The following is a 55354-nucleotide window of genomic DNA, read 5'->3' on the forward strand; positions in this document are numbered from 1 at the left end:
CTGTCGGCGCCCGGTCTGTCGATGTCGAAATCATGATGGGCATGTTTGACCGTCGAGACTTTCCAGCCGCGCCGCACAAGCTCCGCGACCAGCTTTTCGGTGAGGGTGGTCTTGCCGGAGTTTTTCCAGCCGATGATGCCGAAGACGTTCATGATGTCATGCTCTGCAACAGGCGCGCGGCCTCGGCAAGATCGTCCGGCACATTGATGTTGAAGAAAGGATCGAGCCCAGTGGATTGCACGAACTGGAATTCCACCTCGACATGGCCGTTCCGTTCGATGAAATCCGAAACGCGCCTGTTGTCCTCGTCGACCAGGAAATGCCGCAAGGCGTCGCGGCAATCCGTCGGCCACAGCGCGAAGGTCGGGTGCGGCCGACCGGCCGAGGAGGCGACGGCAATGGAGCCCGGATGCTCCCAGGCCGCCGTCGCCAGGCGATCGACGAGATCAAGCGGCAGGAACGGCGTGTCGCTGGCGGCGGTGACGACCGCCTTGCAAGGCGTATTGGCAATTGCCCATTCGAGGCCTGTCAAAATCCCCGCAAGCGGCCCGGCAAAGCCTTCGACGGTGTCGGCAAGCACGGGCAGTCCGAAACGGGAAAAGCGCTCGGGATCGCCATTGGCGCTCAGCGCCAGGGTTTCGATCTGCGGGCCAAAGCGCGACATGACCTGGTCAAGCACGCTGCCGTCGCCGAGCGGCAACAGGCTCTTGTCGCCGCCTCCCATCCGTCTTGACTGGCCGCCCGCCAGGATGATCCCTGCAATATCTCGCCTCATGCATCGAGCCTGTACGCCAGCCGCCGGAAATCACAAGATCCGGCTAGATTCCATCCGGCGCCATGGCCGGCCCGGTTGTTTCGGCGACGATCCGTCGCCGGCCGACCATACGCTCGCGGTAGAGTGCATAAAGACCCGAACCGACAACGATTGTCGCGCCGATGATCATCGGCATGTCCGGTATGTCGCCGAAGACGATCAAGCCAAGCAGGATGGACCAGAGGAGTGCGGTGTAGCGGAACGGCGCGATGAAGGAGATTTCGCCCGAGCGCATCGCCATGATGATGAACTGATAGCCGATGAGCACCAGCACCGCCGCCAGCGCCAGCAGCGCAGTGCTTTTGCCGGTCATCGGCGTCCAGCCACCCATCGGCGACAACAGCGTCGCGCCAACGACGGTCATTGCCAGCGCGGTCGCGGTCGAGACCAGCATGGTCAGTATGGCTTGGGGGATGCGCTTGGTGGCGAGATCACGCACGGTGCAGCAGGCAACGCTAGCCAGCGCCCAAAGGGAATAGGCGGTGAAGCCGTCGAAACCCGGCCGCACGATGATCAGAACGCCGGCAAAACCGGTGGCGATCGCCAGCCAGCGCCGCCAACCGACAGCTTCGCCGAAAAACAGCGCGGCGCCCATCGTCACCGCCAGTGGCAGCGCCTGAAGAACGGCTGACACATTGCCGATCGGCAAATGGGCAAGTGCCACGAGGAATGACACGGTGCCGCCCGCTTCGCCCACGACACGCATCGCCACCAGCGGCTGAAGCATCAGGCGCGGCCGCAAAAGTGCGCCGCGTTGCCAGGCCAGCAGGCCGACGAAGAGCGAGGCAAAGGCTCCTCTGATCAGCATGACCTGCGCCATGTTCATCGATTGCGAAGAGTATTTGGTGATGGCGTCGTTGAGCGTGAAGCCAACCATCGCCACCATCATGAACAACGCGCCGCGAAGATTGGGGGAAAGGGGCAAGAACATCACCGGTTGCTCGGGCATGCAAGCCTGTAACAGCCCGCCACGAAACAGCAATGGCAAAAGGCTGGGCCAGGACCGGGCATTCGTCATCGCCGGCGTGAAATCACGTCCTGGATCGGCGCGAATCTGGTCGGGAGGCGGCTTCGCCTCCCGGGACCTGTACAGGGCTGCGGATGTCTATTTCTTCGGCGTCAGCACTTCGGTGCCGTTGCCTTCCTTGCCGGCGATGGTCCACAGACCATGCAGCGACCCGTCATCCTCGACCTTGTAGACGACGAGGCCGATGTCCTTGCCCATGACATAGCCGGCGGAGAACGCGTCGTCGTTGCGCATGCAGATGCCGTGGGACGAAGAACCGCCGGTCTCCCAGTGGATCGCGCAGGTCGTCCCGCTGGTCAGCGTGATGGTGGCTTCGCCATCATATTTCGATCCGTCGAAATTGGTGCCGGCGACGGTATAGGTGCCGCCGATCGACTGCGCCGCCGCGGGCAGGGCCGTGAAGCCAAGCAATGCAAGAGAAACAATGAGTTTGCGCATGACATTTTCCCCCTATCAGCGAAGAGCCGCTTCGGACGAAAGGCTAGGCCGGAACAGGCTGGCCGTAAATCCGGCGGCGCTTCGCGGACAAGACTTTTTCTGGGGTGTGATCGGAAAAATACTCACTGCCCTTTGAGACTGCCGGCAATGGCGCCGACCAGCGGGTCGTATTTCGACTTCAGGGCCGGCGGGTAATCGATCCAGATCGTGCGGATGACGCCATCCCTGCCGAACAGGCGCCGCTGGTAAAAGATCTTCCCATCCTTCATGCCCGACAACACCGCCCAGTCCTTGCCGGTCTTGCTGTAGGTGACGGTGTAGCCAGGTTCCTTGCTTACCTTTTCAATTGCGACAAAGCTTTTCGGTGTGTCGTCATCGACGTTGAGGATGCCGGAGCAGGTCAGGCTGGCGCCGTCCGCGCTCAGCCAGACCTGCCCATCGCCATTTTCCGGCTCAGGCTGACGATCGGTGAATATCTCATCGGGAAAGGTGCAGACGGTGCCGAAGCGCGCGTTCACATAGGTGAAGGGCGCGGCGTTTGCAGTTGTTGTGACAACTGTCCGCCAACGACAGAACTGTGGTCAGCGACAACAAGCCGATACGATAAAGACGCAGCACGATGCCTCCTTGGCCTTGGTGACCAAAGATACTCTTGCACCAAATCGGACAAAAATCAGCCGCCCGTGACGCTCATGTGCCGGGACACCGAGGGACGGCTCGTGCGGCGGTCGATGATGAAATCATGGCCCTTGGGCTTGCGGCCGATGGCCTCGTCGATGGCGTCGGCGACAAGTTCGTTACCTTCGGATGCACGCAACGGCGCGCGCAGGTCGGCCGCGTCTTCCTGGCCAAGGCACATATAGAGCGTGCCGGTGCAGGTGAGCCGGACGCGGTTGCAGCTTTCGCAGAAATTATGCGTCATCGGTGTGATGAAACCGAGCTTTCCGCCGGTCTCGGCGACGTGGACATAGCGGGCAGGGCCACCGGTCTTGAAGGGAATGTCGGTCAGCGTGAACTGACGCTCCAGCGAGGCGCGCAGCAGCGACAGCGGCAGATACTGGTCGGTGCGATCGGCGTCGATCTCGCCCATCGGCATGGTTTCGATGACGGTGAGATCCATGCCGCGGCCATGCGCCCAGCGCATCATGTCGGGCAGTTCGGCGTCGTTGAAATCCTTCAACGCCACCGCGTTGAGCTTGACCTTCAGCCCTGCCGCCTGAGCGGCATCGATGCCTTGCATGACCTTGTCGAGATGGCCCCAGCGGGTGATCTGGTGGAACTTGTCGGCATCGAGCGTGTCGAGCGAGACGTTGATGCGCTTGACGCCGCAATCGGCGAGCTCGGCGGCGAAGCGCGACAGCTGCGAGCCGTTGGTGGTCAGCGTCAGTTCTTCCAGCGCGCCGCTGTCGAGGTGGCGCGAGAGCTGGCGCACCAGATGCATGATGTTCTTGCGCACCAGCGGCTCGCCGCCGGTGAGGCGCAGCCTCTTGACGCCCTTTTCGATGAAGACGGTGCAGAGCCGGTCCAGTTCTTCCAGCGACAGCAGGTCTTTCTTCGGCAGGAAGGCCATGTCCTCGGCCATGCAATAGGTGCAGCGGAAATCGCAGCGGTCGGTGACCGACACTCTGAGATAGCTGATCGTGCGACCGAAGGGGTCGATCATGTTCATGTTCGAGCGTTTCCGTGGCCGTTACCGCAGCCGTTATATACAGCTATGTGATACGATCCAGCCCGCCGTTCAAGATACCGCTTCTCGATCTTTGGTAACATCTCGGAGCCGACACCGTGTGTCGGTCGTCTGTCAGGACTTTTCCCCTGTCGCGAAGCGGCGTAGGGAAGGGCAATCGATACGGGATCAAACAGCATGACCGCGCCAAAAGAACTCAGGGTCTCCAAGGACCGCAAGCTGCTGTCGGTCACCTTTCCCAATCACCAGCCGTTCGAATTGCCAGCAGAGCTGTTGCGCGTCGCTTCGCCATCGGCCGAGGTGCAGGGCCATTCACCCGATCAGCGTGTGACGGTTCCCGGCAAGCGCAATGTGGCCATCCTGAAGATCGAGCCGGTAGGCAACTATGCGGTGCGCATCACCTTCGACGATTTCCACGACACCGGCATTTTCACCTGGAACTATCTGCATACGCTCGGCCATGAGAAGGATGCGCGCTGGAACGCCTATCTGGCGGAGCTTGCGGAAAAAGGCTTGAGCCGCGATCGCTAGATCCATTCACTGTAGTCAAAACGTCATCGATGTGGAGTAGCGCCGGTAAAGTTCGGAGACGAAAAGATGTCGCTTATCACCACGGTCGAACAGCTCGAGGCGCTCTACGGCGTTCCAGGCGAAGCATCGCTGGTCAAGGAACTCGACCACGTCATCCCCGAATACGCCGCCTTCATCGAGGCTTCGCCCTTTGTTGCGCTTGCCACCAGCGGCCCGGAGGGACTGGATTGTTCGCCACGCGGCGATCTCGCCGGCTTCGTGCGTATCGTTGATCCGAAGACAGTGATGATGCCGGACCGGCGGGGCAACAATCGCGCCGATTCGCTGCGCAACATCATCCGGGATCCGCGCGTCGGGTTGCTGTTCCTGGTGCCGGGCTCGGGCACGACGCTGCGCATCAACGGCCGCGCGCATATCACCACGGACGCCGAACTTTGCGCGTCCTTCATGGTGGACGGCAAGGCAGCGCGCTCGGTGACCGTCATCGATGTCGATTCGGTCTATTTCCAGTGCGCCCGCGCCATTGTGCGATCGGAGCTTTGGAACCCGGCAAAACATGTCGATCCGAAATCGCTGCCGACACCGGGAAAAATCCTGGAAATCACCAGCCGCAAGAACATCGACGGCGAGGCCTACGACAAGGAATGGCCGGAGCGGGCAAAGAACACCATGTGGTGAGTGACTGAAAAGGCCGTCAGGCCTCCTTCAGCACCTCGTAGATCTTGCGCATCTGCTCGCCGATCATGTCGCACTGCTCCGGCGTCGACTGGCTCATCGCCTTCTCGATCAGCGCCATGTGCACTTTCAGCGCCTGCATCAGCAGCGCTTCGCCGGCCTCTGTCAGGGCAAGCCGCAAGATGCGCTTGTCCTTCTCGTCGCCTTCGCGGCGCAGCAGGCCGCGCGTCTCCAGCTGCGGCAACAGCATGGTGATGTTGGAGCGGCCGACGAGCAGCTTGCGGGCAAGGTCGTGCTGCGACATGCCGGGATGGCGGTAGAGGTTCATCAGCACGTCGAGCTGCGCCGGCTTCAGGTCCAGCGGCGCGAGTTTCACCGCCAGCGTGCGCTCCAGCACATGACAGGCGCGCGCCACCGCGACCCAGTTGCGAAAACGCGGGTTGTCCCAGGGTAGCTCTTGTTTATTGTTCATCTTTGAACTATTATGTTCATGCTTGAACGTATGGATGGATTCTCACTATGGCATCAATCGGGCTGAAGGTCATCCGGAGCGTATTTGGTGCGGCCGAACATATTGCGCCACGCATCAGCGGGCGCGCGGCTTTCGAACTGTTCTGCCGCACACCGAGCGCCAAGGCGCTGAGCGACGGTGAGCGCCGCGCCATCAGCCGGGCCGCGGAGTTCATGACCGAGGCCCGCCATCATCGGCTGAAGACTGCAACTGGCTGCGTCATGGTGCACGAATTCCGGCCGGAGCCGGGCAGGGAGGCTCTTGGCACCGTGCTTGTCGTTCATGGCTGGCGGTCACGCACTGAATATATGCGCGCCTTGATCGAGGGCTATCGCGCGACCGGCTACAGGGTCGTTTCCCTGGACCTGCCGGGGCACGGCCATTCGCAGGGCCGACACCTGAACATGGTCAACGCGGTCGACGCGGTGCGGGTGGCCGGCGAATGGTTCGGCCCGTTTGTCGCGGCGGTGGGGCATTCCTTCGGCGGCGCCGTCGCCGCCAATGCCATTGCGGGTTCCGTCAAGAACATCCCGCCACTGGCAGCCGGACGTCTCGTGCTGATCGCCGCACCGAGTTCCCTGCCGGCGATCTTCGCCGATTTCAGCCGCATGCTCAATGTCGGGCCGCGCTCGCAGGTGGCGATGGCGGATCGCGTCCAGCACCTGTCCGGCCGGCCGCTGCATGAATTCACCGGCGACCGCCAGCTCGCCCAGGCGCCCGTGCCGACACTGGTCATCCACGCGCCGGACGATCGCGAAGTGCCGGCCGAGCACGCGAAACGCTATGCCGGCGCCGGCGGTCATGTGCGGCTGCACTGGGCCGACGGTCTCGGCCACCGCCGCATCCTTACGGACAAGGGCGTTGTCGAACGCGCCGTCGCCTTCGTCGCGGAACACCGCGAGCCGTCGCGGCTGCATTGAGCCGCAATCCTCGTTCCATGCATGTCGTTGTCTCAAAACCGGGACCAGTTTTGAGCGACGTGCATTGGGCTATTTCTTCTTCTCGCCGGGCTCGACAGGCAGTCCGGCGGCCTTCCAGGCGGTGTAGCCGCCAAGGATGTGCTTGACGGGCGTAAGCCCCATATCCTGCGCGGTCTTGGTGGCGAGCGCCGAGCGCCAGCCGCCGGCGCAGAAGAACACGAAGCTCTTACCCGAGGCGAAGAATGGCTTGTGATAGGGGCTTTCCGGATCGATCCAGAATTCCAGCATGCCGCGTGTGACATGTTTGGCGCCGGGAATCCTGCCGTCGCGTTCGACCTCGCGCGGGTCGCGCAGGTCGACAAAGATGATGCCTTCGTCCTCGAGCAGTCCCGCGGCTTCCTCAGGCGAAACCACTTCGATCTCGGCGTTCGCCTCGTCCAGCAGTTCGCGATAACCCTTTTTCACAGCTTGTCCCTCCCGGCCTTGCTGGCAGGTCGGGATTTCGAGCACAACAGCCTGCGTTTGTCACGCTCTGTCGGAGCCTGCCAGTACCTGCGCTGGTCGGCTTGACCAAGGCTCTCGCATGCGACCTCGGTCCGCGCGGCATCACCGCCAATGTCGTCCATCCCGGTTCGACCGACGCCGACATGAACCCTGCGGATGGACCGCATGCCGAACAGCAGCGCCAGAAGATGGCGACGCCGCGATTCGGCAAGGCCGATGACATTGCCGGCATGGTTGCCTGGCTCGCCGGTCCGGAAGGACGTTTCGCCGCCGGCACCGCATTGACGATCGATGGCGGCGCCAACGCCTGAATTTTGGGAGTTCTCCAGGCTGGAGCGAAACACCCGCGCTCCAGCCGTCACTATCTTGTGAAACCGTTCTGCAACAGGCTTTCCAAAATTTATGAAAGCTTAACGAAATCGGTATGAATCAGTATAGTCGCGCCTTACATCCGCCATGCGGTGAGCGAGACGGTCTAGCGTGCGGAACGGGAACCGGTTGCGGCCGGAGCGGGTGATCCATGAAATTCCTCGGTAAAAAAGCAACCGCGATGCCGCTTGTGGCGATCGCGGCAACGCTCGCCCTGGGCGCGCCTCAGGCAGGCGCCCAGGGGTTGTTCGACATGCTGTTCGGCGGCGGCGTCAGGCATGAGCCGCAGGGGGAATTTCCGCCTCCGCCCAAGCACAAACCCAAAGCCCCGGCCGGGGGCGGTGACGGCGCGAAGATCAGCGGCCCGTCCTATTACACCTACAAGGCCGACAAGCTTATTCGCGTCGACTTCTCGACGCTATCCACCGCCCCTCAGCCGGCGACGCCGCAGGACGCCGCGTTCGTTCCGTCGGCCACGGGGGCTGCTTTCCACGACGCCATTGCCGGTCTCAGCGACTACGAACTCTATGCCGAGCCCGACATCGCCAAGGCGCTGATCGCCTATTATTCGGCCAATCCGGACTTCATCTGGGTGAACGGAACCAGCCCCAACAACCGCGCCCAGGATGCGGTGCGGGTGCTGGGCGAGGCTGCGAGCTATGGCCTGACGTCCGCTGACTACACCGTCGATGTGCCGGCCACGACTTCGGCCTCAACGGATGACGCGGCCAAACTCAGGGAACTCGTGCGCTTCGAGATGGCGCTGTCGGCGCGCGTCCTGCGCTACGCCCATGACGCCCAGAACGGCCGTGTCGAGCCCAACCGGATGACCGGCTACTATGATTTTCCGGCCAAGCCGCTCGACATGGTCGGTGTGCTGAAGACGCTGGCGCATACGCAGGAAGTGCGCACCTATCTCGAATCGCGGCATCCTCAGAATGCGGAATATCAGGCGCTGCGCGTCGAGCTAGAGGCCCTGCAGGCCAGCGCGGAAAACGAGATCGTCGTCGATCCCAAGCTGCTGCTGAAACCGGGCGAGACCAGCCCCGAACTGCCAAAACTGCTGTCGCTGATCGCGCGCAATCTCGATGATGATATGGGCGGCGCCTATGGCGAGCTCCTGTCGCGGCTCGCGACCAGCGAGGTCTATGTCCCTGAGCTGGTGCCGCTGATCAAGGCGGTGCAGGTCAAGGAAGGCATGAAGGGCGACGGCGTCATCGGTCCGCGCACCGTCGCCTTGCTTGCCGGCACGTCGAAGGCCGACAGGCTGCTCAAGGTGCAGGTGGCGCTGGAGGAGCTGCGCTGGCTGCCTTCCGATCTCGGCAGCCCGCGTGTCTTCATCAACCAGCCGGCGTTCACCGCGAGCTATATCGACAATGGCGAGGAGAAGCTGAAGACGCGCGTCGTCGTCGGCCGGGTCACCAACCAGACGGCTTTCTTCTACGACCAGATCAAGCAGGTCGACTTCCATCCCTATTGGGGCGTGCCGCAGTCGATCATCGTCAACGAGATGCTGCCCAGATTGCGCAGCGATCCCGGCTATCTCGACCGGGCCGGCTATGAGGTGACGGATTCACGCGGCAAGCGCATTCCCTCGTCGGCGGTCAATTGGGGCGCTTATGGCGCCAACATACCCTACAGCGTGCGCCAGCAGCCGAGCGAGGCCAATGCGCTGGGCGAACTGAAGATCCTGTTCCCCAACAAGCATGCGATCTATATGCACGACACGCCCCAGAAGTCATTCTTCAAGCAGGACATGCGCGCGCTCAGCCATGGCTGCGTGCGCCTGCAGGATCCGCGCGGCATGGCGGCGGCGGTGCTCGGCACCTCGGTCGACTATGTCGCCGAGAAGCTGAAGCACGGACATTCGACCGAGGATGTGACGCGCAAGATTCCGGTCTATGTCGCCTATTTCACCGCATGGCCCGACATGTCCGGCAAGGTCGAGTATTTCAGCGACGTCTACGACCGCGATTCGCGGCTGAAGCAGGCGCTGGACGCCACAGAAGCGGTTCGCTCGCCGTCGAGCTGATCGTTTAGAATTGCGACAACGGGCGGCGGAAACCCGCCTCCCGCCCGGCGATCAGCCAGTAGATCAATCCAGCGACGAGGCCGGCGGCAGCGATGATGCCGATGTCGGCCCAGCGCTCTGGATCCATATCCTCGGTGGGAACCGGCCAGATCAGGAAGAAGCCGGCAGCGGCGGCAGCGGCACCGAAGACCATGTGCATCAGGGCATTGCGCAACGAGAAGAACTCGGCGATCAGCGTCTGCAGCCCGGTCACGACAATCGTCAGGAAATAGACGAACATGCCGAGCGGCGGCACCATCAGGACCGCGATCGGGCTGACGCCCATGACGTCGAAATGGGCCGGCGCGTTGGGCAGAGAACTGAGCGTGGCGTAGATCGCCGCGACCGCGACCAAGCCGACCAGTACCGCGACCAGATAGCCGGCCAGCATCATCAGGATGCGCTTCATCACATATTTCGCCGTCGCCATGCCCATCCCCCATGCGGCGCAGTCAACCGTTCCAATCAGCCATCAAAGACGATCCGGCGCAAGGGCAGGCACCGGCGGGCCGCTTTGGCAAGGCTCCTGGGAACGAAGCACGCCGATCAGGCGCCGCCACACAGATGCTCGGAGTCCGGCAAGGCCCAGGAACCTTTCGCAACCAGATCGATCGAATAATAGACCCGGCCGCGGTCGTCGTCCTTGGGGCAATCCCTGGGAATCGCGATCAGGCACATCACCACGGGTTCGCCGACCTTCGAGGCGGCAAGGCCAGGTTCGCGATCATAGGAGACGGCACCGCCGCCATTGGTGAACGTGGCTGCGCTGCCCGCGTCGGCAGAGGCCGTCTCCAGCGGATCGTCGCCAAGCCGAGCGGTCAGCGTCTTGATATGCGTGGACGCACATTGGCCGACGGCCAAGGGCAGGGGCTGATCGTTATTGCCGGGATTGCGCGCGGCGGTATCCAGGGCCTTCTTGCCGATCAGCGCGATGTTGTAGTCCTGCACCCAGGACGGCGCATTGCCATAGGTCTGCAAGGCGTTGTTCAGCGCGCTGACGATGCAGGCTGTATCGCTCTTGCAGGCGTTGCGGTCGGCGATCAGCGCGCGGGCGATCTTGCGCTTGTCGCCGCCGAATGCCGGCTCGAAACCCTTGTAGGCCTTGGCCACCAGCAGATCGATGGCCGACAGCTGCGGATAAGCGCAGATCGCCTTCTCCGCCGGCAGGCTTGCCTTGGCGCATTCGAAGGATGGCCCGTCCGCCCGCGCCTGAGCAGGCCCCAGAAACCCACCTGCCAGGATCATGGCGAGCACGAGCAAGACTTTGGTTCGGACGGAAGATCGCATCGGTGCCCCCAAGCAACAGGATAGCGCGAGGCACAGCCGTGCCTTGGCGTGCATATCACATTCCAAGGATGGACAATTTACGGCACGCCGATTGGCCCATCGAGCCGCAAAAAGCAGATCCGTCGAATCAAGATATCCGCCGGCTGCCCTTACCTGGGCTCGGCCGTCACCGGATCGTAGGTAATTTCGACCTTCGCCTTGTCCGACGTGTAATAGGTGACGGTGTAGGCGCCATCGTCCCAGTCGACTTCCTTCACGTAACGAAAACCGTCGCGCTGCTCGACCTTGGCGAGGATCTCCGACAGCTTCTTGGCGTTGGGCGGCGGCAGCGGCTTGTCATCCGCGGCCAGAGCAGGACCGGCAGCGAGAAGAACGGCGATGCTGGTCGCCATGAGAAATCTGGACATGGTTTTCCCTCAAGTTTCCATGCAAGGAAACGAGCAGGCTGCGCGGTTGGTTCCGGATGGGATGCCCTGCGTGGCCGGCCATGTCCGCACAAGCTGCAATTCGCCACGCCGCTGTCAACAAAGCGTTGACGGGCTAAGGTCGGAAAACCATTTGGGAAAATGGTGGGCGATGCAGGGATTGAACCTGCGACCCCACCCGTGTGAAGGGTGTGCTCTCCCGCTGAGCTAATCGCCCGCTCGTTGCCCGAAGGCCAAGCGAGCCGCGATATAAGGGAGGCCGGCCGATTAAGTCAAGGCGCTGTCTGGCGTTCTTACAGCGATTGAATTCTTTGCTCTTTCGGTCCCGGCCGGATGCCGGCGGCTTTCCGTTCAGTGCCCCGCAGCGCGGATCAGCCGCTCCGCCAGCTCCACGGTCAGCGCGTCGAAATGCGAGATCACCGCCGAGGGCTCGAATTCGCGCACATGCCGGTCGGTGTAGCCGAAATCGACCGCCACCACCGGAATGCCGGCGGCCTTGGCGGTGTCGATGTCGGTTTGCGAATCGCCGACCATCAGGGCGCGGTGCGGATCGCCGCCGGCCAGCTTGATGGTTTCGGTCAGGTGGCGGGGATCGGGTTTGCGGAACGCGAACGTGTCCTGGCCGGCGATTGCCGCGAAATGCCTGGTCAGGCCGAGCGCCTCGATCAGCGCCAGCGAGTTGGCTTCGTATTTGTTGGTGCAGATGGCCAGGAGATAGCCCGCCTTCTCGAAGCGCGCGATCGCCTCGATGACACCGGGGTAGGGGCGGGATTTGCCGGGAATGTTGTCGGTGTAGTGATCGAGGAATAGTTTTAGCAGCCGATCGTGCTCGGCGACGTCAAGAGAGCGCTGCTGGGCGGCGTGCGCCCGCTCTATCATCACGCGGCCGCCATGGCCGACGAAGCGCCTGAAGCCGGCCTCGTCGACGGCCGTGAGTTCGCTGGCGGCCAGGCTGTGGTTGAGGCTGTCGAGCAGGTCCGGCGCCGTGTCAACCAGCGTTCCGTCGAGGTCGAACACGATGATCGGGCGACTCATGATCCATCCTGCGAAGGTTTGTACATTGGCAGGCGATAGCGGCTGCGGCGCGTCAAGGCAAGCAGAGCGGTGGACAGGCGCCCAACGGTCAAAGGCTTTGACCACGGTCAAAAGCTTTGACCCGGCCAGCAAAAATGCTAGGAGCCCGAAACACAAGGTTCCCCGGGGCAGCAAGCGGCATGGATGCAAGACAGTTGAAGGTCGAGGCCGCGCGGGCCGCCCTTGCCCATGTCAGCGACGGCATGCGGCTCGGCATCGGCACCGGCACCACGGCGGAAGAGTTCGTACGGCTGCTCGCCGACAAGGTCGCCACCGGCATGACCGTCATCGGTGTGCCGACTTCGGAGCGCACTGCAGCACTTTGCCGCGAGCTTGGCGTGCCGCTCTCGACGTTGGAGGAGACGCCCGAGCTCGATCTTACCGTCGACGGCGCCGATGAGGTCGATCCGGAACTGACCCTGATCAAGGGCGGCGGCGGCGCGCTGCTGCGCGAGAAGATCGTTGCCGCGGCCTCGCAGCGCATGATCGTCATCGCCGACCGCTCGAAGATGGTCGAGACGCTCGGCCGTTTTCCGCTGCCGATCGAAGTCAACCAGTTCGGCCTGCGCGCCACCGAGATCGCCATAGCCAGGACGGCTGCGGATCTCGGCCTTTCCGGTCCGATTACATTGAGGATGACGGGAGGCCAGGCTTTTGTTACAGACGGCGGCCATTTTATCCTCGATGCATCTTTTGGCCGCATTCCGGATACAAGAGCGCTTTCGAATGCTCTCCACGCCATTCCGGGCGTGGTCGAGCATGGTCTTTTCATCGGGCTGGCGTCAGCGGCCATCATCGCCGGCGGCGACGGTATCCAAACTGTCCATGCCGCCCGAAAACCAGGGAGTTCTACCAACCATGATGTTGCATAACCGGGTCCGCGGCCTTTGCGTCGTTCTGGCGGCTTCGGCCGTCTTCGCCTTGTCGTCGCCGGCGTTTTCGCAGGACGTCACGGAATCGCACCTGAAGGCCGCCCGCGCGGCGGTCGCGGCGATCCATGCGACCGACCCGTTCGACAACATCCTGCCGCAGGCGGCCGCCGCGCTCGAATCGCAGCTCATCCAGAAGAACCCGGACATGCAGGAGCTGATCGGCAAGACGATCAACGAGAAGGCGCTGGCGCTGGCCTCGCGTCGCGCCGACCTCGAGAAGGAAGCGGCTCTTGCCTATGCGAAGGTGTTTTCCGAAAAGGAACTCAACGAGATCGCGGCCTTCTACAGCTCCGACTCCGGCAAGAAGCTGCTCGACAGCGGCCCGACCGTGACGCGTGATCTGGTCAAGGCAGCAGACATCTGGCAGAACGGCCTTGCCCGCGATCTCGCCCAGCAGGTCGGCGAAACGCTGGCCGCGGCCGCCAAGGCAAAGGCGCCGGCCACCCCAGCGCCCGCTGATGGTGCTGCTCCGGCCGACAATGCGGCTCCGGCGGATGGCGCCGCGCCCGCGGACGGTTCAGCACCAGCCGACGGTTCAGCGCCAGCCGACGGTTCGGCTCCTGCCGACGGCACGCAGAACTGATCCTGCGTTTTCAAAATGCGGCCTTGCGGCCATCTGTGAAGCCCGGCTTGTCCGGGCTTTTCTTTTGGCCCTTGGCAGCCTACCTGTCACTCGCATTTTCCGACGTTCAAGGAGCCGCCTCATGGCCGGTTATGACTACGATCTTTTCGTCATCGGCGGCGGCTCCGGCGGGGTGAGGGCGGCGCGCGTTGCCGCGGCACTCGGCAAGCGCGTCGGCATCGCCGAGGAATTCCGCTTTGGCGGCACCTGCGTCATCCGCGGCTGCGTGCCGAAGAAACTCTATGTCTACGCCTCGCAGTTTCCGGAGCATTTCGCCGATGCCGCCGGCTATGGCTGGACGGTGCCGGAAGCCAGTTTCAACTGGCAGACACTGGTCGCCAACAAGGACCGCGAGATCAGCCGGCTGGAGGCAATCTACAAGAAGAATGTCGAGGGCGCCGGCGGCGAGACCTTCCATTCGCGGGCGATGGTCGTCGACCCGCATGTGGTGCATCTCCTGGACGACGACCGCACCGTCACCGCCGACCAGATCCTGATCGCCACCGGCGGCCGTCCAGCGGCCCACCCGGCGCTTCCCGGCCATGAGCATTGCATCTTTTCCAACGAGGCTTTCGACCTCAAGGAACTGCCGAAGGCCATCATGATCGAGGGCGGCGGCTATATCGCGGTCGAGTTCGCCAACATTTTCCACGGGCTCGGCGTCGACACCACGCTGGTCTATCGCGGCAAGGAGATCCTCAGCCGCTTCGACATGGATCTGCGCCGCACGCTGCACGAGACCATGGAAAAGAAGGGGATCAAGATACTTTGCCATGCAGTGAGCGAGCGGGTGCACAAGCGGCCGGACGGCCGGCTCGACGCCCTTCTCACCAACGGCCAAACCCTGACGGTGGACCAGGTCATGCTGGCCATCGGGCGCATCCCCAACTCCGAGAATATGGGCCTGGAAGGCATCGGCCTCGAGATGACCCCGGCCGGCGCAATCAAGGTCGACGAGTACTCCCGCACCAACATCGACAATATCTGGGCGATCGGCGATGTCACCAATCGCGTGCAGTTGACACCGGTGGCGATCCACGAAGCGATGTGCTTTGTCGAGACGGCATTCAAGGCCAACCCGACCGCGCCCGACCATGATACGATCGCGACTGCGGTCTTCTCGCAGCCGGAAATCGGTACTGTCGGTCTGTCGGAAGACGAAGCCGTGAAGCGTTTCGCCGATGTCGAAATCTACCGCGCCAGCTTCCGGCCGATGCGGCATACGCTGTCGGGCCGCGACGAGAAGATGCTGATTAAGTTGGTGGTCGACGGTGCTTCCCGCAAAGTGCTCGGTGCCCACATATTGGGGCCGGATGCCGGCGAGATGGCGCAGCTGCTCGGCATTCCGCTGAAGGCCGGCCTGACCAAGGATGATTTCGACCGCACGATGGCCGTGCACCCGACCGCGGCGGAAGAACTCGTCACCATGTACAAGCCGACCTATCGCGTGAAGGACGGACAGCGCGTCCAGTGACGCGCGCGGCTTGCTCCATGAAGGTCGACGGAACCGTCCACGGCGGGCAAGCCTGAAAAGCGGAAGCCGCCGCCGGCCATGGCCAGCGGCGGAGACAGCAATACGGCTACAGCAGTGTGCCGCGCAGGATGACCTGCGCCACCGAGAAATAGATCACCAGCCCGGTGACATCGACCAGCGTGGCGACAAACGGCGCCGATGCGCTGGCGGGGTCGAAACCGACCCGTTTCAGCGCGAAGGGCAGCATCGACCCCGACAGGGAGCCAAAGGTGACGATGCCGACCAGTGCAGCGCCAACCGTGGCGGCAATCAGCGGCCAGTGCGGGCCGTAATCGTAGAAACCGAAATACTGCCACAGCGTGATGCGGCAGACGCCGACAACGCCAAGGATCGATCCCAGCACCAGGCCGGTCGGCAGTTCGCGCAAGGCAACCCGCCACCAGTCGCCGAGGCCGATCTCGCGCAGCGCCAGCGCCCGGATGACCAGCGAGGTCGCCTGCGAGCCGGAATTGCCGCCGGAGCTCATGATCAGCGGGATGAAGAGGGTGAGCACAATCGCCCTTTCCAGCTCGCTCTCGTAGCTCTGCATGGCGTTCGCGGTCAGCATCTCACTGAGGAACAGCGCGCACAGCCAGCCGGCGCGCTTCTGGATCATGGCGAGGAAGCTCATCTTCATGTAGGGCTCGTCGAGCGCCTCCATACCGCCGAAGCGATGCACGTCCTGCGTCGTCTCCTCGATCATCGTGTCGATGATGTCATCGATGGTGACGATGCCGAGGATCTTGCCGTGGTCGACGACGGGCACGGCAAGCAGATCATATTTGGAGATCGTCTGCGCCAGGGTTTCACGATCGGTCAGCGGGGTGACCGTGACCGGCACGCGGTCCGGCGCCACCGACAGGATCGGGTCGTCCGGCTCACCGGTGATGAGCCGGCGCAGGCCGGTCGACCGCACCAGGAGATGCGTTTGCGGATCGACGATGTAGATCGCGTAGACGGTTTCGCGCGTCCGCTCGACCTTGCGGATGTAGTCGAGCGTGCGCCCGACCGTCCAGTCCGAGGGAACGCTGACGAACTCCGTCGTCATGATCGATGCGGCGCTGCCTTCGGGATAGCCCAGGATGGAAAGCAGGGTGGCGCGCAGCGGCGGCGCCAGCGCGCCGAGCAGTTCGGAGCGGGCCGGCTCATCGAGCTCGCGCAGTATGTCGGCTGCACGGTCGACCGACATGGCGGTGAGCAGCTTGCTTGCCTTGGCGCGGGGCAGGGCGTCCGCCAGTTCGGGCGCACCGTCGAGTTCGGGCTGGTCGAAGATCTCGACCAGCCGCTCGAACGGTACGGCGCAAAGCAAATCCGTCGCGGTTTCGCGCGATTCATGGTTGAGAGCCTCGACCACGTCGGCGACATGGTCGTTTGCAAGGATGCGGGCGATGGCGACGGCCTCGTCGTCCGCTACGGGGGAAAAATCGTTCATGGTTCACTCCTTGCCGTCCGGCAGGACATGAACCATGTGAGGTCACGTCTAGGCGGACGGCGGTTGCGTTCGACTAATACTGTCGCCAGGCATGGCGCGGTGACCTTTCCGCTTGCGGGTTCGCGTTTGACTATCGGCAAGCCGGCGCAACATAGGAGCGCGCCTTGCTGAGTCAATCGCGGTGAGTGAGGAAAACGGCGCCCGATAGCTCCGATCGCGATACTGTGATCGCCGACCGCCATGCTGCCCGGCAAGTCGCGGTGAAATCAACGTTATTTCTGCTTCAGCCGGCGCGAGAAACGCAGCCATTTGTCCTCGACCGGCCGTGGCTGGGTGAGAATCGTGGTGAGTTCGACTGGCAGGGTCGGAGCCAGCGGCTTCTTGCTGGCGACGCCGTCGGCGATCAACACGATCGAGTGGTAGAACTCGGTGCCGGCAGCCGATCGCGGCGCCACCGCTTCGTGCATGACGCTGATCACCGTGACATCGGGGCAGTTGTCCTTGATCGCCTGGTGGAAGGCAATCTTGCCTTCCGGGTCGAGGGCGCCAGTCGCCTCGTCGAGGAACAGCAGCCCCGGCTGCTGCAGGATGATGCGGGCCACCACCAGCTTCTGCTTCTGGCCGCCCGACAGAACCTGATCCCAGCTTTTGCCTTCACGGCTTTCATTGGCCATATGCTCGATGAAGTCGCCAAGGCCGGCCTTGTGCAGCGCCGACGCGACCTGGGCATCGCCATGGTCGTGCTCGGAGCCCGGCAGGCAGACCAGCTGTTTCAGCGACACCTGCTGGAGCTTGACCTCCTGGGCGGCATAAAAACTCTTCACCCCGTCGGGGAAGACGATGGTGCCGCGACCATAAGGCCAAAGTCCGTTGATCGCCTTGATCAGTGAAGTCTTGCCGCAACCGGATTCGCCTTTCAGGAACGTCCACTCGCCGCGCCGGAAGCGCAAATTGGCGGCGCTGAGGAACGGTGTCGCATCCTCGCCCTGATGCGCCAGTTCGAGCTTCTGGATGGTCAGACCAAAGACCGGATTCTGGCTGGCATAGTGGAAGTCGGACTGACCGGTCTGGCTGTAGAATGCCTGCGGATGCTGGACGTTCTCGATGGCGTTCGCCAGTTCCGTGACACGCTGGCTGTTAGCGCGCAGCGTGGCGATGGCGGGCATGACATGGATGAACCACGAGCACTGGCCGATCAACTGGGCGACCATTTCGGAGCCGGTTATGTAGCCCTTGTAGTCCAGGCGATTGTGTATGAACGACACCAGACCGGGACCATAGGCGACGATCCGGGCGCCGAGGAAGTTGTAGATCAGCTCGAACGACGTGTAGCCATTGTTGACGACATTGAGCTTGCCCCAGGTCCTGTCGATATCGACGTAGAGCTTGTCGTGCATCGACTTTTGCACATCTTCGCCATGCGAGGCGGCAACATGGAAGCTGCGGCGCAGGAACGTCGTCAGTTCACTGCGGTAGCTACCCTCGGCCTGCTGCATGCGGATATTGAGCCGCTCGAGCAGGCGGCCAAGCTTGACCGCAATCCAAGTGTTCAACGGCACGTAGATGGCGACGGCGAGGAAGGCCAGCGCCGCGCTGCCATAACTGCCGAGGAACTCCAGTCCTTTGACCTCAACCGAGGACCCGATCAGACTTTCGCCGATAAAATAGAGCGAGGTCGCGACGCCCAGAACGCCCATGGCGAGACCGATCGCCCCGCCCGTCATGTCCTTGATCGATTCCTGGATGCGCTGGTCGATGTTGTCGGGTGCGACGATACCGCCAGCCGCCGAACCATGCTGAGCATGGAAGTGGGTATGATTGCCGTCGAGCAGGGCCTTGTTGAACTGGCTATTCAGCCAGCCGCGCCACTTTCGGTGCAGGGTTGCCGAGACAAGACCACGCACGCCGGTGAAGCCGGCATCCTTGAGCACGACCAGCAGCACAAGTATGCCGGCATTGGTCAGAATTGCCTTTAGCGGGCTGGTGTTGGCTGCATCGTGGAAAAAGGCGATAGAATTGCCCAGCTCGCCCAACGCCAGGGCAAACCAGACGCCGGCCTTGCTGGAAAGCGCCGTCAGCAGGGCGATGACGACAGTGAGCGTCCAGGCCTCCTTCCAGCGCTCGGAGAACCAGTAGGCCTTCATCAGGCCCCAGAAACTGCGCATCGAGGATACCGGCGTCAAATGCGACCGCCCTGCGGGGCCGCGGTGTAGTCTATCCGGTACTGACTCCTGCGATCGTCTGCCGATCCGAATCACGATCCCGCCCAAACCTTTTTTGTTTTGTTACGGATGGTAACACCAATTGATCATTTTCCATTAATTTTTGTAGAGGTTTGGCAAGATTGAAGTTCCGGCCGTGTCGGAAAGGCAACAGAACAGGCTTTCCGAGCGCCTCGCGGAAATCGGAGAAAAAGCACTTTAACGCAATAATGTCAGATGGTTACTTGGCGACGAAGCGCCGCATCGTCACCTTCCCTTAGGGAAGGTCTTCACACGATTTCGTGACTCGTTCCGGCTTGTCCGGCGGGCCGATTTTTCGTTGCGGCTAGCCAAATTCCCGAAAACAAGCTGTCCGTTGATGTCTGATTCCTGCGGCTGTCGGCCTTGCCGGCGGTCGAAAAATGACCTGAAACCGTCTTGTCGCGGGCGAAGGAATGACCCGGCCTCAGCCGACCTTGTCCAATTCGCCCCGTGCCTTCGCCGCAGCCACCTGGCGGATGGCATCAGCCAGCGTGTCGACGTCCTGAGCACCCATCACGGCATATTTGCCTTCAAGCAGGAAACACGGCACGCCCGATATGCCCATGCGCGACGCCGTGGAGATCTCCGTGCGCACCGCTTCCACATCGGCGTCGGTCGGCAAGAGCGCGGCGACCACGGACCCATCCATGCCGGCGTCACGGGCGGCTTCGACCAACACCGCATGGTCGCCGATGTTGACCCCTTCCTCGAAATTCAACTGGAAGAGGCGGCGGACCAGCCTGTTCTGCACGCCTTCACCGGCGGCCCCCGCCCAGCGGATCAGGCGGTGGGCATCCAGTGTGTTCGGCGCCACCTTGATGGCATCGAACGCAAAGGAAATGCCCTCTGCCTCGCCAAGCGGCTCGATGCGGGCATGAATCTCGCGAATGCGCTCATCGCTGCCGAACTTGGCCCGCATATACTCCCGGCGGTCCTTGCCTTGCGGCGGAATGGTCGGATCGAGCTGGAACGGTCGCCAGCGTATATGCACATCGACGTCGCCGGCCTCGGCAACCGCCTTGTCCAGCCGCTTCAGGCCGATGAAGCACCAGGGGCAGACGACATCCGACACCACATCGATGGTTATGGCGTTCGCTTCACTCATCTCGATCTCCGGATTTTCAGTTCGGTTTGCGCCACCATGTCGGCAGCTGATAACCGAATATGGGCGTCTTCTTCGGATGTTCCAGATAATTCCAGTAAGCAAGCCACTGCTGCGTGTTGTACTGCATGGGCACCATGGAGTTGCCCGAGATCAGCAGCCGGTCGAGAACGCGGACGGCGGCAACGTAATCCTCCTTCGAACGGGCGCGCAGCATCGCTTCGATCGCCGCATCGACCGCCGGATCGGCAACGCCGGCGAGATTGAACGAGCCTTCGGTCTTGGCCGCCTCGGAGCTCCAGCGTCCAAGCTGTTCGAAGCCCGGCGACAGTGAATTGTTGAAGCCGCTGGATCCGATCAGAGCCTCGAAATCGAAGCGCTGCTTGCGTGACTGGATCTGATCGCCGTCGAGGCTACGGATGCTGACATTGATGCCGATCTTCTCCAGCGTGCGCTGATAGATGCCGGCCAGGCGCTCCTCGTCTTGCGACGCAGTCAGGATCTCGAATCCGAAAGGCTTGCCGTCGGGATCGAACATCGTACCGTCCTGCACGTGGTAACCGATGCTTTTCAGGAGATCGAAAGCTGTCTTCAACACTTTGCGGTCCTGCCCCGAACCGTCGGTCACGGGCGGTTTCCAGGTGCCGTCCATGACGTCAGGCGGCACACGGCCGGGGTAGGGGGCAAGCAAGGCCTTTTCCCTGTCGTCTGCCGGATGGCCGAGCGCGGAAAGCTCGGAATTTTGCCAATAGCTCGTCGTGCGGGTGTATTTGCCGCCGAACAGGTTCTTGTTCGCCCATTCGAAGTCGTAAAGCATGCCGAGCGCACGCCGAACCACCGGATTGGAGAATTTCGGCAGCCTCGTGTTGAACAGGAAACCGGTTACCACGGGCGGAATGCCGGTGTCGAAGGTTTCAGAAACCACTTCACCCCTGTGGAAGGCCGGGAAGTCCAGATCGCGCTCCCGTTTGACTGGATCGCCGTCGTCGTCGATGGCGCAGAGGCCTTTCTTGAAAGCCTCGAGCTTGGCGTTGGCGTTGAGGAAATATTCGATGGTGATCTGGTCGTAATTGTCGAAGCCGCGCTTGGCCGGGACATCCTTGCCCCAATAGTCGGGGTTGCGCTTGAACACGATACGCTGGCCCGGCGCCACCTGGGCAATGGTATAAGGTCCACTGCCAGTCAGCGGCTTCAGCGTTGTCTTGTCGAAAGTCTCCTTATCGAAGGCATGTTTCGGCAGGATCGGCGTCAGCGCGATGATCATGGGCGTTTCGCGATTGGCCTTGTCATTGAAGGTGAAGCGCACGCTGTGATCGCCGGTCTTTTCAAGCTTGGCGATCAGGCTCATGCGTGCGTTGTAGGGCGGGCGGCCCTTGTCGGTGAAGACATCGTAGGTGAACAGCACATCCTCTGGCGTCACCGGCTCGCCGTCCGACCACTTTGCATTGGGATTGAGATGGAATTCGATCGACTTGCGCTCGGAATCCATGTCCGCGCTGTCAGCGAGCAGGCCATAGAGACTGAAGGCCTCGTCATAGTTGCGCTGCATCAGCGGTTCGAAAACGAGGTTGCCGTAGGTCAGATCCATCATGCCGCGCGCCGTCGTGCGCAGGCTTTTCAGGATGAAAGGGTTGAGGTTGTCGAAGCTGCCAACAACACAATAGGTGATGTTGCCACCCTTCGGCGCATCGGGATTGACGTAGTCGAAATGGGTGTAGTCGGGCGGCAGTGCCGGCTCGCCTTGCATGGCAATGGCATGCTTCGGTTCCGACGTGGCCGGCCGCAGCGAAAGGGTGAAAAGCGATATCGCGGTGATCAGCCAAACAAGAACGCGGCCCATGACCGTCTCCTTAACAGGTCGGCTTGATGATTCGGTGCGCACCCTAGCATGAGGCAGCGCTTCGCCGGCCAATCGTGTCATCAAGAATTACAAGTGGGCGGGGCTGGATTCGGCACCGCTTGCAGTGTAACACGCCGTCCGAAGTCATTCTGTTGCCTCATTTCGGCAACAGGTAGCTGGACCACACGGCGTAGAGAAGCCGGTTCCGGGATCATTTGAGAGGAAGTGCACGACATGACGAGCCTGAACAGCAATGCGTACCGCCTGTCGGTCATGGCCGCGGGCGTGGTCGGCTTTCTGGGCGCAGGACTTCCCTCTGCTTCCGCACAGCAGCAGCAACAGATTCCTCAGGGCTGGTTCAAGGCCTGCACCAAGCAGGAAGACGTCGATATCTGCAACGTCCAGAACATCGTCACGGCCGGCAATGGCCAGCTCGTCACCGGTGTCAGCCTGATCGAACTCAAGGGCAAAGTGAACCGCAAGGTGTTTCAGGTGACGGTCCCGACCGGTCGCCTGGTGCCTCCCGGCATCGGCCTGCAGATCGACACCGGCAAGGCCGTGAAGCTCGACTATGTCATCTGCTTCCCGGATCGTTGCGTGGCCGAAGTGCCGCTGACCGACCAGCTCGTCGCCTCGTTCAAGAAGGGTCAGGGGATCACGCTGACCTCGATCAATTTCCAGAACCAGGCCAACCCGATCAAGATCGCTCTCCAGGGCTTCAGCGGCGCCTATGACGGCCCGCCGCTGCAGCAGTCGGACATCGAGGACCGGCAGAAGAAGCTCCAGGACTTCGTCGCCAAGAACAACCAGGACTTCGCCAAGAAGCTCAAAGATGAGCAGGACAAGGCCAAGACCGCCAACTGATCACCGGCTCGGCCATTCTCGAGTCAAAGAAAAAGCGGGGTCATGGCCCGCTTTTTTGTTCCTGGCCTTAGCCTTGATTTTCCTGGCGGACGAGCCGGAAGGTCAGTGCCTGGACTGGCGTTTCGGCTCGTAGCGCCCGTCCGGCCTCTTATCGAACATCTCCTTGATCTGCGGGTGGCGGACCGGCTCGCCCGACCGATCCTCGAGGAGATTCTGCTCCGACACATAAGCGATGTATTCGGTTTCCGAATTCTCGGCGAGCAGATGGTAGAACGGCTGATCCTTGCGCGGCCGCACATCGGCGGGAATGGCTTCATACCATTCGTCGGTGTTGGCGAATTGCGGATCGACGTCGAAAATGATGCCTCGAAACGGAAACAGCCGGTGGCGGACCACCTGTCCGATCGCGAATTTGGCCGTTTTCATCGTACTCACCACTGAATTCCTTGACTTTATTTGGCGCAGACTCCGAGTCAATTCAATCCCGAAGCGTTTGAGCGCCTTCAAGCTACGCAGAATGCGTCGCAAAGGTTTTGATTGATGTCGCGATGTCGCGATAAAATCCGCAAGATCGCTACTGCCGCTGCATGGGTTTTCGCAGGCCGCCCGCGAGTGCTGCAAAACCACTGCCGGGACGAAGCCCTTCGCGCATGAAGAAGGCGCGCAGCGGTGCAAAGCCGCCGAGCACGCCGAGGCCGGCGCCGCGTGCCATCTGCGCCGGCAGCATATCGGAGAGCAGCGACATGTTGAGCAGGTTGACTGCGCTGCTGCGCGCCAGAATATCGGGCCGGCGCTTGAAATCGTAGGCGGCAAGGGCCTTGGCCGCGCCTGGATCTCTGCTATTTTCTTTTGCAATTCCAACCAGATCGTCAATATCCCTGATGCCAAGGTTGAGGCCTTGCGCACCGATTGGCGGGAACACATGCGCGGCTTCGCCGACAAGCGCCACCCTGTCTCGCGCGAAACGCAGGGGCGTCACGGTCGAAAGCGGATAGATCTGGCGGCCCGGCTCCACCGTCACCCGACCCAGGATCGACTGCATCTGCTGCTCGACCCGCAGCGAGAGCGTTGCGTCGTCCAGGGCGGCAAGCTCCTTGGCGGTCTCGGGCTTTACCACCCAGACGAGGCTTGAGCGGTTGCCGGGCAAAGGAACCTGCGTGAACGGACCGGTTTCTGTGTGGAATTCGGTCGAGGTGAAGGCATGCTCGCTTCTATGGCCGAAATTGAGCACGAGCGCTGCCTGCGGATAGGCGTGCGAACCGGTCGAAATGCCCGCCGCCTCGCGCGCGGGCGACTGGCGTCCATCGGCGGCGACCGCCAGCGACGCGCTCACCTCACTGCCGTCGGCAAGAACGGCATGAGCCCGATCGGCATCGAGATACCAGGTCTTCACCATCGACCTGCGCCATTCGATCCCGGAATGGGCGGCCACCTTGTCGGCAAGCGCCGGGCCAAAGACGCTGTTGGGCAGGTTCAGCCCGAACTGGTCCTCATCGATCTCGCTGGCGCGGAAGGTGACGACGGGGCTGCGGATCAGCCGGCTGGTCGCGTCGACGATACGCATGACTTTCAAGGGAGCGGCCTTGGGCCTGATGACTTCGAGGACCTCGAGCCGCTCAAGCACTTTCAGGGCAGGGTTCATGAGAGCAGTGGTGCGGCCATCGGGGGCCGACGCCTCAGGCCCGACCAGCGTCACCGGGAAGCCGGCATCGGCGAAAGCCAACGCCGCGATCAGCCCTGCCGGACCGGTGCCGGCAATCAGTATCGGCGCTGTTTCCTGATGCTCCAAGATCGGTTTCCGGCTTGCGATGCGAGGCGGGCCACCAGACCTGCCAATCGAGAAGCATATAGGTCAGTTCACGCGGCTTGATCAACGCGGCGATTCGGCTCATTCGGGTGTCATGAGCGGCCACCAGGACGATTTCAGCCATCTCGACCGCGCCGGCCGCGCCGCGGCTGATATTGCGCGCAACCCTCGTTTGACGGTCAATATCGTCGTCGGCGCCAGCATTCTGCTCGCCTGGTCGTTGCTGGCCACGATGGCGATTCGCGGCGCCGAGGCCCGTGGCAGCGCGCCCGGCGACACGCTCCTGCGCCGCCTGCCGCAGGTGCCGCTGCCCGATTTCCTGGGGCGCTTCTTCGCGCTCTGCCTGTCGCCGGCGCCGTTGGATGAAAGCATCGTCCCGCGCGCCCTGGCGCTTATCCTGATGTGGTTCCTGATGGCCATCGCCGCGATGCTGCCATCCGCGGCACCGATGATCCGCACCTATTGCGAGATCGCCGATACGGCCCGGATCAAGGGCGAGCCGGTCGTCCATCCGCTGGTGCTGGTTGCCGGCTATCTCGGTGTCTGGCTCGCCGCCTCGATGCTGTTCACGGCCCTGACGCTCTGCGCGCATGCATTCGCCGCATCCGGCGAAATCTACGATCCGCTGCTTGGCGTTGCCGGGGCGCTCGCACTGCTGGTCGCCGGCCTCTACCAGTTCAGCGGCCTCAAGGAGGCCTGCCTGAAGAAATGCCGCAACCCGTTCTCGATCCTGTTCTCGAACTGGAGCGCCAAGCCCGTCCGCGTCTTCCGGCTCGGTGCGGCGCAAGGCACCTGGTGTCTCGGCTGCTGCTGGGCGCTGATGCTGGTGATGTTCGCCGTCGGCGTGATGAACATCTTCTGGATGGCGCTGATCGCCCTGTTCACCCTGATTGAAAAACAGACCACGAGCCGTCTTCCAACCCGGCTGGCCGGTGCGATACTGCTTGTCTGGGCAGCCGCGCTGCTAGTAGTCTCGCTATGAGTGGGGGAAATTCAATGACAGATCAGGGCTGGGCAATGAAAGGAGAGCTCGTACTCTCCTGCAATTGCACGGTTTTTTGCCCTTGCGTGCTGTCGCTCGGCAGTCACCCTCCGACCGAGGGCTATTGCCAGACCTGGGCGGGTTTCCGGATCGATGCCGGCCATTTCGACGAGGTCGACCTGTCCGGCCTCAACCTTGGGCTGATCATGGAAATCCCCGGTTACATGAGCCGCGGCAACTGGACGGCGGGCCTCTTCATCGACAAACGCGCCTCTATCTACGCGGTAAAGGCCTTGACGAAGATTTTCACCGGCAAGGCCGGCGGAACCACATCGCTGCTGTCGATCCTGGTCGGAAAATTCCTGGGTGTCGAACAAGTGCCTATCACCTATGAGACACGGGACAAGACGCGTATCTTCCAGATACCGAAGATCGTCGATGGCGCGGTCACGCCAATCACGGGCAAGGATCGCGAGAAGGATACGGTGATCACCAATTCGGAATACTGGATTGCACCGGAGATCATCGTGGCAAGATCCGACAAGAGCAAGATGCGAGCCTTTGGCCGCAACTGGAATTTTGCCGGCCGCTCGGCCGAAATCTGCAAGCTGGATTGGCGAGGCCCGTGAGCAAGAACACTTCGGCCAGGAACATGGCGGCACGGAAAGCCGCCAAGAGGCTCACGGACCGGATCCCGCGACCGAAGAAGAAGGTCACCTGGCCGCAGGCGAGGGCGTTCTCGGTCCATCTGCTGACGGCGTCAGGCTCGTTCCTTGCCTTCCTGTCGCTGGTGGCGGCGAGCGAGGAGCGCTGGACGGCAATGTTCTGGTGGCTTGGACTGGCGCTGTTCGTCGACGGCATCGACGGGCCTATCGCCAGAAAGCTCGAGGTCAAGGAAATCCTGCCGACCTGGTCGGGCGAGCTCCTCGACAACATCATCGACTACGTCACCTATGTGCTGATCCCGGCCTTCGCGCTCTACCAGCGCGGCTTCATGGGCGAGGGGCTGTCGTTCCTGTCGGCGGCGATCATTGTCGTCTCCAGCGCGATCTATTATGCCGACACCGGCATGAAGACGAAGGAGAATTTCTTCAAGGGATTCCCCGTCGTCTGGAACATGGTGGTGTTCACGCTGTTCGTCATTGAGCCCGGGCAATGGGTGTCGTTCGCGGTGGTGGTGGTGGCCGGCATCCTGACGTTCGTCCCGATCAACTTCATTCACCCTGTGCGGGTCGTACGGCTGCGGCCCCTCAATCTCACGATGACCCTTTTGTGGTGCGCCTTCGGCGCGCTTGCCCTTGCGCAGGCGGCACTGGCGGCCTTCTACGACCAGATCGGCGTTCTGGGCGCACAGGTCAGCACCTTCATCAAGATCGGCATCACCATTACCGGGCTTTACCTGGCCTGCATTGGTGGCATCATGCAGTTCTTTCCAAATCTCGGCGCCAAAAAGGCGTAACCAGCCGCCCCCAGAGGAAATCCCAGTTCATGTCCAAAGCGATCCGCATCCACGGCCATGGCGGCCCGGAAGTTCTGACCTATGAGGACGCCGATCCCGGCCACCCAGGTTCCGGGCAGATCCTAGTCAGGCACACGGCGATCGGCCTCAACTTCATCGATGTCTACCATCGCTCCGGCCTTTATCCGCCGCCCGGAGGCTTTCCGCTCATTCCGGGCAGCGAAGCCGCCGGCGTGGTGCAGGAGGTCGGTGAGGGCGTCGACTGGCTGAAGCAAGGCGACCGGATCGCCTATTCGACGAATGTCGGTGCCTATGCCGAGCAACGCGTCGTCGCCGCTGGCCTCGTGGTCAAAATTCCCGATGGCATCAGCGACGAGCAGGCGGCCGCGATGATGCTGAAAGGCATGACCGCCGAATATTTGCTTCGGCGGACCTTCAAGGTGAAGGCGGGCGACACGATCCTGTTCCATGCCGCGGCCGGCGGCGTCGGGCTCATTCTTGGCCAATGGGCAAAGCATCTCGGCGCAACCGTCATCGGCACGGCAAGTTCGACCGACAAGATCGAGCTCGCCAAGGCGCACGGCTTCGACCATGTCATCAACTACAAGGAGCAGGATTTCGTCGCCGGCGTCGCCGCCATCACCGGCGGCAAAAAATGCGACGTCGTCTACGATTCAGTGGGCAACGACACATTCCCGGCCTCGCTCGACTGCTTGAAGCCGCTCGGCATGTTCGTCAGCTTCGGCCAGTCGTCGGGACCGATCCCGCCCTTCTCAATGTCATTGCTGGCGCAGAAGGGCTCGCTGTTCGCCACAAGGCCGACGCTGTTCGTCTACAACGCAAAACGCGAGGACCTCGACGCCTCCGCCGCCGCTCTGTTCGACGTGGTGCTCAGCGGTGCCGTCGAGATCCAGATCAACCAGCGCTACGCGCTCAAGGATGCGGGCAAGGCGCATGCCGACCTCGAGGGGCGCAGGACGACAGGGACGACCATTCTCATCCCTTAGTCCCGCCGGGCTTGCTATCCCTTGAATTTCCGCTGAAATTCTTGAAGCTCTTTCAAGACGCGTGCCGCTTTCCGTTGAGAGCCGGCGGCGCCTACGATGCTTGCGGGAACACAGAACATATCTGGCGAACCAGATGGGAGGCACTGTGAGTGCAAATCATGATGGGGCGAATCTGCTCGAGGTTCGTGGCCTGACCAAGATATTCGGCACGCTGACGGCGTGCGACCATATCGATCTCAACATTGCCAAAGGTGAAATCCACGCACTGCTCGGCGAGAACGGCGCCGGCAAGTCGACACTGGTCAAGATGCTGTTCGGCTCGCTGGAGCCCAATTCCGGCGAGATTTTCTGGAACGGCCAGGCGGTGCGGATCACCAGCCCGGGCGCCGCCAAGAAGCTCGGCATCGGCATGGTGTTCCAGCATTTTTCGCTGTTCGAGGCGCTGACCGCGGCCGAGAACATCGCGCTGTCGCTCGATGACGGCTCGCCGATCAGCAGCATCGCGGCGAAGGCGAGGGCGCTTTCCTACAGCTACGGCCTGCCGCTCGATCCGGACTCGCTGGTCGGCGACCTGTCGGTCGGCGAACGCCAGCGCATCGAGATCATCCGCTGCCTGCTGCAGACGCCGCAACTTATCATCCTCGACGAGCCGACCTCGGTGTTGACGCCGCAGGAAGCCGACAAGCTGTTCGAGACGCTGGAACGGCTGCGCGCGGAAGGCAAATCGATCCTGTACATTTCGCACCGGCTCGAAGAGGTCAAACGCATCTGTGACCGCGCCACCGTGCTGCGGCATGGCAAGGTGGTCGGCCATTGCAACCCGCGTGAGGAGACAGCCGCCTCGCTCGCCCGCATGATGGTCGGCAATGAGGTGCAGGCCGTTGTGCGGGCACCGGTCGAGGGGATCGAGACCGCGCAGCCGCTGCTTGAAGTCCGGGGTCTCACCCGCAAGCCGGCAACGCCGTTCTCCATTCCGCTCAAGAACATCAGCCTCAATGTTCGCGCCGGCGAGGTGATCGGCATTGCCGGTGTCGCCGGCAACGGCCAGGGCGAGTTCTTCGAATCCGTTTCCGGCGAAGTCTTGCAGCAGGATGCCGCCTCGGTGCGCATCCGCGGCAAGGATGCCGGTGGGTTGACCATCACCGGACGGCGCCTGCTGGGTGCCGCCTTCGTGCCGGAAGAGCGCCTCGGCCATGGAGCCGCACCGCGCATGAAACTTTCGGAAAACCTTTTGCTGTCGCGCCATGCCACTGACGGCAAGGCGTTTGTCGGCACCGGTGGAATGGTCAAGAGCGGCGCCATTTACGCAGCCTCGCAACGCATCATCGAGGCGATGGACGTGCGCAAGAGCGCGCCGGATCCTGAAGCGGCTGCACTTTCCGGCGGAAACCTGCAGAAATTTATCGTCGGCCGCGAACTCGACCGTCGGCCAAGCGTCATGGTGGTGAACCAGCCGACCTGGGGCGTCGACGCCGGCGCCGCCGCCCACATCAGGCAGGCACTGATCGAACTGTCGCGCAGCGGATCGGCGGTTCTGGTGATCAGCCAGGATCTCGACGAGCTGTTCGAACTTTCGGACGCGATCGCGGTGATGCACAATGGCGAACTGTCCAAGCCAATGCCGATCGCCGAAGCAACCTTCGAGAAGGTCGGTCTGCTGATGGGCGGCGCCGAGCCCGGCCACGCCGAACATACGCTGGAGACGGCATGATGCGCCTCGAACTCGTCAAACGCCCGCAGCGCTCCGCGCTGTTTTCAGCCCTGTCGCCGTTTATCGCCTTCGCGCTGACGATCATCGCCGGAGCCGTCCTGTTCGCGCTGCTCGGGGTAAATCCGCTGACTGCGTTCCGGATCTACTTCATCGAACCGATCAGCCAGGTCTGGCAGCTGCATGAGCTGGCGATCAAGGCGGCACCGCTGATCCTGATCGCGGTCGGCCTGTCGGTCTGCTACAAGGCTAACATCTGGAACATCGGCGCCGAGGGCCAATTTATTTTCGGCGCCATCTTCGGCTCAGCCATTCCGGTGCTGTTTCCGCAATTCGAAGGGCCGCTGGTGCTGCCGCTGATGCTTTTGCTCGGCATGGTCGGCGGCGCGGCCTATGCGGCGATACCCGCGTTTCTGAAGACCCGCTTCAACACCAACGAGATCCTGACCAGCCTGATGCTGGTCTATGTCGCCCAGCTCTTCCTCGACTGGTTGGTGCGCGGCCCCTGGCGCGATCCGCAGGGCCATGGTTTCCCGCAGACGATCCAGTTCGGCGACTCCGCCGTGCTGCCGGAACTGATGCCGGACGCCGGACGCGCCAATTGGGGCTTTGTCTTTGCCCTGGTTGCCGCGGTGCTGATCTGGATCCTGATGGGCCGCATGCTCAAGGGCTTCGAGGTGCGGGTGCTGGGTTCCAGCCCGAGGGCCGGGCGCTTCGCCGGCTTCGGCCTCAGCCGCATGGTGTTCTTCGCCTTCCTGCTGTCGGGCGCGCTGGCCGGCCTTGCCGGCATTTCGGAAGTCTCCGGCGCCATCGGGCAATTGCAGCCGGTGATTTCGCCCGGCTACGGCTTCACCGCCATCATCGTGGCGTTCCTGGGCCGCCTCAATCCGCTCGGCATCATCGCCGCGGGTCTGGTTCTGGCGCTGACCTATCTCGGCGGCGAGGCGGTGCAAAGCGCGCTCGGCATTTCCGACAAGGTGGCGCGGGTATTCCAGGGCATGCTTTTGTTCTTCGTGCTCGGCTGCGACACGCTCATTCACTACCGCATCCGCCTGATCGGCATGGCGCTGACGAAACAGGAAGGCACGGCGAAGCTCGATGCCGCGCCGAAGTTGAAGGAAGCCCGCTGATGGACATCACCGTCAACATCCTCTTGACCATCGCGACGGCCGCGACGCCACTTTTGATCGCGGCGATCGGCGAACTGGTGGTCGAGCGCTCCGGCGTGCTCAATCTCGGCGTCGAGGGCATGATGATCATGGGTGCGGTCGGCGGCTTCGGGGCCGGCTACCTGACCGGCTCGCCCTGGATCGGCCTATTGGCGGCGATCGCCATGGGGGCGCTGTTCTCGCTGCTGTTCGCCGTCATGACGCTGTCGCTGGCCACCAACCAGGTGGCGACCGGCCTGTCGCTGACGCTACTCGGCCTCGGCCTCTCCGGCATGATCGGCACGAGCTTCGTCGGCCAGCCCGGCGTCAGGCTGCCCAATCTCGACATTCCTGGCCTGAGCTCCATCCCGGTTGTCGGCAAGTTGCTGTTCGGCCAGGATCCGGTGTTCTACATGTCGATCGTGCTGACCGCCGCCGTCATGTGGTTCCTGTTCAAGACGCGAACCGGACTGACGCTGCGCTCGATCGGCGACAGCCACACCTCGGCGCATGCGCTTGGCATCAAGGTCATCCGCTACCGCTATTTGGCGGTGATCTTCGGCGGCGCCTGCGCCGGTCTCGCCGGCGGCCATCTGTCGCTGGTCTACACACCGCAATGGGTCGAGAACATGACCGCGGGCCGCGGCTGGATCGCGCTGGCGCTCGTGGTGTTCGCGTCGTGGCGGCCCTGGCGGGTGCTGGCGGGCGCCTACATTTTCGGCGCGGTGTGGATCGGCCAGCTTCATGCACAGGCTTTTGGCATTCCGGTGCCCTCGCAGATGCTTTCTTCTCTGCCCTATCTGGCAACCGTCGTGGTTCTCGTTCTAATCTCGCGCAACAAACGTCTGACGATGATGAACACGCCGGCATCCCTGGGGCAGCCATTCGTTCCGGATCGTTGACAAAAACAAAAAGACGGGAAGCTCCAAGGCTTAACACAGAGAGGTAACACGATGAAAAAACTGCTTATTGCCCTGATGACGACGACAGCGGCATTGTCGCTGGCAGCGTCCGCAGAGGCTGCCGACAAGTTGAAGGCCTGCTGGGTCTATACCGGCCCGATCGGCGATTTCGGCTACTCCTACCAGCACGATCAGGGCCGGCTTGAAGTCGAGAAGGCGCTCGGCGACAAGGTGGAAACCGCCTATCTGGAGAACGTCTCCGAAGGTCCCGACGCCGACCGTGCTTTCGAGCGCCTGGCGCGCGAAGGCTGCAAGATCATCTTCGGGACGTCGTTCGGCTTCATGGACGCCGAGGTGAAGGTCGCCAAGAAATTCCCGAAAGTGATGTTCGAGCACGCCACTGGCTACAAGACCGGTGACAATCTCGGCATCTACAATGCCCGCTTCTATGAAGGCCGCTACGTGCTCGGCCAGATCGCCGCCAAGGAATCGAAGTCCGGCGTTGCCGGCTACATCGTCTCCTTCCCGATCCCGGAAGTGGTGATGGGCATCAACTCCTTCATGCTCGGCGCGCAGTCGATCAACCCGAACTTCAAGGCCAAGATCGTCTGGGTGAACTCATGGTTCGATCCGGGCAAGGAAGCCGACGCCGCCAAGGCGCTGTTCGACCAGGGCGCCGACATCATCGTCCAGCACACCGATTCGACCGCCGCCCTGCAGGTGGCCGAGGAGCGCAAGCTGCACGGCTTCGGCCAGTCGTCCGACATGATCAAGTTCGCGCCGAACGCGCAGCTGACCTCGCTGACCGACGAATGGGGCCCTTACTATATCAGCCGGGTGCAGGCAGCCATCGACGGCACCTGGAAGCCGGACAATGTCTGGCTCGGCATCAAGGACGGCGCGGTCAAGCTCGCGCCCTACACCAACATGCCCGACGACGTGAAGGCGATGGCCGAGGCGACCGCGAAGAAGATCGCCGGCGGCTGGAACCCCTTCACCGGACCGATCGCCAAGCAGGACGGCTCAGCATGGCTGAAGGACGGTGAAGTCGCCGACGACGGCACGTTGCTCGGCATGAATTTTTACGTGAAGGGCGTCGACGACAAACTGCCGCAGTAAGCGGCGCACCATAGATCGGATATTGGGAGGGCGCCGCGAGGCGCCCTTTTCATTCGGCCGGTTGCGCACCGGCCTGGATACCACGAACCCGCGCCAGCCCGCTATCGACGGCGCGGCCGAGCCTGATCCTGATGAGCCGTTGCGCGGGTCGTTCGCAATAGCGCCAGATCGTCCAGGAAGCGGCGAGCAGGACCGCCGTGCAGCCCAACGCGGCGAGCCATTTTGCCAACCAGCGGCGCTGTGGCATTGATGGCGAGATAGCCGATGTTCTGGTGCAGGAGGTAGAGCGGGTAGGTCAGCCCGCCCAACGCCAGGGTCAACGCGGACGAGGGGACACGATCGCGCAGCAGCACCGCGCCGATCAATGCCGCATGAATGACGACATTGGCGACGACGAGATTGGTCGATGAAACGGCAATGCCATAGTGGTCCAGCATCCAATGTTGCGTCACGGACAAGGTGTTGCTGGAGATCGCGAAAGCCCCTGCAAGCAGCAGCAGTGCCGGCAATGAACGGCCGTGCGCGTGCAGGTGGTGGGCCAGCACACCGGCAGCGAAAAACGGAGCAAACTCGGTGATGAACAGCAACCTGGCCGCGCTGCTGCCGATAAAGAATTCGTTCAGGGCCGAAATCGCCAGCCAGACGAAGATCAGCTCCAGCTTGCGTTTCTGAAATAGACCGGTGAACAGAGCCAGTGTCACCCATCCATAGAAAACCAGTTCAAGGACAATCGACCAGTAGACGCCGTCCATGAAGGGCTGGCCGAAGGCCGGCGCAAACATCGACAGGTTGGCGGCGTACTGGCCAAAAGAGGCCTGAGGCACGGGGATGCCGGCGGCGGCGACAACGACGAAAGTGATCGACATGCAGAGCAGGTAGCCCGGATAGAGGCGGACGAAACGGGCGGTTGCAAACTGTTCCCAGGCGCGGTTTTCCGCCGACCAGGCGATGACGAAGCCGCTGATCAGGAAGAACAGATTGACACCGAGATAGCCGTAAAGCGCAAACGGCGCGGCGATCGGATAGCTCTCGGTGAGCGCCCCGCCGGTGGCCGCGCCGCGAAAGAAATAGTGGAACGCCAACACAGCCAGCGCAGCCGCCAGCCTCAGCAGGTCCAGCGCCGCGATATAGTCTTGCCGCGCCGGTCTGGCGTCCATGCGAACTCCCGCATTCATAGTTTGCAAACTATAATGCGGGTCGCGGCGGAACGGGTTAAGCGGCCGAAACTATCGCGGAATGTGGTAAACCTGGGCGATGCAGGTTGACTTTCGGTCGTCGGAAGACCGGAAAGCGCGCACTCGGATCGAGACGGGCTGTCAGTCAGCCCGCCAACACCATGCCCCTGGCTGCGAGCGCGTCAGACGGCCGAACCGTAGAGATCGTAAGCGTCGGCACGCTCGATCTTGACGGTGACGATGTCGCCCGCACGCATCGGACGACGCGACTGGACGTGAACCGAGCCGTCGATCTCGGGCGCGTCGTATTTGGTGCGTCCCTTCGCCGATGTGCCGTGCGCTTCGTCGATCAGCACCGGCAGGCGTTTGCCGACCTTTTTCGCCAGCTGCGTCGCCGAAATCTTCTGCTGGCGCTGCATGAAGCGATGCCAGCGCGCCTCCTTGACGTCCTGCGGCACCTGCTCGAGGCCGAGATCGTTGGAACGGGCGCCCTTGACCGGTTCGTATTTGAAGCAGCCGGCACGGTCGATTTTGGCCTCGTCCAGCCAGTCGAGCAGCATCTCGAAATCCGCATCCGTCTCGCCGGGGAAGCCGACGATGAAGGTCGAGCGAATGGCGAGATCCGGGCACACGTCGCGCCAGCCGCGAATGCGCTCCAGTGTTTTTTCGCCATGCGCCGGCCGGCGCATGTTCTTCAACACTTGCGGCGAGGCATGCTGGAACGGGATGTCGAGATAGGGAAGGATCTTGCCGTCGGCCATCAGCGGGATGACATCGGCGACATGCGGGTAGGGGTAGACATAATGCATGCGCACCCAGATTCCGAGCTTGCCCAGTTCCTCCGACAGATCGAGGAATTTCGCGCGCACTTCGCGATCGCCGAACATGGACGTCTGGTACTTGATGTCGATGCCGTAGGCACTGGTGTCCTGCGAGATGACGAGCAATTCCTTGACGCCGGCATTGGCGAGTTTTTCTGCTTCGCGCAGCACATCGGCGGCCGGGCGCGAAACGAGATCGCCACGCAGGGCGGGAATGATGCAGAAGGTGCAGCGGTTGTTGCAGCCTTCCGAAATCTTGAGGTAGGCATAGTGGCGCGGCGTCAGCTTGACGCCTTGCGGCGGCAGCAGGTCGATATAGGGATCGTGCGAGGGTGGGGCTGCCTCATGCACGGCGGCCATCACGCTCTCGTAAGCCTGCGGGCCGGTGATCGCCAGCACGTTGGGGTGCTTTTCGCGGATCACGTCCGGCTCGGCGCCGAGGCAGCCGGTGACGATGACCCTGCCGTTTTCCGAAAGCGCGGAACCGATGGCATTGAGCGACTCGTCGCGGGCGGAATCGAGGAAACCGCAAGTGTTGACCACGACGAGATCGGCGCCGTCATGCTTGCGGGCGATCTCATAGCCTTCGGCGCGCAGGCGCGTGATGATGCGCTCGGAATCCACGAGCGCCTTCGGGCATCCAAGGCTGACGAAACTGACGCGAGGGGCGGACATAGGCAAGTTTCCAATGGGGGCACGGGCCGAAACGCTGGTCCGGCCTCAAATCGCTGTAAATGTCGGTCTGTGGCGCTTGGCAGGAGCCAATACGCGCGGCGCAATAGCATGGGTTGCGCAATCAAGCAAACCGGCCGACAGGCTGGTCCGCGCCATGCGATGGCTCAGTGACCTCCGGATCCGAACCAGGGCGCCAGGAAGGCGAAGTGCTCGGGGAATTGTTGTACGGCCCCGTCAAGCAGCATCTTGACCGCGACATAAAGGATGATTGCCAGGCCGATATAGGCAATCCAGCGATATTTGTGCAGCAGGCGCGCGACAAACGACGCGGCAAAGCCCATCAAGGCGATCGACAGTGCCAGTCCGATGATCAGCACGGTCGGATGGTTCATGGCCGCGCCGGCCACGGCCAGAACATTGTCCAGCGACATCGACACGTCGGCAATGACGATCTGCCAGGCGGCCTGCGAGAAGGTCTTGCCGGATCCCTTGCCGCCGACGACGCCGTCCTTGTCGAAGTCGCCATTCGACAGCGCTTCGGTCGCGTCGCGCTCCTCATCGTGGCTGACGCGCAATTCGCGCCACATCTTCCAGCACACCCACAGCAGAAGCAGGCCACCGGCGATCAGCAGCATCGGGCCAATGGTCAGCAGCCATTGCGTGATGAGGGCGAAGAAAATGCGGAGCACGGTGGCCGCCGCGATGCCGACCAGAATAGCACGCTTGCGCTGGGCGGCCGGCAGGCCGGCCGCCGCGAGACCGATGACGATGGCATTGTCGCCCGCAAGCGCAAGGTCGATGGCGATGACCTGAAAAAGAGCCGATATGCCCGCGGCGGTAAATATTTCCATCGACCTGGAAGCCCTTCGCGAGTGTTCGTTGTCGATTGTCCAGACGGGCCTAAAGGCATGGTCTGCTGGCGTCAAGACGCAGGGACAGACAACTCCGGAAAACCACTTTCGTGGCAGGGGTATAACAGGGGATTCTCAGCCGCCGCCGGCTCGTGAGCCGAAGCCGAACCAAGCCCGCGAAAAACTAATCGTAGAGATTGTACTTCGCCCAGTCGGCTTCCGGAATTTCGTCACCGATCCGGTAGCGCAGCTGCAGGACGTCCATATGGTCCGGCCCAGTCTGGCATTTGAATTTCAGCCGATACCACTGGCCCTTGCTGCGGAACGCCGCACCAGGGCTCCTGATCGCATCGGCGCTCATCTCGGGTGTCGCGAAGGCGTAGGCGACAACCCGGTCGGCCCTGAACTTGCGGTCATCGTGGGTGATCCGGTCCAGGACTTCGGCATCGCAGCGCTGCTCGAGGCGTGTTTGCGGATCAAGTTTCATCAGCCCGGTACGCAAAGCATTGTCCATCGCGCTGGCCGGGAAAGCCAGCGTCAGGGACGCCATGGCGGTCATGCAGAGTGTCTTCATGGGCGGGACAAGCAACATGTTTTGTCTGAGAAATCAACCAAGAGGGGGCCGCCATGCCCGGCAAGCCCCGGCATTCAGGGGTTCGAGGCAATCAAAATCTCGTGTCGGACATCATCGCGCGGGGTCTGCGGCCAACGGATCAGCGAGGCGCGGCCGGCATCGGTGAGATCGTAGAGGCCGCGGTTGACGCGGGCGAACCAGCCATAGACATTGTGCTGCAGGATTTTCGACGCGATCGGCGTCAAGGCCTTCAGATCGCGCGGTCGCTTGGGTCCGTCCGCCATCGCAGCCGCACAGGTGAGGGCGCTTTGGCGGTAGGCGGTCATGATCGGATTGCGCGATCCTCCGCCAGCGACAGGATCACCGCGGCGGCGCTGGTGCTCGTCGACAAGGCGGGAGCGCCGCCGTGCGTTCCTGCGCGGCTCCGGCGCGGCGGGACTGACAAGCACCTCGACCTTGTCATTGGCTGTCACGCCAAGCATGCCGAAGCCGAGCCGGCGGCAGAGGTTGCGGAACCGCGGGTCGCTTTCACGTCCCTTGCCCCGCGCCGACATGCGCGCCGCCAGCCAGACCTCGTCGCAAGCGATCGCGCGGTCGACACCTTGCAGCACCAATTCCAGATTGAACTGCAGCTTCAATTCGCAGATGACGACCACCGGCGGCCCGCCGTCGCGCAGCGCGACGATGTCACAGCCGCCGATCTCGCCCTTCACGACAAAGTCGAGACTTTCGAGGAACCGCTTCACCGGCGCATAGAGTGAGGTCTCGTTCATGCCCAAGGCTTAGCCGATTCGACGAAAAAAGCCTTCCGGCTTCGGCGCGCGCCGCGCTCTCAAGAAAGCATTCTTTCGAGGAAGGCCAGCAGCACGCTGTTGAACTGCCCGGGCCGCTGCAGCGGCGCGAAATGGCTGACACCGGGCAGGATGATCAATTCCGACGCCGGGATGCTGCGGGCGAGATAGCTCGCATGCTCGTGTCTGATGAACTCGTCATGCTCGCTTTGAACGATCGCCACGGGCACGCGCGTCCGCGAAAGGTCGGCGGCGGTATAGTTGGGTTCGGTCTTCATCATCAGGCCGACGGCTTTGACGAATGGGTCGAACTGGTCAGGCGTCGCCGACAATTCGGCATAGTCCTTGGCGTGTCGGCCGAAACAGCGATCAATGACCGGACTGGGCTCGAATTCCTTGGTGCCGCTCGGATCCATGTTGCAGCCGAAGAAGAACACACCGGTGACGCGGTCGGCGGCTTTCATGCCAAGGATCAGCGCAACGCAGGCGCCGTCGCTCCAACCCACCATGGCCGCCTTCTCCAAGCGCAGAGCGTCCATCACGGCCAGGACATCGGAGGCCATCAGTTCGTATTTATACGGCCGTTCGTCGCGGGTGCTGCGCCCATGGCCGCGGCTGTCGATCACCACGACCCGGTAGCCTGCCTTGACCAGCGCGGGGACCTGAAATCCCCAATTGCCGCCATGACCGAGGCCGCCATGCAGCAGGATCACGGGAAGGCCGGCGCCAAATGTGGCGTACCAGATTTTTGCGCCCTCATGTTCCACCCGGCCTTCGTCCCTTGCGGCCGGAAGAGGCGTCGCGCCATGCGCTTCGAATTTCGCGAGGTCGTCGTCGTGATGGTCCATGCCGGGAAAGCCTCGAGGCGAATGCGCCGGACCACAATTATTGCTGGCGTCAGCAAAAACCAACCCGCGATAGAACGTCTGCTGCCATCTGGCGACACCGCCAGTTTCGAGCGGCAAAAGTCCTGCGCCGTCGGTATCAGCCGTCAGGCTTCGGTGCTCGGCACTGGACGGTTCGATCGCTTCTCGTCCGGCAGGAACGGATAGCTGACCTGCCCGAAATAGCTGGAGGGGATCGGATCATCGACGCCGTATTTTTCCGGCACCTTGTCGCCGGTGGCATTGTAGGTGCCGAACACCATGTCGAGGACAGGCAATTGCCCGGCGAAGTTCTTGTCATAGGCCTCGCGCTGGTTGGCATGGTGCCAGCGATGGAACTGCGGGCTGGCGATCAGCCACTTCAGGGGACCGAACGGAATCCGCACGTTCGAATGAACGAGCAGCGTGTGCCAGAAGTAGATGACTGAAAAGATGGCGATCGAGGCTTCGGAGAAGCCAAGGAAAAAGATCGGCGTCAGCGACAATGCCTTTGTAAGGATGGCGTCGACCGGGTGGGAGTGGAAAGCGCCGAGCCAGTCCAGCTCCTCGATGCCATGGTGCACCGCATGGAATTTCCAAAGCGCCGGGATTGTGTGGAATGCCCGGTGTGCCCAGTAGACGCCGATATCGGTGATCAGGATGATTTCGGGAACCTGCAGCCAGACGGGCTGGCCGCCGACGGCCTGCGTGATGGATTGCGGAACAAGCATCGCGGCGGCTTCGAGTGTATTGGCCGCGATCAGAACGATGACAACTTTTACAATGAGGCCATTGAACAGCACATAGATCAGATCGACACCCAGGCCCTTGCGCAGGGCGTTCTGGGGCCGTTCGTGGAACAGATGTTCGAACGGAATGAAGATCAGTGCGCAGATCAACAGCCCCTTGATGCCAAATATGTCCATTCGCCCGCCTCTATTGCCCGCCCTTGGCCAGCACCGCTCGTGCCTCAGCTTCCGGACAGAACCACATTTCTCCTTTCCAAAGGCTTGATACCGGTGTCCGAGCCATACGCATGGCCGAGCCATGGAATTGAGGCGCTGACCAGACTGTCACATCTGTGTCGCAACCGGGCGGTATGTGGACAAGGCGCGGTCGGTGAACGCAGCGTGTTCCGCGCGTCCTCCCAGGACTGACCCCTCCGGTTCCCTGCCGGTGGGGTTTTCTATTTCAGGAACAGTCTTGGCAGTCGCGGATTGTCCTTGCTATCGTGGTCTACGGTCAGCACAGGACATCCAGTCATGGACGCAAGTGAAATGAGTGCGATCGGCGACACCCTCATGAGGATCGTCACGCCCGACATGTCTCCCAAACAGCTTGTCAAGGCAGCCCAGAAAGCGCACCCCCAGGGCCTCGAAGAAGGACATAGCCCGAGCGGCCTTCTTTTCGATCATCGCGAATGCCGATCAGGACATCGGCAAGGCCAAGAACCTGCAGGCATTCGCCATAGCGGAGCGTACCCAGCCGCCGGATTGAGCAATCGCCTGGCGTTGCGCGGTCTGCCGTCGCCGCGCCGCCACCCACTCACCGCCGTGCCGCGCAATGAATTCAACGTCAAATCTGCCATCGATGCCACTCTTCTGGGGAGAGGGTAGTTCGAGGGGTGACTTGATTGCGCTCGTCAATTCCTTGCCAACTTGTGAATTTTCAACCGGACTTGCCCGCCACGTGCAGCCGGCAGGTGGCGGGGGGGAGGTCAGCAAACGCCCAACGCCAAATAGATGCAGTTATGCTAATATGCGGCTTCTCGCACGTTCACTTGCGTGACCAACCTGGGAGGATGCAATCATGAAGATTTCCTCGCGATCATACGGCCGATCAATGCTCGTTGTGCTCGGCCTCACCAGTGCGGTAGCCCTTATGTCTGGAGGGGTGGCCTTCGCTGTCGAGGGTCAGGAGGGCGTAAAGACGACCCCCGTTCTGACGACCGATAGCACTGACCTGAAGTGGCAGGACATTGGCGACCTGCCGCCTGGCGCCAAGGTTGCTGTCCTGGCGCAATCCGGTAACTGGAGTGTGGCACGCGTGAAGTTCCCGCCCCACTACGTCGTCCCACCGCACAGCCATCCTAACGCCGAGGCCGTGTGGCTGATCAGCGGTCAGGTCGGGTTCGGCTTCGGGGATAAGCTCGACAAGACCGGCCCGTGGCTCAAGCCGGGAGCCTTTTTCGCCTTACAACCTGGCGGTACGCACTACGTGTGGACCGGAGACGAAGGCGGGATCATTGATGTTCAGGTCAGTGCGCCTGGCGGCATTACGTTTGTCAACCCGGCTGATGCTCCGAATAAGAAGTGAGAAGTCCTCGTCCTCTGGCGGCCCGGCAGGCTGGCGGGCAGGCCAGCAAACGCCGGGCCTGGCCGACTCGGATATGGGAAGGCGGCTAGCGCAGAGGTTATATTAGTACGGCTGCATGAAGATCACGGTTGATGACTTTCAACTGCCTTTCGCGCAGAGGCGGAAAGGCTGGCCGCCTTCCTTAAATCCTACTCACGCGCAGCATTCTCAAGGCCTGTCGTTAGCCCTGCCAAGAGCCTGGAAGACAGGTCGCGGGACCGCTCGATAAGTCGGCGGTTCCTCTCGATGAGTTCCTGCGTTTCCTTGATGCGGATCAGGCTTTGCCGCTCCCTTTCATTGAGGTGCTTAGCCTGTTTTTTGGTGTCGTCGATCTGCTGCATGACAATGGCCGCCTTCAAGTCGTGACGCGTCCGCCTGCGCTAGAAACTCGCAAAGGCTCGAACTGTTCCCTAGCACAGCGCAGCCGCCGTTCTTCCGGCAACAGAGAGTCTTGGAAAGAGTTCTTCTCACGTATGAGGACCCTGTTTGGGCTAGCCGCTAGCAGGCCCTACTAAAGGTTGACGAGGCGCGTCGCACGTTCACCGCTGCTGCCTCAGCGGATTTCTTGCGGGGAACAGGATCCGGCTATGCGACCGGCATATCGGACGGGCGAGTTGCGGCGATAGACAAGCTGGATGGCTTCATAGAAGACATGGGAGGGTGCCCGCGTCCAGGCTGATTGACTATTGCGTGGGCGGCTTGACGACAGCGCAAATCGCGATGAAGAACGAGAAATGGCGCCGGTTCTGCACCACGACCTGCGCGCATGCGCCGTGCACTTCAATTATTTTACCGGTAGTCGACATTGACTTTCAACACGAAACCCTGCAATTGATCGTCATTCGGAGAACTGCGCCCAGAACCCCCGCGTTTTCTTTGAGGTGGTCGCTGGCCGGATTCGCGCCACGTCATTGCGTACATGTGACCTGCACAGTGGCGTACCCACATTTGTTTCCAGAGACGTCGGACAATGTCACTGCTGCGACATTCTTGCACTCTGCAGGATGGTTCTTTTTCGCCCATACGGAAGGGTCGGAGCCGCACGGCAACCAAGTCGCGTTTCCGCGACATGCCTGCGAATATTCGCCGACGCACACCACATAGGTTGTCTGTTGTTGTGCAATCAAAACCGGTAGCCCCGGTAGGTTCACAGGAATTGGCGGTGCCACCCGCCTGATGCATTGACGCAAGAGCGTAGCTTGCCCCCCGTATTGTTTCTGCGGAACATAGAAAGTTTCGTCCACGACCTGAGTCGAGTTGGATGGCCTTTGTACGGGCTTCGAAGTGGATGGGTATTTGGTTTGCGATAGGACTAACTCGCTGTAACAGTCGTCGAGCTGCGAATGTCCCGTGGTCGCCTCGATAAATTCGACGCTTAGCTCCACGGCAGGCTCGGAAGCGCCGCCGTCGAAAGTCTTGGTCGTAATTTTGGGGCCTCCAAGCACGGTCGGATTTGAAATCGTGATCGAAGCATCAAAGGGACCAATCTGAGGAAAGAAGTACTGGACACCGTTGGCGATAGCGGTGGCATTTTGAGAGAGCACCGCAATGGTGCCAATCGCTCCAAGCACTGCACCACCAAAACCCCAGGCTAGCGACTTGGTCCCAGATTTAGGGCCATCAGACTTTTTCTTAGTCTCCATCTCGACGCTCCAGCGCGACCTTAAGTAAGGAAGTTCTTAAGAACGTATTCCACCGCCGACGAGTTGAAAAGCGCATTCGGAACCGAAAGCCTCCAGACTTTACTACCTCTATGCACTTAGAGCAGGCGATCACGTGCATTTTGTTGCCCTGCAGATTGTGCCGGTGCGAATCCGAAAAATCCTCCGCAGCCTTGTACCTCTGTCCCAAGAGAAGGAATCCCTCATGTCCGTGCTCGATGACATCGCCACTCTGTCAAAGCAGATCGATCTTTCCGCCACCTTGGCGAAAGAGGCGGTTGCCGAATTCGGCTCGTCGGCCGATCTGGCCGCTCAGGTCGAAAAGCTGGCGTCAGAAAATGTCGCGCTGACCGCGCAGCTTCAGACCGTGACCAATGACCTCGCCACGGCTCAAAGCCAGGTCGCGGACCCACGGCCAAGCAAACCGCGAACAATGACGCACTCGCTTCAGTGCTGACGCCGGCTGCGCCGCAGCAATAGTTTCACCTAGCAGGCTCTCGGTCATTATTCGCAGCGACCCGGGAGGCTTTGGGCGCACCATCTGCCCTGCGGCGAAGTTCTTGGCGTATTCCTCAGTCTCGAATAGCTTTTGGACGGCCACACCGTCCTCCACGATCTGGACAATCCATTGGCCTTCTCGGTGTTCGATCGAGACACCATTCTCGCTCTCGTCACTCATGGTCCGCGCTCCTCGGATGACGAAGCGAGAACCTCACCACGGCCTGGGGAGACCATGCATGCCCGCACCCAAAGGAAACCAGTTCTGGAAGGTACGCAGTTCGCACGGCCGCAATCGGATATTCGTCTGTCCGGAGAAGCTATCGGGGGTGCAATCGCTTGATATTGGGATATGCGAAATCTCTAACTTATGGTATAAGTTGGGCGTAACTGTATAGTTGGAGGGTCTATTATGCTCAAACTCGCCAGCATCTTAGCCGTGACAACAGCAATCTCGTTTGTCGCGCCAACGCCGAAGGTTGCGGACCTGAAAATGCCCTGGATCCCGGGGGTGAAGATGGCGCAGAGTTGCAGCGCGTCAGGGGCTCAAGAATGCGATCGCGTTGAAGGGGTTTGCCTCAAAAACGGTGGACAGAGACTTAGCTGTTGCGTGCAATGGAAAACCTGCATGGCAGAGGTATTCTGCGACACCAGCGCTTGGACTTGCACGAACTAACGCTTGGCCGGAAGTCCGGTCTGGTCTGCCCGTACAATTCATGAACGTCATCCGAACGCCCGCTGACCGCGACGCGTTGCTCTGGTCGTTCCTCCCGGTTGAGGCATTGGATGAAGCCTGTCAGGAAGCGGCTGGCGAGGTCGGCGATATGACAGCGAGCGAAAACTCCAACGACCTCGGAGACGACATTCTCTGTGAACGCTGATTGGCGTTCTCACGCCGGACTGGTTTTAGCCCGCTACCTCACGGTGGCGGGCCTTCAAGCAACCGTTTCTCATTTACACGGGAAAGTCTCATGAAGAGCCGAGAGTAGCAGCGCTCCGACGTATTCTTTCCGGCGTTTCGCCCCGCCTTCAGCGACATAGTTGTCTAGGATTGACAGCGACTGGCTGTTAGTGATTGCCATGTTCTTCGGTGCGCAGTAAATGGCTTTGCCATATAGAACTTCGGCGGCGCTGTTTTGCCCAGAAGATACCTTCCGCCAATCCAACCAGGTAGCTTTTCCCAGCCTCGGTATCCCGCAGGATGTAAAAGTCCTCGTAAGACATCTCCCTCGCTTGCGCCCGACCGCAGAAGGTTAGGAGCATCAAAATCAGCAAGTACCTCATTCAATTGCCTTTGTATCTGGCAGCGTCCACCCAGCCCTTGATTGCAGCTCCTTGGGTCGGCCTCTTCACTTCGACGTGCCCACCGAGGTAGGTCCCACTCGCTATCCAAACTGACTTGCTACGCTGATAGACGGTGATCGTGATTTTCCTACCCCAAACCTCGACCGTGACTTCGCCGGACATTCAGCCCTCCACATATTGCGTCGATCTCGCCTAGACCCTCTGATAGTCGCAGGAACCCCTTGGAAATCAACAACGGGAACAGGCAGCGAACGAACTGCTACAATTTTTCAACGTAAGGCGGCGGTATGAACCGGGACAGCCAGATACAAAACGCGCTCGCGGGGCCGCGCAACGCGTTGAGGGTCACAAGCGGAATCCGGCGTGACCTCTCAGCGGCGGGCTTCATCGTTTGCAAAGGTTAGGAACTGAGTTAGGAACCAAATTCGACAAGTTCGCATTACTGAATGGAATCAATGCCATAGCTACAAATCTGGCGGAGGGAGTGGGATTCGAACCCACGGTGAACTTGCGCCCACGCCGGTTTTCAAGACCGGTGCCTTAAACCGCTCGGCCATCCCTCCAGTGACATCCGTCACATGCGACTGCTCTAGTGTGCCCGGCAAAGGCCTGTCAACCGGCATGCGTGGCCGCGCGTGTTCCTCCACCAACCCACGCAGCAGGGCGGCGCCACAATCTTGCCCGGTTCCGGCCACAATCGATTAATATCGTGATAAACAATTCCTGTGCACAAAGGATCGGGGTTCAAGGCGTCGTTGGCATTGTCGAGGGAGTGCTTTGGCTCCTCTGCTGTTCAAACGGCGTCTTGACTGAGACTGTAGGGGATTTCAGGATAATGCAGGCTACGACGCATCAGCGTCTTCGTCGCGCTTCCACGCTCACGCTGTTGGCTGCGTCGGCTGCTCTGCTGGCGGCTTGCGCGTCGCAGCCTGAGCCGAAGGCGATGGTCAATCCCAAGCATCGCTCCAAGGAATATTTCGCCGAAACCGAATATGGCGTGAAGGCGAGCCCGCGCGCTGGCTTCATGCGGCGCGGCGGCGGCCGCGACCAGCTCGGCAAGCCTTACCAGGTGCGCGGCAAGTGGTACTATCCCAAGGAAGATCGGCACTACGCCAAGGTCGGCCTGGCCTCGTGGTATGGCGACGCCTTCCATGGCCGGCTGACCGCCAATGGCGAAGTGTACGACACGGCGCAACTGACCGCGGCGCATCCGACCATGCCGCTGCCGAGTTACGCCCGTGTCACTAACCTCGAAACCGGCAGTTCGGTCATCGTGCGCGTCAACGACCGGGGACCATATCATGAGGGCCGCATCATCGACGTCTCGGAGCGCGCGGCGCAGATGCTCGACTACGACAAGGTCGGCACCGCGAAGGTCAAAGTCGAATATGTCGGCCGTGCACCGCTCGATGGCAATGACGACCAGTATCTGATGGCTTCCTACCATCCAGGCAACAGGATTCCGGATCCGTCGGATGGCCTGCCAACCGGCGTCATGGTGGCCATGAATGGACCGTCGCCAAGCCTGCCGGTGGGCGCGGCGGCCGTCCCGTTCCCCGGTCAACTGACGGATTCCGGCCAGGCCGCTCAACCGTCCCTGTCGGCGCAGGCGCCAGCTTTCGGCGACCTGGCACTACCCGATTTCGGGCCGATCGTCCCGGAACGTCCGGAGATGGGCCTGCCGCCGCAGTCGCCGTTCGCGGTGGCCTCGCTGTCCTATGCGGATGAACGCGTACAGCGCGCCGATGTCTTTGCCGCGCTGGACGACAGCGGCATGTCGCCCGCCGACATCCTGCGGTCTTGGAAGAAATCCAGTCCGCAAGCATCGCCATCCAATGCCGATTATGTCGCTGCCGGCACGTTCGACGACGCCGCCGAAGCCAAGCGTGTGGCAGCGGCACTTCAGCCCTTCGGCCGAACGGAAATCCAGCGTTCCGATCTCGACGGCAATGACTGGTATGCGGTCAATCTCTATCCCAATGGCCATGGCGGCATCGACGAGTTGCTGCAGGCGGCATGGTCGCACGGCGCACCCGATGCGCTGGCTGTGCGCAACTGATCTATTTTGCCCGGGCGGTTGATCCGGCGGAAAAAACCCTGATAGCTTGGCTGTGCCAAAACCGGCAAACGGGTCGAGATTTCATGCAGTTGCGCGCCTTTCCGCCATTTGCCGGCTTTCTGGGACTGGCTTTGCTGCTGCTTTGCCTCGCACCTGCCCACGCGCAGCTTTTCGAGACCAAGGCCACACAGGCCTTCATGATCGATGCCGACACCGGTACGGTGCTGTTCTCGAAAGACGCCGACGAGCCGATCCCGCCGGCCTCGATGGCCAAGCTGATGGCCATGGAGGTGGTTTTCAACGCCGTCAAGTCCGGGCGCCTCAAGCTCGACGACACATTCGTGGTTAGCGAAAACGCTTGGCGCAAGGGCGGCGCGCCATCAGGCACATCGACAATGTTTGCCAAGCTCAAATCGGCGATCCGGCTCGAAGACCTGATCCAGGGCGTGACCGTGCAGGCGGCCAATGACGGCTGCATCGTCATCGCCGAAGGCATGGCCGGATCCGAGGACAATTTTGCCGCGCAAATGACAGAACGGGCCCGCCAGATCGGCCTGAAAACATCGACCTTCGTCAATTCCACCGGCCTGCCGGCCGACGGCCAGCAGACGACGGTGCGCGAGCTGGCGCTGTTGGCTCTGCATTTGTGGCGCGATTATCCGGATTTCTATCGCTACTACGGCCTGAAGGATTTCACCTGGAACAAGATCTCGCAGAAGAACCGCAACCCGTTGCTGGCCATGGACATCGGCGCCGACGGTCTGGCTGTGGGCGCTAGCGAGGCATCAGGCTTCGGCATCGTCGCTTCGGTCAGTCACAACGGCACGCGGGTGGTCATGGCGATGAGCGGGCTGGCAAACGACAAGGAGCGTGCCGAGGAGGCGCGCAAGCTGCTCGACTGGGGCGCGCGCTCCTTCGAGAAGACCGAGATCTTCGCCAAGGACGAGGTCGTCGGCGAGGCCCAGGTTTTTGGCGGAGCGAAATCCGGCGTGACGCTGAAGGCAAAAGGGCCGATCGACATCTTCCTGCCGATCACCAACCGCGACAAGCTGACGGCCAGGATCGTCTACACCGGCCCGGTTGCGGCACCCGTGGAGGAGGGCCAGCCGGTGGGCGCGCTGCGCGTCTGGATCGGCGACACGCTGAGCCAGGAGACGCCGCTTTTCGCCGCCGAATCGATCGGCGTCGGCACATTGCCACAGCGTGCGCTCGATGCCGTCAAGGAACTGGCGATCGGCTGGCTGCGATAGCACCGACGGCATGGACGTTTTCCCGAACGCGGACTATCTAGAGCGCAACAATCCACCTGGACAAAGGCCCTTTCGATTGGCGTGCGGATTTTTCATCACCTTTGAAGGCGGCGAGGGCGCGGGCAAGTCGACGCAGATCGAGCGGCTGGCGCGCAAGATGCGCGCCAAGAAGTATGATGTCCTGCTGACGCGCGAACCGGGCGGCTCGCCGGGCGCCGAAGCGGTCAGGCATGTGCTGCTTTCGGGCGCCGCTGAGCCATTTGGACCGAAGATGGAGGCGCTGCTCTTCGCCGCCGCGCGTTCCGACCATGTCGAGCAGGTCATCCGGCCGGCGGTCGAGCGCGGTTCGATCGTGCTTTGCGACCGTTTCCTCGATTCCTCGCGCGTCTATCAGGGCGTCACCGGCGGGATCGACCCGGCGTTCATGGCCACGCTGGAACAGGTCGCCATCAACGGTATGATGCCCGATATGACGCTGATCTTCGACATCGATCCGGCCGAGGGCCTCAGGCGCGCCACGCTGCGGCGCGGCCGCGAAGCCGACGCCGACCGCTTCGAAAAGGAGACGCTGGCCATCCATCAGGCCCGGCGCGCGGCTTTTCTGGCGATCGCCGCGGCCGAGCCGGAACGCTGCATCGTCGTCGACGCCTCCGCCGATCCCAATACGGTGGAGGATGTCGTCACCACGGCCGTCTTCGCGGCGCTGGAGGCGAGGGCGCCCGCGCGCGACAGGCAGGCCGCACCGGTATGATCTTCGAACGCATCGCGCCGGAACAGCATGATACGCTGGACGGCGTGCCCGAACCGTCCGAAACGCCCCGTCTAGTCGGGCACGGGCAGGCTGCCGGGATGCTAGCCGCCGCCTATCGCCAGGGAAAGCTGCCGCATGCGCTGATCTTTGCCGGCCCCGTCGGCATCGGCAAGGCGACGCTGGCCTTTCATCTAGCGCACCACCTCTTGAAGTACCCAGCGTTCGAGCGGGCGCCGGAACGCCTGGCCAATCCCGATCCGGCCTCGCCGCTGTTTCGCCAGATCGCGACCGGGGCACATCCGGGCGTGCTGCACCTGACCCGGCCGATGAACGACAAGACCAAGAGCTTCAAGACGGTCGTCACCGTTGACGAGATCCGCAGGGTCAGCCGCTTCCTGTCGATGACCTCGCATGACGGCAGCTACCGGGTGGTCATCGTCGATCCGGCCGACGACATGAATGCCAATGCCGCCAATGCCTTGCTGAAGAATCTTGAAGAGCCGCCGGCGCGGACGCTGTTCATTCTCATCGTCCATGCGCCGGGCAGCCTGCTACCGACGATCCGCTCACGCTGCCAGGTGATACGCCTGACGCCGCTCGACGCTTATGATTTGCTGGCGGTGCTGGAGACCGCCGAGCCGCCGCCGCCGGACGATCCGACCGCGCGGGCGGCACTGGTCGAGCGGGCAGGGGGCAGCGCCCGCAACGCGATCCTCTTGACGCAATATGGCGGGCTGGAGATCGCCGAGACGCTCGATGCGCTGGTGGCGAAAGGAAAGAGCGACATCGGCGGAGCCTATAGGCTCGCGGAAGCCGTTGCCGGCCGCGACCAGGCGATCCAGTTCGATATCTTCAACCGCCGGGCGCTCGACTTGCTGTCGGACGCCGCGAGCCAGGCAGCGCTGTCGGGCGATCTCGCGCGGGCCAAAATCCTGTCGGACACCTGGCATGAGGCGCTGGATGCAATCTCCGAGACAGATACCTACAATCTCGACAAGAAGCAGCACGCCCTGACCATGATCGACCGGCTGAAGTCGGCCATGTAAATAGCCTTTCGGAACGGCAATCGCCGTTCATGCTGGCTGCTTTCAGGCCATGTCCTGGGACTGGCTTGCCCGTTGCGCCGCAAGCGCTGCGTCGTATTTCGCGCGGTTGGCCCAATAGATGGAGGCGAACAGCAGTGCCTGGTCGCGGAAAGGAACGTGGTCCACCATGTCAGTAGCGGCTTCGGCTTCGATCCAGTCGGCATGGAAGTCCGCGGCTGCCTTCCTGTCGCCACCGAGCGCCATCTGCTGGAACCGGTACCATATGATGCTCGATCTCGAGGCGCAGACTCGGTGCGGGACTTGGCATGAGGCGCCGGACGCTATATCTGAGACCGACACCGACAATCTCGACAAGAAGCAGCACGCCTTGACCATGATCGACCGCCTGAAGTCTGCGATGCGAATGTGACGGCGCCACCGGGATGGCAATCGCCATTCCGATGCGATATCCACCGCCACGGCTTCCATTCAGACATTCATGATGGTTCGTTCATGTCACGCGAAAAATACTATCTGACGACTCCGATTTTCTATCCGAACGGCAAGCCGCATATCGGCCATGCCTATACGGTCATTGCAACCGATGCGCTGGCCCGCTTCCAGCGCCTCGACGGCAAGGACGTGTTCTTCCTCACCGGCACCGACGAACACGGCCTCAAGATGCAGCAGACGGCTGAGAAGGAAGGCATCACGCCACAGGCGCTTGCCGACCGTAATTCAGCGATCTTCCGTTCGATGACCGAGGCGGTGGGCGGCTCGAATGACGAATACATCCGCACGACGGAACCGCGCCACTACGCGTCCTGCCAGGCGATCTGGAAAGCGATGGCCGCCAATGGCGACATCTATCTCGACCGCTATAGCGGCTGGTACTCGGTCCGTCAGGAGGCCTATTTCGACGAAAGCGAAACCACGCTCGGCGAGGACGGCGTGCGCCGCGAACCGCTTGGCTCGCCGGTCGAATGGAACGAGGAAGAAAGCTATTTCTTCAGGCTCTCCGCCTACCAGGACAAACTGCTGGCGCTGTATGAAAGCCAGCCCGACTTCGTCGGACCGGCCGAGCGCCGCAATGAGGTGATGAGTTTCGTCAAATCCGGGCTGAAGGACCTGTCGATCTCGCGCACGACCTTCAAATGGGGCGTACCGGTGCCCGGCGACGACAAGCATGTGATGTATGTCTGGGTCGATGCCTTGACCAACTACATCACCGCCGCCGGCTATCCGGACACAAAGTCCGAGCAATGGCGCTACTGGCCGGCCACGCACATCATCGGCAAGGATATCGTGCGCTTCCACGCGGTCTACTGGCCGGCTTTCCTGATGTCGGCCGGCATCGAACTGCCGAAGCGTGTTTTCGCCCACGGCTTCCTGTTCAACCGCGGCGAGAAGATGTCGAAGTCGGTCGGCAATGTCGTCGATCCGTTCGCCATGATCGAGCATTATGGTCTCGACCAGGTGCGCTACTTCTTCCTGCGTGAGGTGCCGTTCGGCCAGGACGGCAGCTATAGCCATGATGCGATCGTCAACCGCACCAACGCCGACCTCGCCAATGGCCTCGGCAATCTGGCGCAGCGCTCGCTGTCGATGATCGCCAAAAACTGCGGCGGCGTGGTGCCGAAGCGCGGCGAGCTGACGGATGCCGACAGCGCGATGCTGGATCAGGCGGTGGCCGCTCTGGCCACGGCGCGCAAGGCGATGGCCGGGCAAGGCATCCATCTGGCACTGGCGGCGATCTTCGATGTGGTGTCGGAAGCCGATCGATACTTCGCCGGACAGGCACCATGGGCGCTGAAGAAAACCGACCCGGAACGGATGGAAACGGTACTTTGGACCACCGCCGAAGTGGTCCGACGCATAACGGTGCTGTGTCAGCCGTTTGTTCCGGGATCGGCCGCGAAGCTGCTCGACCTGCTGGCCGTGCCGGCGGACAAGCGCGATTTCGTGCATGTCCATGCTGACTATGCGTTGGTTCCTGGCACCACGTTGCCCGCGCCGGAGGGCGTGTTTCCGCGCTATGTCGAACAGCCGGGCGCGAACGCCTGATGCTTGTCGACAGCCACTGCCATCTGGACTTTCCTGATTTCGCCGAAGAGCGGGCGGCCATTGTCGCCCGCGCCAAAGCGGCTGGTATCGGTCGCATGGTGACGATATCAACCCGCGTGAAGCGTTTTCCACAAATAATTGAAATTGCTGAAACTTTCGACGAAGTCTACTGTTCTGTCGGGACCCACCCCCACAATGCCGCGGAAGAACTCGACGTCACCGCTGCCGACCTCGTGCGTCTGTCGGTTCACCCGAAGGTGGTGGCGATCGGTGAAGCCGGGCTCGATTATTTCTACGACAAGGCGCCGCGCGACGCGCAGGCGCAGGGCTTTCGCAATCACATTGCCGCCGCTCGCGAAACCAGACTGCCGCTCGTCATCCATTCGCGCGATGCCGATGACGACATGGCAGCCATTCTCGAGGACGAAACAGGGAAGGGCGCCTTCCCCTTCATCCTGCATTGTTTCTCCTCCGGACGCCGGCTGGCCGAGGTGGGCGTCTCGCTCGGCGGCTATGTGTCGTTCTCGGGCATACTGACCTTCAAAAACTCAGCCGAACTGCGCGCCATCGCCGCCGACGTGCCGCATGACCGGCTGCTCGTCGAAACCGACGCGCCCTACCTGGCGCCGATCCCGTTCCGCGGCAAGCGCAACGAGCCTGCCTATGTCGCCCACACCGCCAGGGTGCTGGCGGAGACGATTGGCGTCAGCGAAGCTGAAATAGCCGATCTGACGACGAGCAATTTCTTCCGCCTGTTCGGCAAGATGCCGCGACCTCCCGAGCAAATTGCTTGGCCAGAACTGAGCGCCTGAACGATGACTGGCCGGCTGCGCCTCACCATTCTCGGCTGTGGCTCGTCGCCAGGCACGCCGCGCATCACCGGTGACTGGGGCAATTGCGACCCGGCCAATCCGAGGAACCGGCGCATGCGCACGGCAGCGCTGGTTGAGCGGATTGCGACCGATGGCGGCCGCACCACCGTGGTCATCGACACCGGGCCGGATTTCCGCGAGCAGATGCTGCTTGCATCGGTCAAACGCATCGATGCGGTTGTCTACACGCACCCGCATGCCGACCATATTCACGGCATCGACGACCTACGCGGCTATGTGCTCGAGCAGCGCCACCTTATCGACATCCATGCCGATCAGCCGACGATGCTGCGCCTGCGGCAGGCATTCGGCTATTGCTTCGAGACGCCGCCGGGCAGCTCCTATCCGCCGATCGTGCGGGCGCATATCATCGACCACGCAAAGCCGGTTGTGATCGAGGGCGAGGGGGGCGCCCTCGCCCTCGAACCGCTGCCGCAGATCCACGGCGACATCATCTCGCTCGGCTTCCGCATCGGCGGCCTGGCCTATTGCCCCGATATCGGCGACTTTCCCGATCCCACCGCCGAGCGGCTGCGCGGCCTGGAAATGCTGGTCATCGACGCGCTGCAGTACAACCCCCATCCCAGCCATCTGTCGCTCGGCCAGGCGCTCGGCTGGATAGAGAAGCTGACACCGGGAAATGCCGTGCTGACCCACATGCATGTGCCGCTCGACTATGCCAAGGTCAAGGGCGAAGTGCCGGCCAACGTCACTCCCGCATACGATGGCATGGTGATTGAAATTCCTTATGAATCAGCGTGATGCGAACGGCCTTTCATAAGGATGTTCTGCTCATTGGGGCGAATATCAGCGGCGTTCCATCCGTTCATAGCCCATGCCGGGATAAAGCAGCGCTCGGGCGTGTTGCCTTGAGGCCAACAGCGTCCATGCTGCGCACGCGCCCAACGATCACATACTGGCGGAACGGCGCGCCGTCGCCGAGCAGATCGACCGCGGTCGGCCGCTGGCGCGTTGACCATCACCGCCGCCTGGTACGGCGCCGCGGCATCGGCCAGGCGCTGATGGCTAAAATGCTGCACGACGACCCGGCTCTTGGATCACGATGCTCGGTACTGACGGCGACGCACGCTTCGATCGAGCCAAGCCTATGAAAATCAGCGGCAATTTCCAGATGCTGGCCAACGCATAAGTTCCATAATCTATCTTATGCGACTTTCTGCCATGCGTCTTGGAGTACGTCGTCACGCGGACCCGCGCCCGCTCAGAACCTTCCGGCTGTCATGCCGGCACGCCGGCGATTTCGATGATGGCATCCACCCGATGAAGCAGCTAGCCTGCTGTCGCGCCGGAACTCCTATTCGGGATCTCAAGAAAATGACCGCATCGTTTCTCGGCCTTCCCGATCGCCTCGCCGATGGCCGCACGCCCTGTGCGGTGATCCTCGGAGCCGGCCACGGCAGCACTTATCCTGGCCAAGACAGCAGCGGCCATGCCTTGGCCGCCGACGCCATCCGCGCGGCCAGCCAGGATGATGCCTCGCTTGTCGAGCACTGGGATTTCGATCTCGGCGGCCCGTTGTTCGACGGCAAGCCGGCCTGCTGCGTCGACGCCGGCGACATCCCAACCATCCTGCACGACAATGCCGAAAACAGGGTCCGGATCGAGGCGAAGACGCGCGAGGTCCTGGCCTTGCCGGCCGTGCCGATCCTGCTTGGCGGTGACGATTCCGTCGTCATTCCGTTCCTTGCCGGCTTTGCCGATCACGGACCGGTCTGGATCCTGCAGATCGACGCCCATATCGACTGGCGCGACGAGGTGCATGGCGAACGTCACGGCTATTCGAGCCCGATGCGAAGGGCAAGCGAGATGCCGCATGTCGCGGGCATGGTGCAAGTTGGCCTGCGCAGCGTCGGCAGCGCGCGCCTCGCTGAAATCGAAGCCGCGCGGCACTATGGCAGCCGTTTCGTGACCGCGCGCGAGGTTCATGCGCAAGGTGTGGAGGCGGCGCTCAGGCATATTCCGGAAGGCGCACGGGTCGTCGTCACCTTCGACTGCGACAGCCTTGATCCCGGCATCATGCCGGGCGTGGCGGCGCGTACGCCCGGCGGCCTCACCTACACGCAGGCGATCGACCTGATCGCCGGTCTCGGCAAGCGCGCCACGATCGCGGGATTCGACCTTGTCGAGCTCTATCCGCCCGCCGACATTGACGGCCTGTCGGCCCAGACCGCCGCGCGCCTTCTGGTCAATGTAATCGGCACAATCGTGCGGCAGGGTGGCTCAACGCCCGATTGACGTGTCTTGTCCGAGCCGCGGTCGGATTCCGCGTCCTCAACTAACGATCTATCGAGCCGGCTTCAGGCTGGCCGTCAACATCCAGACAGAGATGTCTGTGCCGACGACAGCACTCGCCTACGGCATTATGCGACGCCGTGCGGGCGAACTCGTGTCGCCCAACAGCGTTGCGACGCCAGCGGCCATGCCGGTCCTGTTTGAGGCCATTGCGCCTTAGACTAAAACAAAGATCTCTGGAGCCACGCAACCCTCAAGTGCGATACCCAGATCGGACAGAACAAATAGATCACTAACTCGCGAACCAGAGTTTTCCATAGAAGGGTGTTGGTGGAATCGGTCGTCTGATAGGCTCCCCAAGCGCCACGGCCTGTCGCGTGATCGTTGAAGCCCCCAACCAACATCCCGATAATCATCAAGGCCATCACCAATGTCGCGATGACCGGTCGCGCCCTCATGGTGGTTGGTTCGGTCTTCGAAAGCAACGTCGTATAAAAG

At 62.0% G+C, this 55354-nt stretch carries 57 protein-coding genes, 2 tRNA genes and 2 pseudogenes (2 of these 61 running past the window's edge); 30 read left to right on the forward strand and 31 right to left on the reverse strand.

Going from position 1 to position 55354, the window contains the following annotated elements; all coding sequences use genetic code 11:
- The 6 genes from mobB to moaA form a co-directional block, all read right to left on the reverse strand.
- A protein-coding gene (gene mobB / locus ACWGS8_RS13715; protein WP_454581459.1) for a molybdopterin-guanine dinucleotide biosynthesis protein B crosses the window boundary here: on the reverse strand, positions 1-152 show its start. 352 nt of this gene lie to the left of the window's left edge; only the first 152 of its 504 coding nucleotides appear in the window; its start codon is at positions 150-152; the stop codon falls past the left edge of the window.
- Positions 149-775 (reverse strand): molybdenum cofactor guanylyltransferase MobA, encoded by a 627-nt coding sequence (gene mobA, locus ACWGS8_RS13720; RefSeq protein ID WP_454581460.1) that lies wholly within the window; start codon positions 773-775, stop codon positions 149-151. The genes mobB and mobA overlap by 4 nt, the downstream gene beginning before the upstream one ends.
- 43 nt (positions 776-818) lie before the next feature.
- Entirely contained in the window at positions 819-1739 is a 921-nt protein-coding gene (locus tag ACWGS8_RS13725) for a DMT family transporter (protein WP_454581760.1), read from the reverse strand.
- Between the two features lie 180 nt (positions 1740-1919).
- A complete protein-coding gene (locus ACWGS8_RS13730; protein WP_454581461.1) occupies positions 1920-2279 on the reverse strand; it encodes a hypothetical protein in 360 nt (119 codons plus the stop codon).
- 122 nt (positions 2280-2401) lie between these two features.
- Positions 2402-2797 (reverse strand): hypothetical protein, encoded by a 396-nt coding sequence (locus ACWGS8_RS13735; protein WP_454581462.1) that lies wholly within the window; start codon positions 2795-2797, stop codon positions 2402-2404.
- A 155-nt stretch (positions 2798-2952) separates the two neighbouring features.
- Positions 2953-3948, reverse strand: coding sequence for a GTP 3',8-cyclase MoaA (gene moaA / locus ACWGS8_RS13740; protein WP_454581463.1), 996 nt, complete (start codon positions 3946-3948; stop codon positions 2953-2955).
- A gap of 195 nt (positions 3949-4143) precedes the next feature.
- Here moaA and ACWGS8_RS13745 point away from each other — a divergent pair, with 195 nt between their 5' ends.
- Complete coding sequence (locus ACWGS8_RS13745) at positions 4144-4497, forward strand: gamma-butyrobetaine hydroxylase-like domain-containing protein (RefSeq protein ID WP_454581464.1); 354 nt, start codon at positions 4144-4146, stop codon at positions 4495-4497.
- Between the two features lie 66 nt (positions 4498-4563).
- Entirely contained in the window at positions 4564-5175 is a 612-nt protein-coding gene (locus tag ACWGS8_RS13750; protein ID WP_454581465.1) for a pyridoxamine 5'-phosphate oxidase family protein, read from the forward strand.
- A 16-nt stretch (positions 5176-5191) separates the two neighbouring features.
- Here ACWGS8_RS13750 and ACWGS8_RS13755 read toward each other — a convergent pair whose 3' ends face one another.
- A complete protein-coding gene (locus tag ACWGS8_RS13755; protein ID WP_019858112.1) occupies positions 5192-5644 on the reverse strand; it encodes a MarR family winged helix-turn-helix transcriptional regulator in 453 nt (150 codons plus the stop codon).
- A 47-nt stretch (positions 5645-5691) separates the two neighbouring features.
- Here ACWGS8_RS13755 and ACWGS8_RS13760 point away from each other — a divergent pair, with 47 nt between their 5' ends.
- The gene (locus ACWGS8_RS13760) at positions 5692-6603 is read left to right on the forward strand and encodes an alpha/beta hydrolase (RefSeq protein WP_454581466.1); all 912 of its coding nucleotides are present in this window, start codon (positions 5692-5694) and stop codon (positions 6601-6603) included.
- Positions 6604-6672: 69 nt separating this feature from the next.
- Here ACWGS8_RS13760 and ACWGS8_RS13765 read toward each other — a convergent pair whose 3' ends face one another.
- Positions 6673-7068, reverse strand: a complete 396-nt coding sequence (locus tag ACWGS8_RS13765) for a rhodanese-like domain-containing protein (RefSeq protein WP_454581467.1) — start codon at positions 7066-7068, stop codon at positions 6673-6675.
- Positions 7069-7157: 89 nt separating this feature from the next.
- Here ACWGS8_RS13765 and ACWGS8_RS13770 point away from each other — a divergent pair.
- Positions 7158-7418 (forward strand): annotated as a pseudogene (locus ACWGS8_RS13770) (SDR family oxidoreductase); the annotation flags it as partial.
- 209 nt (positions 7419-7627) lie between these two features.
- Positions 7628-9508 carry a L,D-transpeptidase family protein gene (locus ACWGS8_RS13775; RefSeq protein ID WP_454581468.1) on the forward strand — a complete coding sequence of 627 codons (1881 nt, stop codon included), beginning with the start codon at positions 7628-7630 and terminating at the stop codon, positions 9506-9508.
- 4 nt (positions 9509-9512) lie between these two features.
- Here ACWGS8_RS13775 and ACWGS8_RS13780 read toward each other — a convergent pair whose 3' ends face one another.
- From ACWGS8_RS13780 to ACWGS8_RS13800, 5 genes are all read right to left on the reverse strand, one after another.
- A complete protein-coding gene (locus tag ACWGS8_RS13780; RefSeq protein ID WP_454581469.1) occupies positions 9513-9983 on the reverse strand; it encodes a hypothetical protein in 471 nt (156 codons plus the stop codon).
- A gap of 110 nt (positions 9984-10093) precedes the next feature.
- Positions 10094-10834 carry a lysozyme inhibitor LprI family protein gene (locus ACWGS8_RS13785; RefSeq protein WP_454581470.1) on the reverse strand — a complete coding sequence of 247 codons (741 nt, stop codon included), beginning with the start codon at positions 10832-10834 and terminating at the stop codon, positions 10094-10096.
- 149 nt (positions 10835-10983) lie between these two features.
- Positions 10984-11241 (reverse strand): PepSY domain-containing protein, encoded by a 258-nt coding sequence (locus ACWGS8_RS13790; protein WP_454581471.1) that lies wholly within the window; start codon positions 11239-11241, stop codon positions 10984-10986.
- A gap of 160 nt (positions 11242-11401) precedes the next feature.
- Positions 11402-11476, reverse strand: a tRNA-Val gene (locus ACWGS8_RS13795).
- A 134-nt stretch (positions 11477-11610) separates the two neighbouring features.
- Positions 11611-12294 (reverse strand): phosphoglycolate phosphatase, encoded by a 684-nt coding sequence (locus ACWGS8_RS13800; RefSeq protein ID WP_454581472.1) that lies wholly within the window; start codon positions 12292-12294, stop codon positions 11611-11613.
- Positions 12295-12473: 179 nt separating this feature from the next.
- On the opposite strand from ACWGS8_RS13800, the gene rpiA reads away from it, so the two are divergent.
- The 3 genes from rpiA to gor all read left to right on the forward strand — a co-directional run bounded on the left by rpiA (position 12474) and on the right by gor (position 15361).
- Positions 12474-13205, forward strand: a complete 732-nt coding sequence (rpiA, locus tag ACWGS8_RS13805) for a ribose-5-phosphate isomerase RpiA (protein ID WP_454581473.1) — start codon at positions 12474-12476, stop codon at positions 13203-13205.
- Complete coding sequence (locus ACWGS8_RS13810; protein ID WP_454581474.1) at positions 13192-13848, forward strand: DUF2059 domain-containing protein; 657 nt, start codon at positions 13192-13194, stop codon at positions 13846-13848. The genes rpiA and ACWGS8_RS13810 overlap by 14 nt, the downstream gene beginning before the upstream one ends.
- 121 nt (positions 13849-13969) lie before the next feature.
- Positions 13970-15361: a glutathione-disulfide reductase gene (gene gor, locus ACWGS8_RS13815; protein ID WP_454581475.1), complete on the forward strand. Its 1392-nt coding sequence runs from the start codon at positions 13970-13972 to the stop codon at positions 15359-15361.
- A 106-nt stretch (positions 15362-15467) separates the two neighbouring features.
- Here gor and mgtE read toward each other — a convergent pair whose 3' ends face one another.
- The 4 genes from mgtE to ACWGS8_RS13835 form a co-directional block, all read right to left on the reverse strand.
- Positions 15468-16832 carry a magnesium transporter gene (gene mgtE / locus ACWGS8_RS13820; protein ID WP_454581476.1) on the reverse strand — a complete coding sequence of 455 codons (1365 nt, stop codon included), beginning with the start codon at positions 16830-16832 and terminating at the stop codon, positions 15468-15470.
- A gap of 272 nt (positions 16833-17104) precedes the next feature.
- Entirely contained in the window at positions 17105-18997 is a 1893-nt protein-coding gene (locus ACWGS8_RS13825) for an ABC transporter ATP-binding protein/permease (protein WP_454581477.1), read from the reverse strand.
- A 502-nt stretch (positions 18998-19499) separates the two neighbouring features.
- Positions 19500-20180 (reverse strand): DsbA family oxidoreductase, encoded by a 681-nt coding sequence (locus ACWGS8_RS13830; RefSeq protein WP_454581478.1) that lies wholly within the window; start codon positions 20178-20180, stop codon positions 19500-19502.
- A gap of 16 nt (positions 20181-20196) precedes the next feature.
- Complete coding sequence (locus tag ACWGS8_RS13835) at positions 20197-22017, reverse strand: extracellular solute-binding protein (RefSeq protein WP_454581479.1); 1821 nt, start codon at positions 22015-22017, stop codon at positions 20197-20199.
- 234 nt (positions 22018-22251) lie between these two features.
- On the opposite strand from ACWGS8_RS13835, the gene ACWGS8_RS13840 reads away from it, so the two are divergent.
- A complete protein-coding gene (locus tag ACWGS8_RS13840) occupies positions 22252-22881 on the forward strand; it encodes an invasion associated locus B family protein (RefSeq protein WP_027046833.1) in 630 nt (209 codons plus the stop codon).
- Positions 22882-22983: 102 nt separating this feature from the next.
- On the opposite strand, the gene hspQ is transcribed toward ACWGS8_RS13840, so the two are convergent.
- Both hspQ and ACWGS8_RS13850 read right to left on the reverse strand, forming a co-directional pair.
- Positions 22984-23307 carry a heat shock protein HspQ gene (gene hspQ, locus ACWGS8_RS13845; RefSeq protein ID WP_019858091.1) on the reverse strand — a complete coding sequence of 108 codons (324 nt, stop codon included), beginning with the start codon at positions 23305-23307 and terminating at the stop codon, positions 22984-22986.
- Between the two features lie 148 nt (positions 23308-23455).
- Positions 23456-24670, reverse strand: a complete 1215-nt coding sequence (locus tag ACWGS8_RS13850) for a UbiH/UbiF family hydroxylase (RefSeq protein ID WP_454581480.1) — start codon at positions 24668-24670, stop codon at positions 23456-23458.
- A gap of 112 nt (positions 24671-24782) precedes the next feature.
- Here ACWGS8_RS13850 and ACWGS8_RS13855 point away from each other — a divergent pair, with 112 nt between their 5' ends.
- From ACWGS8_RS13855 to ACWGS8_RS13890, 8 genes are all read left to right on the forward strand, one after another.
- Positions 24783-25670: a DUF2182 domain-containing protein gene (locus ACWGS8_RS13855; RefSeq protein WP_454581481.1), complete on the forward strand. Its 888-nt coding sequence runs from the start codon at positions 24783-24785 to the stop codon at positions 25668-25670.
- A gap of 14 nt (positions 25671-25684) precedes the next feature.
- Positions 25685-26299: a DUF1326 domain-containing protein gene (locus ACWGS8_RS13860; protein WP_454581482.1), complete on the forward strand. Its 615-nt coding sequence runs from the start codon at positions 25685-25687 to the stop codon at positions 26297-26299.
- A 23-nt stretch (positions 26300-26322) separates the two neighbouring features.
- Positions 26323-27129 carry a phosphatidylcholine synthase gene (gene pcsA / locus ACWGS8_RS13865; RefSeq protein WP_454581761.1) on the forward strand — a complete coding sequence of 269 codons (807 nt, stop codon included), beginning with the start codon at positions 26323-26325 and terminating at the stop codon, positions 27127-27129.
- A 29-nt stretch (positions 27130-27158) separates the two neighbouring features.
- Positions 27159-28136 (forward strand): quinone oxidoreductase family protein, encoded by a 978-nt coding sequence (locus ACWGS8_RS13870; protein ID WP_454581483.1) that lies wholly within the window; start codon positions 27159-27161, stop codon positions 28134-28136.
- Positions 28137-28269: 133 nt separating this feature from the next.
- Positions 28270-29847, forward strand: a complete 1578-nt coding sequence (locus ACWGS8_RS13875; protein WP_454581484.1) for an ABC transporter ATP-binding protein — start codon at positions 28270-28272, stop codon at positions 29845-29847.
- Positions 29844-30974, forward strand: a complete 1131-nt coding sequence (locus tag ACWGS8_RS13880) for an ABC transporter permease (protein ID WP_044547617.1) — start codon at positions 29844-29846, stop codon at positions 30972-30974. The genes ACWGS8_RS13875 and ACWGS8_RS13880 overlap by 4 nt, the downstream gene beginning before the upstream one ends.
- Positions 30974-31894 (forward strand): ABC transporter permease, encoded by a 921-nt coding sequence (locus ACWGS8_RS13885; RefSeq protein WP_454581485.1) that lies wholly within the window; start codon positions 30974-30976, stop codon positions 31892-31894. Before ACWGS8_RS13880 ends, ACWGS8_RS13885 begins: the two co-directional genes overlap by 1 nt.
- Positions 31895-31945: 51 nt before the next feature.
- Complete coding sequence (locus tag ACWGS8_RS13890) at positions 31946-33013, forward strand: BMP family ABC transporter substrate-binding protein (protein ID WP_454581486.1); 1068 nt, start codon at positions 31946-31948, stop codon at positions 33011-33013.
- Between the two features lie 101 nt (positions 33014-33114).
- Here the strand turns inward: ACWGS8_RS13890 and ACWGS8_RS13895 are convergent, their stop codons facing one another.
- The 7 genes from ACWGS8_RS13895 to ACWGS8_RS13925 form a co-directional block, all read right to left on the reverse strand.
- Positions 33115-34170, reverse strand: coding sequence for an acyltransferase family protein (locus ACWGS8_RS13895; protein ID WP_454581487.1), 1056 nt, complete (start codon positions 34168-34170; stop codon positions 33115-33117).
- A gap of 200 nt (positions 34171-34370) precedes the next feature.
- Positions 34371-35684 carry a 30S ribosomal protein S12 methylthiotransferase RimO gene (gene rimO, locus ACWGS8_RS13900; protein ID WP_454581488.1) on the reverse strand — a complete coding sequence of 438 codons (1314 nt, stop codon included), beginning with the start codon at positions 35682-35684 and terminating at the stop codon, positions 34371-34373.
- 164 nt (positions 35685-35848) lie between these two features.
- On the reverse strand, positions 35849-36535 hold the full coding sequence (locus ACWGS8_RS13905; protein ID WP_454581489.1) for a TerC family protein: 687 nt from the start codon (positions 36533-36535) through the stop codon (positions 35849-35851).
- Between the two features lie 184 nt (positions 36536-36719).
- Complete coding sequence (locus ACWGS8_RS13910; RefSeq protein ID WP_454581490.1) at positions 36720-37127, reverse strand: DUF930 domain-containing protein; 408 nt, start codon at positions 37125-37127, stop codon at positions 36720-36722.
- 56 nt (positions 37128-37183) lie between these two features.
- Positions 37184-37882, reverse strand: coding sequence for a DUF2161 domain-containing phosphodiesterase (locus ACWGS8_RS13915; RefSeq protein ID WP_454581491.1), 699 nt, complete (start codon positions 37880-37882; stop codon positions 37184-37186).
- A gap of 59 nt (positions 37883-37941) precedes the next feature.
- A complete protein-coding gene (locus tag ACWGS8_RS13920) occupies positions 37942-38748 on the reverse strand; it encodes an alpha/beta fold hydrolase (RefSeq protein ID WP_454581492.1) in 807 nt (268 codons plus the stop codon).
- Between the two features lie 143 nt (positions 38749-38891).
- Entirely contained in the window at positions 38892-39689 is a 798-nt protein-coding gene (locus tag ACWGS8_RS13925; RefSeq protein ID WP_454581493.1) for a sterol desaturase family protein, read from the reverse strand.
- Positions 39690-40025: 336 nt separating this feature from the next.
- On the opposite strand from ACWGS8_RS13925, the gene ACWGS8_RS13930 reads away from it, so the two are divergent.
- Positions 40026-40379, forward strand: coding sequence for a hypothetical protein (locus ACWGS8_RS13930; protein ID WP_454581494.1), 354 nt, complete (start codon positions 40026-40028; stop codon positions 40377-40379).
- A gap of 193 nt (positions 40380-40572) precedes the next feature.
- Positions 40573-41079 carry a cupin domain-containing protein gene (locus ACWGS8_RS13935; protein WP_454581495.1) on the forward strand — a complete coding sequence of 169 codons (507 nt, stop codon included), beginning with the start codon at positions 40573-40575 and terminating at the stop codon, positions 41077-41079.
- Between the two features lie 188 nt (positions 41080-41267).
- On the opposite strand, the gene ACWGS8_RS13940 is transcribed toward ACWGS8_RS13935, so the two are convergent.
- Together ACWGS8_RS13940 and ACWGS8_RS13945 are read right to left on the reverse strand one after the other, a co-directional pair.
- Positions 41268-41459: a hypothetical protein gene (locus tag ACWGS8_RS13940; RefSeq protein ID WP_454581496.1), complete on the reverse strand. Its 192-nt coding sequence runs from the start codon at positions 41457-41459 to the stop codon at positions 41268-41270.
- 567 nt (positions 41460-42026) lie between these two features.
- A complete protein-coding gene (locus ACWGS8_RS13945) occupies positions 42027-42761 on the reverse strand; it encodes a hypothetical protein (RefSeq protein WP_454581497.1) in 735 nt (244 codons plus the stop codon).
- A gap of 133 nt (positions 42762-42894) precedes the next feature.
- Between ACWGS8_RS13945 and ACWGS8_RS13950 the strand changes: the two genes are divergently transcribed.
- Both ACWGS8_RS13950 and ACWGS8_RS13955 read left to right on the forward strand, forming a co-directional pair.
- Positions 42895-43236, forward strand: a complete 342-nt coding sequence (locus ACWGS8_RS13950; RefSeq protein WP_454581498.1) for a hypothetical protein — start codon at positions 42895-42897, stop codon at positions 43234-43236.
- A 757-nt stretch (positions 43237-43993) separates the two neighbouring features.
- A complete protein-coding gene (locus ACWGS8_RS13955; RefSeq protein WP_454581499.1) occupies positions 43994-44158 on the forward strand; it encodes a hypothetical protein in 165 nt (54 codons plus the stop codon).
- Between the two features lie 897 nt (positions 44159-45055).
- Here the strand turns inward: ACWGS8_RS13955 and ACWGS8_RS13960 are convergent.
- Positions 45056-45145 (reverse strand) — tRNA-Ser (locus ACWGS8_RS13960).
- 272 nt (positions 45146-45417) lie between these two features.
- On the opposite strand from ACWGS8_RS13960, the gene ACWGS8_RS13965 reads away from it, so the two are divergent.
- From ACWGS8_RS13965 to ACWGS8_RS13980, 4 genes are all read left to right on the forward strand, one after another.
- Positions 45418-46641: a septal ring lytic transglycosylase RlpA family protein gene (locus tag ACWGS8_RS13965; protein WP_454581500.1), complete on the forward strand. Its 1224-nt coding sequence runs from the start codon at positions 45418-45420 to the stop codon at positions 46639-46641.
- Positions 46642-46724: 83 nt separating this feature from the next.
- Positions 46725-47891, forward strand: coding sequence for a D-alanyl-D-alanine carboxypeptidase family protein (locus ACWGS8_RS13970; RefSeq protein WP_454581501.1), 1167 nt, complete (start codon positions 46725-46727; stop codon positions 47889-47891).
- A 76-nt stretch (positions 47892-47967) separates the two neighbouring features.
- The gene (gene tmk / locus ACWGS8_RS13975) at positions 47968-48642 is read left to right on the forward strand and encodes a dTMP kinase (RefSeq protein WP_454581502.1); all 675 of its coding nucleotides are present in this window, start codon (positions 47968-47970) and stop codon (positions 48640-48642) included.
- Positions 48639-49688 (forward strand): DNA polymerase III subunit delta', encoded by a 1050-nt coding sequence (locus ACWGS8_RS13980; protein ID WP_454581503.1) that lies wholly within the window; start codon positions 48639-48641, stop codon positions 49686-49688. The genes tmk and ACWGS8_RS13980 overlap by 4 nt, the downstream gene beginning before the upstream one ends.
- Positions 49689-49730: 42 nt before the next feature.
- Here ACWGS8_RS13980 and ACWGS8_RS13985 read toward each other — a convergent pair whose 3' ends face one another.
- Positions 49731-49931 (reverse strand): hypothetical protein, encoded by a 201-nt coding sequence (locus tag ACWGS8_RS13985; RefSeq protein ID WP_454581504.1) that lies wholly within the window; start codon positions 49929-49931, stop codon positions 49731-49733.
- 37 nt (positions 49932-49968) lie between these two features.
- On the opposite strand from ACWGS8_RS13985, the pseudogene ACWGS8_RS13990 reads away from it, so the two are divergent.
- The 5 genes and pseudogenes from ACWGS8_RS13990 to ACWGS8_RS14010 form a co-directional block, all read left to right on the forward strand.
- Positions 49969-50097, forward strand: a pseudogene (locus ACWGS8_RS13990) (DNA polymerase III subunit delta'); the annotation flags it as partial.
- 83 nt (positions 50098-50180) lie between these two features.
- Positions 50181-51731, forward strand: coding sequence for a methionine--tRNA ligase (gene metG / locus ACWGS8_RS13995; protein WP_454581505.1), 1551 nt, complete (start codon positions 50181-50183; stop codon positions 51729-51731).
- Positions 51731-52543, forward strand: a complete 813-nt coding sequence (locus ACWGS8_RS14000; RefSeq protein WP_454581506.1) for a TatD family hydrolase — start codon at positions 51731-51733, stop codon at positions 52541-52543. Before metG ends, ACWGS8_RS14000 begins: the two co-directional genes overlap by 1 nt.
- Before the next feature lie 3 nt (positions 52544-52546).
- Positions 52547-53365, forward strand: a complete 819-nt coding sequence (locus tag ACWGS8_RS14005) for an MBL fold metallo-hydrolase (protein ID WP_454581507.1) — start codon at positions 52547-52549, stop codon at positions 53363-53365.
- Positions 53366-53938: 573 nt separating this feature from the next.
- Positions 53939-54859: an agmatinase gene (locus tag ACWGS8_RS14010; RefSeq protein WP_454581508.1), complete on the forward strand. Its 921-nt coding sequence runs from the start codon at positions 53939-53941 to the stop codon at positions 54857-54859.
- Positions 54860-55077: 218 nt separating this feature from the next.
- On the opposite strand, the gene ACWGS8_RS14015 is transcribed toward ACWGS8_RS14010, so the two are convergent.
- On the reverse strand, positions 55078-55354 hold the final stretch of the coding sequence (locus ACWGS8_RS14015) for a hypothetical protein (RefSeq protein ID WP_454581509.1). Its footprint extends 290 nt past the window's final position; 277 of the gene's 567 nt are visible here — the last part of the coding sequence; its start codon lies off the right edge, out of view; the stop codon is at positions 55078-55080.

This window comes from Mesorhizobium sp. 43Arga (genome assembly GCF_053714255.1).

Excerpts from the sequence above, each read along its gene's own strand:
- mobA (WP_454581460.1), bottom strand. The coding sequence starts at position 775 with ATGAGGCGAGATATTGCAGGGATCATCCTGGCGGGCGGCCAGTCAAGA.
- ACWGS8_RS13730 (WP_454581461.1), bottom strand. The coding sequence starts at position 2,279 with ATGCGCAAACTCATTGTTTCTCTTGCATTGCTTGGCTTCACGGCCCTG.
- moaA (WP_454581463.1), bottom strand. The coding sequence starts at position 3,948 with ATGAACATGATCGACCCCTTCGGTCGCACGATCAGCTATCTCAGAGTG.
- ACWGS8_RS13745 (WP_454581464.1), top strand. The coding sequence starts at position 4,144 with ATGACCGCGCCAAAAGAACTCAGGGTCTCCAAGGACCGCAAGCTGCTG.
- ACWGS8_RS13750 (WP_454581465.1), top strand. The coding sequence starts at position 4,564 with ATGTCGCTTATCACCACGGTCGAACAGCTCGAGGCGCTCTACGGCGTT.
- ACWGS8_RS13755 (WP_019858112.1), bottom strand. The coding sequence starts at position 5,644 with ATGAACAATAAACAAGAGCTACCCTGGGACAACCCGCGTTTTCGCAAC.
- ACWGS8_RS13760 (WP_454581466.1), top strand. The coding sequence starts at position 5,692 with ATGGCATCAATCGGGCTGAAGGTCATCCGGAGCGTATTTGGTGCGGCC.
- ACWGS8_RS13775 (WP_454581468.1), top strand. The coding sequence starts at position 7,628 with ATGAAATTCCTCGGTAAAAAAGCAACCGCGATGCCGCTTGTGGCGATC.
- ACWGS8_RS13780 (WP_454581469.1), bottom strand. The coding sequence starts at position 9,983 with ATGGGCATGGCGACGGCGAAATATGTGATGAAGCGCATCCTGATGATG.
- ACWGS8_RS13785 (WP_454581470.1), bottom strand. The coding sequence starts at position 10,834 with ATGCGATCTTCCGTCCGAACCAAAGTCTTGCTCGTGCTCGCCATGATC.
- ACWGS8_RS13790 (WP_454581471.1), bottom strand. The coding sequence starts at position 11,241 with ATGTCCAGATTTCTCATGGCGACCAGCATCGCCGTTCTTCTCGCTGCC.
- ACWGS8_RS13800 (WP_454581472.1), bottom strand. The coding sequence starts at position 12,294 with ATGAGTCGCCCGATCATCGTGTTCGACCTCGACGGAACGCTGGTTGAC.
- rpiA (WP_454581473.1), top strand. The coding sequence starts at position 12,474 with ATGGATGCAAGACAGTTGAAGGTCGAGGCCGCGCGGGCCGCCCTTGCC.
- ACWGS8_RS13810 (WP_454581474.1), top strand. The coding sequence starts at position 13,192 with ATGATGTTGCATAACCGGGTCCGCGGCCTTTGCGTCGTTCTGGCGGCT.
- gor (WP_454581475.1), top strand. The coding sequence starts at position 13,970 with ATGGCCGGTTATGACTACGATCTTTTCGTCATCGGCGGCGGCTCCGGC.
- mgtE (WP_454581476.1), bottom strand. The coding sequence starts at position 16,832 with ATGAACGATTTTTCCCCCGTAGCGGACGACGAGGCCGTCGCCATCGCC.
- ACWGS8_RS13825 (WP_454581477.1), bottom strand. The coding sequence starts at position 18,997 with ATGCGCAGTTTCTGGGGCCTGATGAAGGCCTACTGGTTCTCCGAGCGC.
- ACWGS8_RS13830 (WP_454581478.1), bottom strand. The coding sequence starts at position 20,180 with ATGAGTGAAGCGAACGCCATAACCATCGATGTGGTGTCGGATGTCGTC.
- ACWGS8_RS13835 (WP_454581479.1), bottom strand. The coding sequence starts at position 22,017 with ATGGGCCGCGTTCTTGTTTGGCTGATCACCGCGATATCGCTTTTCACC.
- ACWGS8_RS13840 (WP_027046833.1), top strand. The coding sequence starts at position 22,252 with ATGACGAGCCTGAACAGCAATGCGTACCGCCTGTCGGTCATGGCCGCG.
- hspQ (WP_019858091.1), bottom strand. The coding sequence starts at position 23,307 with ATGAAAACGGCCAAATTCGCGATCGGACAGGTGGTCCGCCACCGGCTG.
- ACWGS8_RS13855 (WP_454581481.1), top strand. The coding sequence starts at position 24,783 with ATGAGCGGCCACCAGGACGATTTCAGCCATCTCGACCGCGCCGGCCGC.
- ACWGS8_RS13860 (WP_454581482.1), top strand. The coding sequence starts at position 25,685 with ATGACAGATCAGGGCTGGGCAATGAAAGGAGAGCTCGTACTCTCCTGC.
- pcsA (WP_454581761.1), top strand. The coding sequence starts at position 26,323 with ATGGCGGCACGGAAAGCCGCCAAGAGGCTCACGGACCGGATCCCGCGA.
- ACWGS8_RS13870 (WP_454581483.1), top strand. The coding sequence starts at position 27,159 with ATGTCCAAAGCGATCCGCATCCACGGCCATGGCGGCCCGGAAGTTCTG.
- ACWGS8_RS13875 (WP_454581484.1), top strand. The coding sequence starts at position 28,270 with ATGGGAGGCACTGTGAGTGCAAATCATGATGGGGCGAATCTGCTCGAG.
- ACWGS8_RS13880 (WP_044547617.1), top strand. The coding sequence starts at position 29,844 with ATGATGCGCCTCGAACTCGTCAAACGCCCGCAGCGCTCCGCGCTGTTT.
- ACWGS8_RS13885 (WP_454581485.1), top strand. The coding sequence starts at position 30,974 with ATGGACATCACCGTCAACATCCTCTTGACCATCGCGACGGCCGCGACG.
- ACWGS8_RS13890 (WP_454581486.1), top strand. The coding sequence starts at position 31,946 with ATGAAAAAACTGCTTATTGCCCTGATGACGACGACAGCGGCATTGTCG.
- ACWGS8_RS13895 (WP_454581487.1), bottom strand. The coding sequence starts at position 34,170 with ATGGACGCCAGACCGGCGCGGCAAGACTATATCGCGGCGCTGGACCTG.
- rimO (WP_454581488.1), bottom strand. The coding sequence starts at position 35,684 with ATGTCCGCCCCTCGCGTCAGTTTCGTCAGCCTTGGATGCCCGAAGGCG.
- ACWGS8_RS13905 (WP_454581489.1), bottom strand. The coding sequence starts at position 36,535 with ATGGAAATATTTACCGCCGCGGGCATATCGGCTCTTTTTCAGGTCATC.
- ACWGS8_RS13910 (WP_454581490.1), bottom strand. The coding sequence starts at position 37,127 with ATGTTGCTTGTCCCGCCCATGAAGACACTCTGCATGACCGCCATGGCG.
- ACWGS8_RS13915 (WP_454581491.1), bottom strand. The coding sequence starts at position 37,882 with ATGAACGAGACCTCACTCTATGCGCCGGTGAAGCGGTTCCTCGAAAGT.
- ACWGS8_RS13920 (WP_454581492.1), bottom strand. The coding sequence starts at position 38,748 with ATGGACCATCACGACGACGACCTCGCGAAATTCGAAGCGCATGGCGCG.
- ACWGS8_RS13925 (WP_454581493.1), bottom strand. The coding sequence starts at position 39,689 with ATGGACATATTTGGCATCAAGGGGCTGTTGATCTGCGCACTGATCTTC.
- ACWGS8_RS13930 (WP_454581494.1), top strand. The coding sequence starts at position 40,026 with ATGGACGCAAGTGAAATGAGTGCGATCGGCGACACCCTCATGAGGATC.
- ACWGS8_RS13935 (WP_454581495.1), top strand. The coding sequence starts at position 40,573 with ATGAAGATTTCCTCGCGATCATACGGCCGATCAATGCTCGTTGTGCTC.
- ACWGS8_RS13940 (WP_454581496.1), bottom strand. The coding sequence starts at position 41,459 with ATGCAGCAGATCGACGACACCAAAAAACAGGCTAAGCACCTCAATGAA.
- ACWGS8_RS13945 (WP_454581497.1), bottom strand. The coding sequence starts at position 42,761 with ATGGAGACTAAGAAAAAGTCTGATGGCCCTAAATCTGGGACCAAGTCG.
- ACWGS8_RS13955 (WP_454581499.1), top strand. The coding sequence starts at position 43,994 with ATGAACGTCATCCGAACGCCCGCTGACCGCGACGCGTTGCTCTGGTCG.
- ACWGS8_RS13965 (WP_454581500.1), top strand. The coding sequence starts at position 45,418 with ATGCAGGCTACGACGCATCAGCGTCTTCGTCGCGCTTCCACGCTCACG.
- ACWGS8_RS13970 (WP_454581501.1), top strand. The coding sequence starts at position 46,725 with ATGCAGTTGCGCGCCTTTCCGCCATTTGCCGGCTTTCTGGGACTGGCT.
- ACWGS8_RS13980 (WP_454581503.1), top strand. The coding sequence starts at position 48,639 with ATGATCTTCGAACGCATCGCGCCGGAACAGCATGATACGCTGGACGGC.
- ACWGS8_RS13985 (WP_454581504.1), bottom strand. The coding sequence starts at position 49,931 with ATGGCGCTCGGTGGCGACAGGAAGGCAGCCGCGGACTTCCATGCCGAC.
- metG (WP_454581505.1), top strand. The coding sequence starts at position 50,181 with ATGTCACGCGAAAAATACTATCTGACGACTCCGATTTTCTATCCGAAC.
- ACWGS8_RS14000 (WP_454581506.1), top strand. The coding sequence starts at position 51,731 with ATGCTTGTCGACAGCCACTGCCATCTGGACTTTCCTGATTTCGCCGAA.
- ACWGS8_RS14005 (WP_454581507.1), top strand. The coding sequence starts at position 52,547 with ATGACTGGCCGGCTGCGCCTCACCATTCTCGGCTGTGGCTCGTCGCCA.
- ACWGS8_RS14010 (WP_454581508.1), top strand. The coding sequence starts at position 53,939 with ATGACCGCATCGTTTCTCGGCCTTCCCGATCGCCTCGCCGATGGCCGC.